General features: G+C 63.4%; 54 protein-coding genes and 1 pseudogene (2 of these 55 only partly in view). 30 read left to right on the top strand and 25 right to left on the bottom strand.

The features are described 5' to 3' along the window. From tkt to AWB75_RS20150, 6 genes are all read right to left on the bottom strand, one after another. A protein-coding gene (tkt, locus tag AWB75_RS20175) for a transketolase (RefSeq protein ID WP_061125844.1) crosses the window boundary here: on the bottom strand, positions 1-1,743 show its 5' portion. Its footprint begins 300 nt before the window's first position; the window shows 1,743 of its 2,043 coding nt (coding positions 1-1,743); the start codon lies at positions 1,741-1,743; its stop codon lies beyond the left edge, outside the window. Positions 1,744-1,777: 34 nt separating this feature from the next. Then, positions 1,778-2,650 (bottom strand): phosphoribulokinase, encoded by an 873-nt coding sequence (locus AWB75_RS20170; RefSeq protein WP_061125880.1) that lies wholly within the window; start codon positions 2,648-2,650, stop codon positions 1,778-1,780. Positions 2,651-2,703: 53 nt separating this feature from the next. After that, complete coding sequence (locus tag AWB75_RS20165; protein WP_061125843.1) at positions 2,704-3,798, bottom strand: class 1 fructose-bisphosphatase; 1,095 nt, start codon at positions 3,796-3,798, stop codon at positions 2,704-2,706. Positions 3,799-3,816: 18 nt separating this feature from the next. Further along, complete coding sequence (gene cbbX, locus AWB75_RS20160) at positions 3,817-4,731, bottom strand: CbbX protein (protein ID WP_061125842.1); 915 nt, start codon at positions 4,729-4,731, stop codon at positions 3,817-3,819. A gap of 15 nt (positions 4,732-4,746) precedes the next feature. Next, positions 4,747-5,163, bottom strand: coding sequence for a ribulose bisphosphate carboxylase small subunit (locus AWB75_RS20155; RefSeq protein WP_061125841.1), 417 nt, complete (start codon positions 5,161-5,163; stop codon positions 4,747-4,749). Positions 5,164-5,848: 685 nt separating this feature from the next. Then, positions 5,849-7,342, bottom strand: a complete 1,494-nt coding sequence (locus AWB75_RS20150; RefSeq protein ID WP_061125840.1) for a form I ribulose bisphosphate carboxylase large subunit — start codon at positions 7,340-7,342, stop codon at positions 5,849-5,851. A 365-nt stretch (positions 7,343-7,707) separates the two neighbouring features. On the opposite strand from AWB75_RS20150, the gene pqqA reads away from it, so the two are divergent. From pqqA to AWB75_RS20135, 3 genes are all read left to right on the top strand, one after another. After that, on the top strand, positions 7,708-7,782 hold the full coding sequence (gene pqqA / locus AWB75_RS39185) for a pyrroloquinoline quinone precursor peptide PqqA (RefSeq protein ID WP_008354335.1): 75 nt from the start codon (positions 7,708-7,710) through the stop codon (positions 7,780-7,782). Between the two features lie 80 nt (positions 7,783-7,862). Then, complete coding sequence (locus tag AWB75_RS20140; protein ID WP_061125839.1) at positions 7,863-8,432, top strand: DUF447 domain-containing protein; 570 nt, start codon at positions 7,863-7,865, stop codon at positions 8,430-8,432. Between the two features lie 21 nt (positions 8,433-8,453). Continuing rightward, the gene (locus AWB75_RS20135) at positions 8,454-9,149 is read left to right on the top strand and encodes a (5-formylfuran-3-yl)methyl phosphate synthase (protein ID WP_061125838.1); all 696 of its coding nucleotides are present in this window, start codon (positions 8,454-8,456) and stop codon (positions 9,147-9,149) included. Between the two features lie 49 nt (positions 9,150-9,198). Here AWB75_RS20135 and AWB75_RS20130 read toward each other — a convergent pair whose 3' ends face one another. The 3 genes from AWB75_RS20130 to AWB75_RS20120 all read right to left on the bottom strand — a co-directional run bounded on the left by AWB75_RS20130 (position 9,199) and on the right by AWB75_RS20120 (position 12,026). Further along, entirely contained in the window at positions 9,199-9,786 is a 588-nt protein-coding gene (locus tag AWB75_RS20130; protein WP_061125837.1) for an amino acid kinase family protein, read from the bottom strand. A 75-nt stretch (positions 9,787-9,861) separates the two neighbouring features. Continuing rightward, positions 9,862-10,989 (bottom strand): hydantoinase/oxoprolinase family protein, encoded by a 1,128-nt coding sequence (locus tag AWB75_RS20125; RefSeq protein ID WP_061125836.1) that lies wholly within the window; start codon positions 10,987-10,989, stop codon positions 9,862-9,864. After that, positions 10,986-12,026 carry an ATP-grasp domain-containing protein gene (locus AWB75_RS20120; protein ID WP_061125879.1) on the bottom strand — a complete coding sequence of 347 codons (1,041 nt, stop codon included), beginning with the start codon at positions 12,024-12,026 and terminating at the stop codon, positions 10,986-10,988. Before AWB75_RS20120 ends, AWB75_RS20125 begins: the two co-directional genes overlap by 4 nt. 13 nt (positions 12,027-12,039) lie before the next feature. Here AWB75_RS20120 and AWB75_RS20115 point away from each other — a divergent pair, with 13 nt between their 5' ends. The 11 genes from AWB75_RS20115 to AWB75_RS20065 all read left to right on the top strand — a co-directional run bounded on the left by AWB75_RS20115 (position 12,040) and on the right by AWB75_RS20065 (position 22,783). Further along, complete coding sequence (locus tag AWB75_RS20115; protein WP_061125835.1) at positions 12,040-12,777, top strand: HisA/HisF-related TIM barrel protein; 738 nt, start codon at positions 12,040-12,042, stop codon at positions 12,775-12,777. A gap of 791 nt (positions 12,778-13,568) precedes the next feature. After that, positions 13,569-14,828: a molybdopterin-binding domain-containing protein gene (locus AWB75_RS20110; RefSeq protein ID WP_061125878.1), complete on the top strand. Its 1,260-nt coding sequence runs from the start codon at positions 13,569-13,571 to the stop codon at positions 14,826-14,828. After that, positions 14,825-16,519 carry a formylmethanofuran dehydrogenase subunit A gene (locus tag AWB75_RS20105; protein ID WP_061125834.1) on the top strand — a complete coding sequence of 565 codons (1,695 nt, stop codon included), beginning with the start codon at positions 14,825-14,827 and terminating at the stop codon, positions 16,517-16,519. The genes AWB75_RS20110 and AWB75_RS20105 overlap by 4 nt, the downstream gene beginning before the upstream one ends. A 3-nt stretch (positions 16,520-16,522) precedes the next feature. Beyond that, a complete protein-coding gene (fhcD, locus tag AWB75_RS20100) occupies positions 16,523-17,464 on the top strand; it encodes a formylmethanofuran--tetrahydromethanopterin N-formyltransferase (RefSeq protein WP_061125833.1) in 942 nt (313 codons plus the stop codon). Beyond that, entirely contained in the window at positions 17,461-18,282 is an 822-nt protein-coding gene (locus AWB75_RS20095; RefSeq protein WP_061125832.1) for a formylmethanofuran dehydrogenase subunit C, read from the top strand. The genes fhcD and AWB75_RS20095 overlap by 4 nt, the downstream gene beginning before the upstream one ends. Positions 18,283-18,328: 46 nt before the next feature. Then, a complete protein-coding gene (locus tag AWB75_RS20090; protein WP_061125831.1) occupies positions 18,329-18,901 on the top strand; it encodes a cytochrome b in 573 nt (190 codons plus the stop codon). Further along, a complete protein-coding gene (pqqB, locus tag AWB75_RS20085; RefSeq protein ID WP_061125877.1) occupies positions 18,898-19,818 on the top strand; it encodes a pyrroloquinoline quinone biosynthesis protein PqqB in 921 nt (306 codons plus the stop codon). The genes AWB75_RS20090 and pqqB overlap by 4 nt, the downstream gene beginning before the upstream one ends. 23 nt (positions 19,819-19,841) lie before the next feature. Next, positions 19,842-20,588 (top strand): pyrroloquinoline-quinone synthase PqqC, encoded by a 747-nt coding sequence (gene pqqC, locus AWB75_RS20080; protein ID WP_061125876.1) that lies wholly within the window; start codon positions 19,842-19,844, stop codon positions 20,586-20,588. Continuing rightward, a complete protein-coding gene (gene pqqD, locus AWB75_RS20075) occupies positions 20,585-20,893 on the top strand; it encodes a pyrroloquinoline quinone biosynthesis peptide chaperone PqqD (RefSeq protein ID WP_235012167.1) in 309 nt (102 codons plus the stop codon). Before pqqC ends, pqqD begins: the two co-directional genes overlap by 4 nt. Before the next feature lie 4 nt (positions 20,894-20,897). Further along, positions 20,898-22,094 (top strand): pyrroloquinoline quinone biosynthesis protein PqqE, encoded by a 1,197-nt coding sequence (gene pqqE, locus AWB75_RS20070; protein WP_061125830.1) that lies wholly within the window; start codon positions 20,898-20,900, stop codon positions 22,092-22,094. Beyond that, on the top strand, positions 22,091-22,783 hold the full coding sequence (locus tag AWB75_RS20065) for a response regulator (protein WP_061125829.1): 693 nt from the start codon (positions 22,091-22,093) through the stop codon (positions 22,781-22,783). Before pqqE ends, AWB75_RS20065 begins: the two co-directional genes overlap by 4 nt. On the opposite strand, the gene AWB75_RS20060 is transcribed toward AWB75_RS20065, so the two are convergent. Further along, positions 22,711-23,733, bottom strand: coding sequence for an ATP-binding protein (locus AWB75_RS20060; protein WP_061125875.1), 1,023 nt, complete (start codon positions 23,731-23,733; stop codon positions 22,711-22,713). The genes AWB75_RS20065 and AWB75_RS20060 overlap by 73 nt on opposite strands. A gap of 172 nt (positions 23,734-23,905) precedes the next feature. Between AWB75_RS20060 and AWB75_RS20055 the strand changes: the two genes are divergently transcribed. Beyond that, positions 23,906-26,221 (top strand): TonB-dependent receptor, encoded by a 2,316-nt coding sequence (locus AWB75_RS20055; protein WP_407642154.1) that lies wholly within the window; start codon positions 23,906-23,908, stop codon positions 26,219-26,221. Between the two features lie 6 nt (positions 26,222-26,227). Here the strand turns inward: AWB75_RS20055 and AWB75_RS20050 are convergent, their stop codons facing one another. The 4 genes from AWB75_RS20050 to AWB75_RS20035 all read right to left on the bottom strand — a co-directional run bounded on the left by AWB75_RS20050 (position 26,228) and on the right by AWB75_RS20035 (position 31,529). Then, entirely contained in the window at positions 26,228-27,229 is a 1,002-nt protein-coding gene (locus tag AWB75_RS20050; protein ID WP_061125828.1) for a glycosyltransferase family 2 protein, read from the bottom strand. Between the two features lie 199 nt (positions 27,230-27,428). Continuing rightward, positions 27,429-28,505: a beta-propeller fold lactonase family protein gene (locus tag AWB75_RS20045; RefSeq protein ID WP_061125827.1), complete on the bottom strand. Its 1,077-nt coding sequence runs from the start codon at positions 28,503-28,505 to the stop codon at positions 27,429-27,431. A gap of 171 nt (positions 28,506-28,676) precedes the next feature. Further along, the gene (locus AWB75_RS20040) at positions 28,677-29,204 is read right to left on the bottom strand and encodes a DUF3280 domain-containing protein (RefSeq protein WP_235012166.1); all 528 of its coding nucleotides are present in this window, start codon (positions 29,202-29,204) and stop codon (positions 28,677-28,679) included. A gap of 129 nt (positions 29,205-29,333) precedes the next feature. Then, positions 29,334-31,529 carry a SulP family inorganic anion transporter gene (locus AWB75_RS20035; RefSeq protein WP_061125826.1) on the bottom strand — a complete coding sequence of 732 codons (2,196 nt, stop codon included), beginning with the start codon at positions 31,527-31,529 and terminating at the stop codon, positions 29,334-29,336. A 190-nt stretch (positions 31,530-31,719) separates the two neighbouring features. On the opposite strand from AWB75_RS20035, the gene AWB75_RS20025 reads away from it, so the two are divergent. The 4 genes from AWB75_RS20025 to AWB75_RS20010 all read left to right on the top strand — a co-directional run bounded on the left by AWB75_RS20025 (position 31,720) and on the right by AWB75_RS20010 (position 34,143). Continuing rightward, the gene (locus AWB75_RS20025; RefSeq protein WP_061125824.1) at positions 31,720-32,811 is read left to right on the top strand and encodes an alpha/beta fold hydrolase; all 1,092 of its coding nucleotides are present in this window, start codon (positions 31,720-31,722) and stop codon (positions 32,809-32,811) included. A 37-nt stretch (positions 32,812-32,848) separates the two neighbouring features. Then, a complete protein-coding gene (locus AWB75_RS20020; protein ID WP_061125823.1) occupies positions 32,849-33,172 on the top strand; it encodes a hypothetical protein in 324 nt (107 codons plus the stop codon). Further along, positions 33,169-33,552 carry a VOC family protein gene (locus AWB75_RS20015; RefSeq protein WP_061125822.1) on the top strand — a complete coding sequence of 128 codons (384 nt, stop codon included), beginning with the start codon at positions 33,169-33,171 and terminating at the stop codon, positions 33,550-33,552. Before AWB75_RS20020 ends, AWB75_RS20015 begins: the two co-directional genes overlap by 4 nt. 342 nt (positions 33,553-33,894) lie before the next feature. Continuing rightward, the gene (locus AWB75_RS20010) at positions 33,895-34,143 is read left to right on the top strand and encodes a hypothetical protein (protein WP_061125821.1); all 249 of its coding nucleotides are present in this window, start codon (positions 33,895-33,897) and stop codon (positions 34,141-34,143) included. A gap of 89 nt (positions 34,144-34,232) precedes the next feature. Here AWB75_RS20010 and AWB75_RS20005 read toward each other — a convergent pair whose 3' ends face one another. Then, a complete protein-coding gene (locus AWB75_RS20005; RefSeq protein WP_061125820.1) occupies positions 34,233-34,877 on the bottom strand; it encodes a J domain-containing protein in 645 nt (214 codons plus the stop codon). Between the two features lie 87 nt (positions 34,878-34,964). Beyond that, entirely contained in the window at positions 34,965-35,285 is a 321-nt protein-coding gene (locus AWB75_RS20000) for a hypothetical protein (RefSeq protein ID WP_061125819.1), read from the bottom strand. A gap of 99 nt (positions 35,286-35,384) precedes the next feature. Here AWB75_RS20000 and AWB75_RS19995 point away from each other — a divergent pair, with 99 nt between their 5' ends. The 3 genes and pseudogenes from AWB75_RS19995 (at position 35,385) to AWB75_RS19985 (ending at position 36,902) form a co-directional block, all read left to right on the top strand. Then, positions 35,385-35,939 carry a phosphonate degradation HD-domain oxygenase gene (locus AWB75_RS19995; protein WP_061125818.1) on the top strand — a complete coding sequence of 185 codons (555 nt, stop codon included), beginning with the start codon at positions 35,385-35,387 and terminating at the stop codon, positions 35,937-35,939. A gap of 21 nt (positions 35,940-35,960) precedes the next feature. After that, a pseudogene (locus AWB75_RS19990) lies at positions 35,961-36,176 on the top strand (MFS transporter); the annotation flags it as partial. A gap of 159 nt (positions 36,177-36,335) precedes the next feature. Continuing rightward, positions 36,336-36,902, top strand: coding sequence for a transglycosylase SLT domain-containing protein (locus tag AWB75_RS19985; protein ID WP_061125816.1), 567 nt, complete (start codon positions 36,336-36,338; stop codon positions 36,900-36,902). Between the two features lie 131 nt (positions 36,903-37,033). Here the strand turns inward: AWB75_RS19985 and AWB75_RS19980 are convergent, their stop codons facing one another. Further along, on the bottom strand, positions 37,034-37,378 hold the full coding sequence (locus tag AWB75_RS19980; protein ID WP_061125815.1) for a hypothetical protein: 345 nt from the start codon (positions 37,376-37,378) through the stop codon (positions 37,034-37,036). Between the two features lie 98 nt (positions 37,379-37,476). Continuing rightward, complete coding sequence (locus tag AWB75_RS19975; RefSeq protein ID WP_061125872.1) at positions 37,477-37,824, bottom strand: hypothetical protein; 348 nt, start codon at positions 37,822-37,824, stop codon at positions 37,477-37,479. A gap of 404 nt (positions 37,825-38,228) precedes the next feature. Between AWB75_RS19975 and AWB75_RS19970 the strand changes: the two genes are divergently transcribed. Both AWB75_RS19970 and AWB75_RS19965 read left to right on the top strand, forming a co-directional pair. After that, positions 38,229-38,702, top strand: a complete 474-nt coding sequence (locus AWB75_RS19970) for a hypothetical protein (RefSeq protein WP_061125814.1) — start codon at positions 38,229-38,231, stop codon at positions 38,700-38,702. A 175-nt stretch (positions 38,703-38,877) separates the two neighbouring features. After that, positions 38,878-39,381 (top strand): Mpo1 family 2-hydroxy fatty acid dioxygenase, encoded by a 504-nt coding sequence (locus tag AWB75_RS19965; RefSeq protein ID WP_061125871.1) that lies wholly within the window; start codon positions 38,878-38,880, stop codon positions 39,379-39,381. On the opposite strand, the gene rarD is transcribed toward AWB75_RS19965, so the two are convergent. Next, on the bottom strand, positions 39,382-40,359 hold the full coding sequence (rarD, locus tag AWB75_RS19960) for an EamA family transporter RarD (protein ID WP_061125813.1): 978 nt from the start codon (positions 40,357-40,359) through the stop codon (positions 39,382-39,384). A gap of 400 nt (positions 40,360-40,759) precedes the next feature. Here rarD and egtD point away from each other — a divergent pair, with 400 nt between their 5' ends. Further along, positions 40,760-41,728 (top strand): L-histidine N(alpha)-methyltransferase, encoded by a 969-nt coding sequence (gene egtD / locus AWB75_RS19955; RefSeq protein WP_061125812.1) that lies wholly within the window; start codon positions 40,760-40,762, stop codon positions 41,726-41,728. On the opposite strand, the gene AWB75_RS19950 is transcribed toward egtD, so the two are convergent. From AWB75_RS19950 to AWB75_RS19930, 5 genes are read right to left on the bottom strand one after another with little or no spacing between them, the layout of a single operon-like run. Then, positions 41,725-42,021 carry an acylphosphatase gene (locus AWB75_RS19950; RefSeq protein ID WP_061125870.1) on the bottom strand — a complete coding sequence of 99 codons (297 nt, stop codon included), beginning with the start codon at positions 42,019-42,021 and terminating at the stop codon, positions 41,725-41,727. The genes egtD and AWB75_RS19950 overlap by 4 nt on opposite strands. A gap of 47 nt (positions 42,022-42,068) precedes the next feature. Then, positions 42,069-43,208: a hybrid sensor histidine kinase/response regulator gene (locus AWB75_RS19945; RefSeq protein ID WP_061125811.1), complete on the bottom strand. Its 1,140-nt coding sequence runs from the start codon at positions 43,206-43,208 to the stop codon at positions 42,069-42,071. Positions 43,209-43,230: 22 nt separating this feature from the next. Next, positions 43,231-43,836, bottom strand: a complete 606-nt coding sequence (locus AWB75_RS19940; RefSeq protein WP_061125810.1) for a chemotaxis protein CheB — start codon at positions 43,834-43,836, stop codon at positions 43,231-43,233. Between the two features lie 2 nt (positions 43,837-43,838). Then, positions 43,839-44,675: a CheR family methyltransferase gene (locus AWB75_RS19935; protein ID WP_407642153.1), complete on the bottom strand. Its 837-nt coding sequence runs from the start codon at positions 44,673-44,675 to the stop codon at positions 43,839-43,841. A 17-nt stretch (positions 44,676-44,692) separates the two neighbouring features. Then, positions 44,693-47,839: a response regulator gene (locus tag AWB75_RS19930; RefSeq protein ID WP_235012165.1), complete on the bottom strand. Its 3,147-nt coding sequence runs from the start codon at positions 47,837-47,839 to the stop codon at positions 44,693-44,695. A 170-nt stretch (positions 47,840-48,009) separates the two neighbouring features. On the opposite strand from AWB75_RS19930, the gene hpnA reads away from it, so the two are divergent. The 3 genes from hpnA (at position 48,010) to AWB75_RS19915 (ending at position 52,249) form a co-directional block, all read left to right on the top strand. After that, entirely contained in the window at positions 48,010-49,017 is a 1,008-nt protein-coding gene (gene hpnA, locus AWB75_RS19925; RefSeq protein WP_061125809.1) for a hopanoid-associated sugar epimerase, read from the top strand. 247 nt (positions 49,018-49,264) lie between these two features. Beyond that, positions 49,265-51,511, top strand: coding sequence for an NADP-dependent isocitrate dehydrogenase (locus AWB75_RS19920; RefSeq protein ID WP_061125867.1), 2,247 nt, complete (start codon positions 49,265-49,267; stop codon positions 51,509-51,511). Between the two features lie 207 nt (positions 51,512-51,718). Continuing rightward, entirely contained in the window at positions 51,719-52,249 is a 531-nt protein-coding gene (locus tag AWB75_RS19915; RefSeq protein WP_061125808.1) for a hypothetical protein, read from the top strand. A 30-nt stretch (positions 52,250-52,279) separates the two neighbouring features. On the opposite strand, the gene AWB75_RS19910 is transcribed toward AWB75_RS19915, so the two are convergent. Then, positions 52,280-53,482 (bottom strand): glycosyltransferase, encoded by a 1,203-nt coding sequence (locus tag AWB75_RS19910; protein WP_061125807.1) that lies wholly within the window; start codon positions 53,480-53,482, stop codon positions 52,280-52,282. A 489-nt stretch (positions 53,483-53,971) separates the two neighbouring features. On the opposite strand from AWB75_RS19910, the gene ispH reads away from it, so the two are divergent. Together ispH and hpnH are read left to right on the top strand one after the other, a co-directional pair. Next, on the top strand, positions 53,972-54,934 hold the full coding sequence (ispH, locus tag AWB75_RS19905; protein ID WP_061125806.1) for a 4-hydroxy-3-methylbut-2-enyl diphosphate reductase: 963 nt from the start codon (positions 53,972-53,974) through the stop codon (positions 54,932-54,934). Between the two features lie 13 nt (positions 54,935-54,947). Next, positions 54,948-55,729 carry the 5' portion of an adenosyl-hopene transferase HpnH gene (hpnH, locus tag AWB75_RS19900; RefSeq protein ID WP_061125805.1) on the top strand. Its footprint extends 373 nt past the window's final position, so the window shows 782 of its 1,155 coding nt (coding positions 1-782); the start codon lies at positions 54,948-54,950; the stop codon falls past the right edge of the window.

Raw genomic sequence — 55,729 nt, 5'->3', positions numbered from 1 at the left:
CGCGAGCGCGACTTCCGAACCGGTCGCGATGAGCACGACGCGGCGCGCATCGCGCTCGCACGTCGACGGCCAATCGGCGAGCACGTAGCCGCCGCGCTCGATCGCGTCGATCTGCGCTTCGTCGCGCGGCACGAAGGGCAGGTTCTGACGCGACAGCAAGAGACACGAAGCCCGGTCGCGGTCGATGGCGCTCACCCACGCCTGCATCGTCTCGACGGTGTCGCACGGACGCCAGACATCGAGGCCCGGAATCATGCGCAGGCTCGCGGCATGCTCGACCGGCTGATGCGTCGGGCCATCCTCGCCGAGTCCGATCGAATCGTGCGTGAAAACGAAGACCGTGCGCGTCTTCATCTGCGCGGCCATGCGCAGCGCGTTGCGCGAATAATCGGAGAACGTGAGAAAGGTCCCGCCAAACGGCAGATAACCGCGATGCAGCGCGATACCGTTCAGCACCGCGCTCATGCCGAACTCGCGCACGCCGAAGTGGATGTAATTGCCCTTCTCCGCCGATGCCGACACGTCCACCGCATCTTTCCAGCGCGTGAGATTCGAGCCGGTCAGGTCGGCCGAACCGCCGAGCAGTTCGGGTAACGCGCGCGCGAGGCCTTCGATAGCGAGTTGCGACGCCTTGCGTGTCGCGACCGACTGCCGCGCGCGGTTCGCGTCGTGCACGAGCGCGTGCGCCATGTCGCGCCAGTTCGCGGGCAGCGCGCCACGCACGCGCCGCTCGAACTCCGCGGCCTCGTTCGGAAACACGCGCCGATACGCGTCCATGCGGCGACGCCAGATTTCCTGCACGGCAGCACCCGCCTCGCGTGCGTCCCACAGCGCGCGAACCGATGACGGAATCTCGAACGGCGCGTGCGTCCAGTCGAGCGCGCGGCGCGCGGCGTCGATCTCATTGGCGGGAAGCGGCGCGCCGTGGACGTCGTGCGTGCCGGCCATCGTGGGCGCGCCCTGGCCGATCACGGTCTTGCAGCAGATGAGCGTCGGGCGATCCGACTCGCGCGCTTCCTGCAATGCGCGCGACACGTCATCGACATCGTGGCCGTCCACCGCGCGCACCACGTGCCAGCCGTAGGCTTCGAAACGCTTCGGCGTGTCGTCGGTGAACCAGCCGTCGACGTGTCCATCGATCGAAATGCCGTTGTCGTCGTAGAGCACGGTGAGCTTGCCGAGCCGCAACGTGCCCGCAAGCGACGCTGCCTCGTGCGATACGCCTTCCATCAGACAGCCATCGCCCACAAAGACATACGTGCGATGATCGACGATCTCATGCCCCGGTCGATTGAACTCGCGCGCGAGCAACGCTTCAGCGAGCGCCATGCCGACCGCGTTCGTCAAGCCTTGCCCGAGCGGGCCGGTCGTCGTTTCGACGCCGGGCGTCACGCCGACTTCGGGATGCCCCGGCGTCTTGCTGCCCATTTGCCGGAAGCGTTTGATTTCATCGATCGAAAGGTCATAGCCGGTCAGATGCAACAGCGCATAGATCAGCATTGATCCATGACCGTTCGACATGACGAAGCGATCGCGGTCCGGCCAGTCGGGATCGGCGGGATTGTGCTTCAGATGACGGCCCCACAGCGCGACCGCGATCTCCGCCATGCCCATCGGCATGCCGGGATGACCGGAGTTCGCCCGACTGACCGCATCGACGGCGAGCATGCGCAACGCGTTCGCCATCTGTCGGGTATCGGGTGAGCGATGATGCCTGGGCAAGACTTCAGCGACGGCATTCATAAATGCCTCCTTTGATGCGATGTGAGAAACCTTTCTAAGCGCGTGCGCGGCGGTCGCGCAATTGCAGAATCATCGGCGTGAAGATGAGCTGCATCGCGAGACCCATCTTGCCGCCGGGCACGACGATCACGTTGGGCCGCGACATGAACGAGTCATGCAGCATCGTCAGCAGATACGGAAAGTCGATGCCCTTCGGCTTCGTGAAACGAATCACGACGAAGCTCTCGTCGGGCTGCGGAATCTCGCGCGCGGTGAATGGATTCGAGGTATCCACGGTCGGCACGCGCTGAAAATTCACATGCGTGCGCGAGAACTGCGGGCAGATGTAGTTCACGTAATCGGGCATGCGGCGCAGGATCGTATCGACGACCGCTTCGTGCGAATAACCGCGCATCGTCTGATCGCGATGCAGCTTCTGGATCCATTCGAGATTGATGATCGGCACGACGCCGACGAGCAGATCCGCATGACGCGCGATGTCGACTTTCTCCGTGACAGCCGCGCCGTGCAGGCCTTCATAGAACATCATGTCGGTGCCGGACGCGATGTCTTCCCACGGCGTGAACGTGCCCGCATCCTGCTTGTAGTGCGCGGCCTCGCCTTCGTCGTGCACGTAATGGCGGAACTGGCCGCCGCCCGTTTCGCCATAACTTGCGAACAGGCTTTCGAGCTCCGCGAGCAGGTTCGCTTCGGGCCCGAAGTGGCTGAAGTTGACGAGGCCATCGCGCTCGCTTTGCTTCATCGCCTCGCGCATGCCGAGCCGGTCGTAGCGATGAAACGCATCCCCTTCGACGATCTGCGCGTTGATCTTTTCACGCCGGAAGATATGCGTGAAGCTCTTCATGACGGTAGTGGTGCCCGCGCCGCTGGAGCCGGTCACCGCGACGATCGGATGTTTGACTGACATGCGCTTGCCTCCCATCTAGGTTTATGTAGTGAGCGCAGTTTTCAGACGTGAACCTATGCTTCCGTCTCCGGCAAAAACAGCGAACGTTCCTTGAACAAAGGCGACGAGAACGGCTTGTCCTCGCCGCGATCGTATTCGCCGTGATACCGCTGAATGCGCGCGACTTCATTGCGCGAGCCGAGAATCACCGGCACGCGTTGATGCAGTGCCTTGGGCTCGAGATCGAGAATGCGCTCGCGTCCCGTGATCGACATTCCGCCCGCCTGTTCGACGATGAAACTCATCGGACTTGCTTCGTAAAGCAGACGCAGACGCCCTTCCATCTCGGGTGTTTTGAAATCGCGCGGATACATGAACACGCCGCCGCGCATCAGGATGCGATGCACTTCCGCGACCATCGACGCGATCCAGCGCATGTTGAAGTCCTGCGCCCGGCAGCCGGTGCGGCCGTCCTTGCATTCCTGCACATAGCGGCGCACGGGCGGTTCCCAGAAGCGTTCGTTCGATGCATTGATCGCGAACTCGCACGAGTCCTCGGGGACGCGGATATCGGAATGCGTGAGCACGAAGTTGCCGACATCGCGTTCCAGCGTGAAGCCGTGCGTGCCGTTGCCGACGGAGAGCACGAGCATCGTCGATGGACCGTAGATCGCGTAACCCGCCGCGACCTGTTCGCGGCCCGGACGCAGAAACGATGCTTCGTCGGGTGCGTCGCTTTCATCGCTGGCGCGTCTCAGCACGGAGAAGATCGAACCGACGACGCCGTTGATATCGATGTTCGAAGAACCGTCGAGCGGATCGAACGCGAGCAGATAGTCGCCGCGCGGATACGGCTCGGGAATCGCATAGACATCGTCCATTTCCTCGGACACCATGCCCGCGAGCAGGCCGTCCCATTCGCAATGCTGCACGAAGATGTCGTTGGTCACGAGGTCGAGCTTCTTCTGTTGCTCGCCGTGCGTGTTGATCGACTGCGCCGAGCCGTGCTGTCCGCCGAGCGCGCCGCGCGTCAATGCGGCGGCGATCGTCTTGATCGACGCGGCTACGTCGATCAGCAGCGCGGAGAGGCCGCTCGCCGCTTCCGGGCCGGGCTTGCGGTCCAGCGTATCGATCAGGAACTTCGATAAGGTCGTGCGTCCATCCTGCATCGCGTTCTCCTTCGGGCGTTATGAATCGGTGAACACGCGGCTCGCGCGGATATCGCTGGCGTCGAGTTGCATGAGTGCGTTCGCATCGGCGACGCCGCTGCCACGTTCCGCCGCCGCGAAAAGACGATTCGCCTGACGCAGCCGTGCGCGGTCGAGCGCATTGCGCACCGAGCGCGCATTGGCGAAATTGGGCTGTCTGATGCGGCGCGCGAGATACTCTTCGAAGGCGCGGCGCGCGTCGTCATCGAAGCGGTAGTGCATATCGGTCAGCATGTGCTCGGCGATTTGCAGGAGTTCGCCGGGCGCATAGTCCGGAAACGCGAGGTGATGCGCGATGCGAGAGCGAAAGCCGGGATTGCTGTGAAAGAACGTTTCCATGCGCGCTTCGTAGCCTGCGAGGATCACGACGAGATCGTCGCGCTGGTTCTCCATCGTTTGCAGCAGGATTTCAATCGCTTCCTGCCCGTAGTCGCGTTCGTTCTCCGGTCGATACAGGTAATAAGCCTCGTCGATGAAGAGCACGCCGCCCATTGCACGCTTGAGCACTTCGCGCGTTTTGGGCGCGGTATGGCCGATGTATTGGCCGACGAGATCGTCGCGCGTCACCGAGACGAGATGATTGCGCCGGATATAGCCCAGCCGGTGCAGCACTTGCGCCATGCGCAGCGCGACAGTGGTCTTTCCGGTTCCGGGATTGCCCGAGAAGCACATGTGCAGCGTGGGCGCACCCGAGGCGATGCCGAGCGTCTCGCGAGCGCGTTCCACGAGCAGATGCGCGGCGATCTCGCGGATACGCGTTTTGACCGGCGCGAGCCCGATGAGATCGCGGTCCAGCTCCGCGAGCACTTCGCCGATGCGCGATTCGTGGTAGAGCGCCATCAGGTCGGCTTGGGTTGCTTCGACGGTTGCTTCGAGCATGGCTTCGGCGCTCATGGTCTTGGCTCCCCATCAATAGCGCTCGCCGCTCGGGCGATCGGTGGCGTAGGTGCGGATCGCGTAGCGCTGGATGCGGCTTTTGTCGTCTTGTCGTTCCAGGCGGAAGCCTTTTTCTTCTTCCGGCCTGTTCACGATGAACGAGAGACGCATGGTTTCGAAACCGCGCACCGAGTCGAAGGCGTTCACCTTGATGTAGTGGTTCGGGTATGTCTTGCGGCATTCGTTCACTTCCATCAGCACGCCGGCAGCATCGTGGAGGTCGAACATGGGGAGGCCCCACATTTCCCAATACGTATTCCTTGGATGGGGATCGTCGGTGTGTTCGACTGAGCAGGACCAGCCTTGGTCCAATGCATAGCTGATTTGTGATGAGATCTCTTCATCGGTGAGGGGGGGAAGGAATGAAAATGTGCCTTGGGTTATTTGCATTTCGATATCCTTAGGTTGTCCTGGGATTGCGTGAAATCCTGCTTTCATGTCGGTCGTTTTGCTCTGCCCCTGTGCGGGGCGGCAGTCACTTTCTTTGCTGCTGCAAAGAAAGTAACCAAAGAAACAGCTATCCCCATCCAAAGTACTTCACACCGGCCCCGGCACAGAACTACTCTCGTGGTCCGGCAGTAGCGAGTGCCCCCAAAGGTCTAATCGGGCTTGGATCGCGCACGGTCTGACTCGTCGCACCACATAACTTGCTGGTTCAGCATCTAATAGCTCCAGCCCGCTTCGCGGCCGACGGGTCACGCGGGTCTGCGCGTGCCTCTTTGCTTAAGTCTCTATCTCATTGCATCTGTGGCTAGTCGGTTTCCCTTGCAGACCGGGCGGCAGCGCGTAGCGCTGTGCCGGAGCTATTTCGTGCTGAACCGGCGTTCTTGAAGTTATGGTTTGTCAGACCGTGCGCGATCCACGCCGCGCGAGTTTTGCGGGAACACTCGCTACTCTGGGTTCCATTCAGCCAATCGCCTGTGCCGCGGCCGGTGTGAAGTGCTTAGGCTGGGGATAGCTGTTTCTTTGGTTACTTTCTTTGCAGCAGCAAAGAAAGTGACTGCTGCCCCGCATAGGGGCGAAGCTAATAGACCAACACCAATACGGGATCCGGCGAAAATCAAAACCAAAAACCTCAAACCGCCACACTAGGCGTAACAGCAAAATCCGGCGTATCCGTAGAAGCATAGTTAAACGTGACATCACGCCAGGTATCGAGCGCCAGCTTCAAAGGCGTACAACCCCGCGCTGCGGCATCCAAAATATCCAACCCTTCATTGACAATATCGCGCCCTTCATTCCGAGCCTTGACCATCGCTTCGAGCGCGACGCGATTGGCCGTCGCACCGGCCTGGATACCCTGTGGATGCCCGATCGTCCCACCGCCGAATTGCAGAATGCAGTCATCGCCGAAGAGATCGAGCAGCTGATGCATCTGCCCGGCATGAATGCCACCCGATGCCACCGGCATAACCTTGCGCAGTCCCGCCCAAGGCTGGTCGAAGAAAATCCCCCGCGACAGGTCGACTTCATTACGCGCCTCACGGCACACGTTGTAATACCCCTGCACCGACAAAGGATCGCCTTCGAGCTTGCCGACAGCCGTGCCCGCATGGGCATGATCCACACCCGCCATCCGCAGCCACTTCGCGATCACGCGAAACGAAATGCCATGATTACGCTGCCGCGTATAAGTCCCATGCCCCGCGCGATGCAAATGCAGAATCATGTCATTGCGCCGCGCCCACGTCGACATCGACTGAATCGCCGTCCAGCCGATCACGAGATCGATCATCACGATGCACGAGCCAAGCTCCTTCGCGAATTCCGCGCGCTCGTACATGTCTTCCATCGTGCCGGCCGTCACGTTCAGGTAATGGCCCTTCACTTCGCCCGTTTCGGCTTGCGCGCGGCTCACCGCTTCCATCGCGAAGAGATAGCGGTCGCGCCAGTGCATGAAAGCCTGCGAGTTGATGTTCTCATCGTCCTTCAGAAAGTCGAGACCGCCTTTCAGCCCTTCATACACGACACGTCCGTAGTTCTTGCCCGACAAGCCGAGCTTCGGCTTCACCGTCGCACCGAGCAGCGGGCGGCCGTATTTATCGAGCCGTTCACGTTCTACGATGATGCCCGTCGGCGGTCCCTGAAACGTCTTCAGATACGCGACGGGAATGCGCATGTCCTCGAGACGCAACGCCTTCAACGGCTTGAAGCCGAACACATTGCCGATGATCGACGCCGTGAGATTGGCAACGGAAGCTTCCTCGAAGAGATCGAGTTCGTAAGCGATGTAAGCGAAGTACTGCGGTTCGTCGGCGCGTTGATTCGGCACCGGCTCGACGCGATACGCCTTCGCGCGGTACATATCGCACGCGGTGAGACGGTCGGTCCATACGACGGTCCAGGTCGCCGTCGACGATTCGCCGGCGACGGCCGCCGCCGCTTCCTCCGGCTCGACGCCTGCTTGCGGCGTGATGCGAAAGAGCGCGATGACGTCCGTATCCTTCGGCGTGTAATCGGGCTGCCAATAGCCCATCTCGCGGTACTTCATGACGCCGGCCGCATAGCGCGAGCGCGGATCGGACGGATTGCGCGCCGCGTCGATGGCGGCCTTGCTGAAATCGTTCATTCCGTTTCCTCGACAGTGAGATGAGTGAGACATTGCATGTGCTGCCCCTGCTGTCATTGCAGAGTAAGCACTGGTCGCAAGGAAAGGAATTCACGAATTTCTTGCCCGGCCTTAAGCGATGCCTTATTGGGTGTTAGCCCTGATGCGGTTATCGTCTATGGATGGGACACTTTGCTCTGATTCCGTCACAGTCGGTGCGCGTGGCGGGGCATCGGCGCTATTCGGCATCCGCTCCATGTCACTGGCATGACGCTTGCATCGTCGAAGAGCCGGCCCCCTCCCGGCCGCCTTGCGGATTCGTCCGCATCGGCAAATCATTGAAGCGGTTATCGAGGCTGCAACCCAACTCACATGGAGGAACGCGCATGCAATGGACCACGCCTAGCTTCACCGATATGCGTTTTGGTTTTGAAATCACGATGTATATCGCGACCCGCTAAACGCGGATCGAACCCGCACGAAGCCGCGATGCATCGTCTGTGCGGCTTTTTCGTGCGGCTCGAATTCATGCGCCGACCCTATGATTTACGAGACCATCGTGACGACTGCGGATCGCGAAGGCCGGGCGCATATCGCGCCGATGGGCGTGCGCTTCGAAGAAGGCTTCGCGATCCTCGCGCCGTTTCGCCCGTCGACGACGCTCGATAACGTCATCGAGACGAAGAGCGCCGTCCTCAACTTCACGACGGACGTGCGCGTGTTCGCCGGATGCGTGACGGGCTATGCGCGCGACTGGCCGACGGTCGTCGCGAGCACGGTGCCGAGCGTGCGGCTCGCAACGACGCTCGCGCATACCGAACTGCGTCTCTTCGAAATTCTCGATGACGAAACGCGTCCGACACTGCGCATGGAGTGTGTCCATCGCGAGACGCATGCGCCTTTCGCGGGCTTCAATCGCGCGCAGGCGGCGGTCGTCGAAGGTGCGATTCTGGTGAGCCGGCTTTTCATGTTGCCGCCCGAAAAGGTGGACAGCGAGATTGCCTATCTGCGCATTGCGATCGACAAGACCGCTGGCGATGCCGAGCGCGAAGCCTGGCAATGGCTGTTGCAGGCCATCGAAGCGCATCGCGCGAAAGCGCTTCATTCGTAGCATCCCTCTGGAGTTTCGACGATGACCGCATTGCTCGCGAGCGTCCGCTCGGCCGATGAAGCATTCGATGCCGCGAACGCGGGCGCCGATCTGATCGACCTGAAGGAACCGAGTGCGGGCGCGCTCGGGGGTGTCGCGATCGGGGACATCGCGCGGATCGTGCGCGAGTTGCGCGCGCGGTATGCGGTGCGGCCGATCAGCGCGACCATCGGCGATTTCCCTAACGATGCGCTCGATGAGATCACTTCTCGCGTGCTCGATGTTGCTGCCACGGGCGTCGATTATGTGAAGGTGGGTGTTTCGCCTGGCGTCGCGGCTTCGGTTTGTCTGCGGCATCTCGCTGGCTTGCCGGCTGCCGTGGTGCCGGTGTTGTTGTCGGACGATGGCATCGATCGGAAGCTTTTTGCGCTCGCCGCGCGGTTGGGGTTTGTGGGTATCGTGTTCGATACCGCGAACAAGAACGGGCGCACGTTGTTCGATTGTGTCGATGTGGGGGATTTGGTTTACTGCGTGGCCGATGCTCGTTCTCGGGGGATCATGACTGCCGTCGCCGGGTCTTTGGGTTGGGGCGATCTCGATTCCATTCGGATGGTGGCGCCGGATATTGCGGGGTTTCGGGGGGCGCTTTGTGATGGGCCTCATGGACGCATGGGCAGGCTCGATCCTGTGCGCGTCGAGAAATGGGTGCAAGCGTTGCGGGCTGCGGTCGTTGTTTGAGTTTTTTTATATCGCCGGATCCCGGTTTCGGGATCCAGCGAAAAAAAGCTTATACCGCCACATTAAGCAACCGATCCCTCATAACCAAGGCATCGCCCTTATTAAAAACCTCAACCAAATAATTCGCATCCCGCACATAAGCAGGAAACCGTCGATCCAGAACGCCCTTCGCGGCGAGCGATTCAACCGACGCATCGCCATCGACCTCACAAGACTTAACGATCATCAACCGCTCGGCATTGAGCGAAGATGAAAGCCACGCTGCAAGCGAATCCGAAGTGGTATCCCAGTTGGTCATCGAATCCGGCGTCGCACGCATCAAATCCGTCGGCACCCAAACCGCAACGCGCCCATCCCGCAACGCACGCCGAATGCGATTCTCATTCGACGCCAGCACGAGCTCGGGCACCACGCCCTGCATCAGAATCGCGTATTGCGCCATCGCGAGCAGACACATGTTGTGCGCGGCAAGGTCGTCGAATCGCCATTCACACTGATACTGCCGCACCGCGTCCGCAAAATCGCCACCGCCCGGCACGATCACGACGCGCCCTCCGCCCACTTCCCAAAGCCGCGTCAACCATTCGCGCAGCGCCGGGTCGTGACCGAGGCTACCCCCGATCTTCACCACCCACATGGTTCTTGTCCTCGTTCGATCATGCCGCCGGGCCACGCACCCGGTTCCATACCGCTGACTTTCTCGCACACGCCATCACGCCGCACGCGGCGATGCTTCGTCGCCCATCGCTCGATTCGTGCCCGCCGTCGCCGCCAGCAACGCCACCGCCACGCTCGGCGCACACGTCGATACCCATTCGGCACGCGTCGCGTCATCGCCCGGCACGCCCGCGAGCCGCGCAAAGTCGATATAGCCGCGCGCCTCCTGCCGCGCGAGCGCCGCCGCCAGAAACCGCCCGCATCCCGCGCCGATGATCGGCGCCGCCGCAAGCGCCGCGTCCTGCGCGCTCACGCGCGCCAGATTCGTCTCGAGCGCGCGCAACTGCTCGTGCCGCCAGGTCTGCGCGAAACGCCGCCATTCGCCATCGCTCGCATCGGCGGCGTCGCGGCCGATCATCCGCGCAATGCGCGCACGGCTCGCGGCTTCGGTCTTCGGCCCGTTGTCGGCGCTCGGATGCTGGTCGTGCTCCGGCCACAATTCGCCCGTCAGACGATAGACATCCGCGGTCGTCGCGAACCATTCGTTCATCACGCCCGCCGTCTCGCCACGAAACACGATGCGGTGCGCCACCCCGCACAACGGCGTGCGCACGACGCCCTGATAGACGAGCTCGCCGGTGATGAGCCGCTCGGCATCGTTCGAACCGCGCGCGATGACGCGTCCGCCGACGATCGGAATGATGTCGGTGGTCGTGCTGCCGATATCGACGAGCACCGCATCGGGCACGCACGTCGCGACCCACTGCGCAGTCGCGAGCCAGTTGGCCGATGCCACCTTGCGCCAGCCGTCCGCGCAGGCCGAGCGCGCGAGCCAGCCGCCTTGTTCGTTCCCGCCCGCGAAGAACATCGTGCGCGGCCCGAGCCGTTGCGCCAGCACGCGCGTGAGCGTGCGAACGCCTTGCGCACGATCGCCGAACAGATCGACCATCTCGCCCGTCATCGTGACGGCGTGACGCGCGGTTGCATCGGCGGCGCCGGGCCAGCGCTCGAACACGGCGTCGATCACGCGCTCCAGATGCGCGATGCCCTGCCACAACGGACACGCCCATTGCGCGACGTCGGCGAGCACGCCCGCGCGCGTCGTCACCGATACCTTGACGTGCGCGCCGCCCACGTCCCAGCCGAACACGGGCGCTTCGCCGGAAACCGGCGATGACGTCATGACGACGCTCCGCCAACCGCGCGCAGCAATCCGGCATCGCCGTCGAAGCCGGGCACGCGATGCGCGGCGAGCAGCTCCGCCGCGAGATTTTTCCCGCCGCGCCGGCTGAGTTCCGCATACGCGACCGTCAGGCGCGGATTCACCTCGATCACGACCGGACCGCGCTCGTGATGCCACACGACATCGATGCCGACGAAACCGCGCAAGCCCGGAAACGCCTCTGCGACGCGCAGCGCGAGCCGCTCGAGCGCGCGTCCTTGCGGACCATGCCGGTCGATGCGATCGACGTCGACGCCGTCGAACTGCACGATGCGCTCGCGCCGCCCGGAGCCCGCCGCATCCGACAGGCCGATGCGCTGCCGGTTGATGCTGACGAGCCGCGCGAGCCGTTCGCGGCAGATGAGCGACAGACTCAGCGGCTCGCCATCGATCCACTCCTGCAGCACGGGATTGCGGCCCGCCGCCGCGCGCGTTTCGTACTCCGCGCGCGCGGCGGCGAGATCGTCGTAGACGTAGGTGTCGAGGCCGCCCGCGCCGTCGTCGGGCTTGACGACCCAGCGGCGTCCGAGGCCGGCCGTCGCGTGGTCCGGTTCGAGCGCGGGCGTCGCGGGAATGCTGCGCGCGGCGAGGCACGCGGCCGTCGCGCTCTTGCTCGATGCCGCGCGGATTGCTTCCTTCGCGCAGCCGAGCCAGCGCGCCTGGCCGACGGCATCGTGGAGCTTGAGCAGCAGGCCGTCGCATTCGGGCGCGACGATGCAGGCATAGTCATGCTCGCGCGCCATGCGGGCGACGAAGGCCGTGACCGGCTCGCCCGGCTGCGCGCGCACGAACCCGGCATCGTCGCCGGTCTGTTCGAAGCGCGAGCTCGCGACGGTCACGCCGATGCCCGGCAGCGCGCGCAGATCGGCGGCGATGGCGTCGCGCATCACGCGGCCTTCGACGATCAGCGCGGAGAGGTCGGCGAGGCTGCCTTCGCCTGCCGCGTCCGGATCGATGCCGCCGCCGGTGAGATACTCGAATACGAAGATCTTGGTCAAAGGAAAGCCATCCATGCAGGTGATACCCGTTCTCGATCTGCTCGACGGTCACGCGGTGCGCGCGGTGCGCGGCGAGCGTTCGCGTTATCGGCCGATCCGGTCTTCGTTGTGCGCGACGAGCGATCCGGTTGCGATCGCCCGCGCGCTCGTCGATGCTACTGGCGCGCGCACGTTGTACGTCGCCGATCTGGGCGCGATTCTTTCGCGCGGCGCGCACGACCACGCGCTCGCCGCCCTCTGCGATGCCCTCGGCGACGGCTTTTGCATCTGGCTCGACGCGGGCTTCACCGCGTTCTCGCCGATGCACGCCCTGGTCGAACGCATCGTGCGCCTGACGCGATCGGCCACGCCTGCCGAGATCGTGCCCGTGTTCGGCACCGAGACGCTGCTCGACATGGGCGCGATCGCCGAAGCCGCGGCGAGCGGCTTCGAACCGATCCTGTCGCTCGACTATCGCGGAGGGCGCGCGCTTGGCTCGGCGCATGTCGAGAGCGCGTGGTGGCCGTCGCGGGTGATCGTGATGACGCTCGATCACGTGGGCGCGAATGCCGGGCCCGATCTCTCTACCTTTGCTTCCGTCCAGGCGCTCGCCGGTGCCCGCTCGTTGATCGGCGCAGGAGGCGTGCGCGATAACGCCGATCTCGTTCGTTGCGCCGGCAGCGGCGCGGCTGCGTGGCTCGTTGCTTCCGCCATTCACGATGGGACTTTGATTCGTCGCGATGTGGCCGGCGGGGGTTCTTCGGAGGCTTGAACTCAATATTTGTGCCAAGGGCTTTGGGGCTTGGGTTGGCGTGGTGTCCTTCGGCACCGGCCTGTTGCATCCCGTGGTGCACGGGTGACAGTGTGTTGCAATGCGGAGCAGTTTTTTTTCGCCGGATCCCGGAATCGTGTCGGTTTATTAGCGTTGCCCCTGTGCGGGGCGGCACCTACTTTCTTTGCTGCTGCAAAGAAAGTAGGCAAAGAAAGCAGCTATCCCCAGCCTAAGCACTTCACACCGGCCGCGGCACAGGCGATCGCCTAATGGCCCCCAGAGTAGCGAGTGCCCCCAAAGGTCTTACCGGGCTTGGATCGCGCACGGTCTGACTCGTCGCACCACATAACTCGCTGGTTCAGCATCTAATAGCTCCAGCCCGCTTCGCGGCCGACGGGAAGACCGGGTCTGCGTGTGCCTCTTTGCCGATGTCTCTATCTCACGGCAGGTTTCCTTTACAGACCCCGCGGCAGCGCGAAGCGCTGTGCCGAAGCTATTTCGTGCTGAACCAGCGTGCTTAACGTTATCGGGCGGCAGACCGTGCGCGGTCCACGCCCGATTAGACCTACGAGAACACTCGCTACTCTGGGGGCCATTAGGTCGATCGCCTGTGCCGCGGCCGGTGTGAAGTGCTTAGGCTGGGGAAAGCTGCTTTCTTTGCCTACTTTCTTTGCAGCAGCAAAGAAAGTAGGTGCCGCCCCGCACAGGGGCAACGCTAATAAACCGACGCGAATATGGGATCCGGCAAAAGAACCAAAAAATCGGCATAAACCTTGCTCCCAAGCATGGCCATGCACGATTCCCCCACAACAAAGAACCCACAGGCGTCAGCAGAACCAACCTGGACCTGTCCGTTCTGCCCCCTGCTATGCGACGACATCACGCTCGCGCGTACCGAAGACCAGCGCCTCGCAGCACCGCACACCGCCTGCCCGCGCCTGGCAGAATCACTTGCCCGCTTCGATCTGAAGCAAGCAAACACCCCAGCCGCAATCGACGGTCACGCCACCGATCTCGCGTCGGCGCTCTCGCAAGCCGGATCGATCCTGTCAGCCGCACGGCGGCCGCTCTTCGGCGGACTCGCGACCGACGTAGCCGGCGCGCGCGCGCTCTATGAACTGGCGGCGCATTGCGGCGCAATCCTCGATCATCTGCACGGCGACACACTCGCCGACACCAACCGCGCCCTGCAAGACCGCGGCGCGTTCTTCACCACGCTCTCCGAAATCCGCTCACGAGCCGATCTCATCGTCGTGTTCGCATGCGAGCCATCGCGGCGCTATCCGCGCTTCTACGAGCGCGTGATCGCGAAAGAGCGCGACGTAAGCATCGTATTCGTCGGATGTGATGCCGATTCAAACAGCCCTCACGCCGAATCGATCCTGCCCGGCACCGATCCCTTCGATACGCTCGCGCTCTGGTCCGCGCACATCGAAGGCGGCCGCCCGATCGCCATAACGGAACTCATCACGCTCACCGAACGCATCAACAAGGCGCACTACACCGCCTTCATCTACGAGCCCTCGACGCTGCCCACGCAACACGCCGCGCTCGCGATCGAAGCGCTGCAACGCATCGTCAAGGCGATCAACCGCACCGCGCGCGCAGGCGCGCTCGCGCTGACCGGCGACGACGGCGCGCTGTCCGTCAATCAGGCGATCACATGGCTGTCCGGCTTCCCGCTGCGCACGCGCGTCGCGTATGGATTGCCGCTCGATCACGATGCGCATCGCTATCGCACGGAAACGCTTTTGAAGCGCAATGAAATCGATGCGCTCGTGTGGATCTCGAGCTTCGCGCCCGAGCCACTGCCCGCATCGCTCGATGACACCGTGCCCGCCATCATCCTCGGCCATCCGTCGACGGCACTTCCCGCACGCCGAGCCCCGACCGTGTTCATTCCCGTCGCGACGCCGGGCATCGACAGCAGCGGACACCTCTTTCGCGTCGATACATCCGTGGTCGCGCCGCTCGCCGCCGCACTCGACAGAGCGTTGCCGACGGTCGCGTCGATCGCATCGCAGCTCGCGCAGGCAAGGAGGCCGCAATGAGCGTCACGCGCTTGCGAGGCGGCACGCTCTACGATCCGGCGAACGGCGTCGACGGCGTGAAGCGCGACGTCTATATCCGCGAAGGCCGCATCGTCGATGATGCTTCGAACGAAAGCATCGGACACGATTTCGACGCGAGCGGCATGATCGTGATGGCAGGCGGCATCGACCTGCATTCGCATATCGGCGGCGGCAAGACGAATCTGTCGCGGCTGCTCTTGCCCGAAGATCATCGCGACGATCCGCGCGCCGTGCCCGATCGCCCGAACGAAGGCCGCTACATGCGCCTGCCCTCGTGCGGCGTCTGCGCGCCGGGCACGCTCGCGGCCGGCTATCGCTACGCGGAAATGGGCTACACGGCCGCGTTCGAGCCGGCGATGATCGCGTCGAACGCGCGCCACGCGCATCTGGAAATGGGCGACACGCCGATCATCGATCACGGCGCCTACGTGATGATGGGCAACGACGAACTCTTCCTGCAAATGCTCGCGGCGAAAGAAGACTTCGAGCGCCTGCGCGATTACGTCGGCTGGACGGTCGATTCGAGCAAGGCGCTCGGCGTGAAAGTCGTGAATCCGGGCGGCATCTCGGCGTTCAAGTTCAATCAGCGTTCGCTCGATGTCGATGAAAAGCACGTGCACTACGGCATCACGCCGCGCGACGTGCTGAAGACGCTCACGCGCGCGCTCACCGATCTGCGCGTGCCGCATCCGCTGCATGTGCACGCGAGCAATCTGGGCGTGCCGGGCAACATCGATTCGACGATACGGACGATGGATACCGCCGAAGGTCTGCCCATTCATCTGACGCATATCCAGTTCCACAGCTACGGCACCGAAGGCCCGCGCAAGTTCTCGTCGGGCGCGCGTGCGATCGCCGAAGCCGTGAATGCGCGGCCCAACGTGACCATCGATGTCGGCCAGATCATCTTCGGCCAGACGGTCACCGCTTCCGGCGACACGATGATGCAGTTCAAGAACGCGCCGATGGCCCGGCCGCGCAAATGGGTGCTCGGCGATATCGAATGCGATGCGGGCTGCGGCATCGTGCCGTTCAAGTATCGCGAGCAAAGTCATGTGAATGCGCTGCAATGGATCATCGGGCTGGAGATCTTTCTGCTCGTCGACGACCCGTGGCGCGTGTCGATGACGACCGATCATCCGAACGGCGCGCCGTTCACGAGCTATCCACATCTGATCCGCCTATTGATGGACAAATCGTTTCGCGACGAACAGCTCGACAAGCTTCACGCCGATGCCAAAACCGCGAGCGCCTTGAGCGAAATCACGCGCGAGTTCTCGCTGTACGACATCGCGATCATCACGCGCGCCGGTCCCGCGAAACTGCTTGGTTTGAAGGATCGCGGTCATCTCGGCGCGGGCGCGGCGGCGGATATCGCCGTGTATCGCGATGACGCCGACCGCGAGCGCATGTTCACGTCACCCGCATTCGTGTTCAAAGATGGTGAATTGATCGCGCGCGACGGCACGCTGCTCGCAACGCCCACGGGCGGCATCCATTACGTGCGTCCCGACTACGACCGCGCAATCGAAAAGCGCGTGCGCGACTACGCGCAGGCGAATCTCGCGACGCGCTTCGAGAACATCGCGATCGGCGACGACGAAATCTGCGCGTGCTGCAACGGCGGGCGGCTCCTTCCCGTCGCGTGCTTCGCGGCGAGCGGGAGTTGAGGCATGGTCATCAACGGCACGCAGATCGACGGCACCTTCGCCGAAGCCTTCCCAATGAAGGCGACGCGCCTCGTCATCACCGCGCATTCGCCGACATGGGCTCGCCACGCCGCGAATTCGCTCACGGGCTTCGCCACGTCCGTCATCGATTGCGGCTGCGAAGCGGGCGTCGAACGCGACCTGTCCGGCGATGAAACGCCCGACGGAAGGCCGGGCGTATCCGTGCTGATCTTCGCGATATCGTCGAAGGAACTGGCGAAGCAGATCGCGCGGCGCGTCGGGCAATGCGTGCTGACGTGTCCGACCACGGCGGTGTACGGCGGCATCGATCCGGCGGACACGCGCGCGCCGCTCTCCGATAACGCACCGCTCGGCGCGGGCCTGCGCTTTTTCGGCGACGGCTATCAAATATCGAAAGTGCTGGACGGCACGCGTTACTGGCGCGTGCCCGTGATGGACGGCGAGTTTGTCTGCGAGGAATTCACCGCGACGGTGAAAGCGGTCGGCGGCGGCAATCTGCTCTTTCTCGCACGCGATATCGACAGCGCGCTGGACGCCGCCGAATCCGCCGTCGCCGCGATGCACCGCCTGCCGAACGTCATCACGCCCTTTCCGGGCGGCGTCGTGCGCTCGGGCTCGAAAATCGGCTCGAAATACGCGGGGGCGACGGCATCCACGAACGATGCGTTTTGCCCGACGCTCGTCGGTTTGTCGAAGAAAAGCGAACTGACGCCGGATATCGCGTGCGTGCTCGAAATCGTGATCGACGGCCTCACCGATTCCGACGTCGGCGGCGCGATGACGGCGGGCATCGCGGCCGCAACGAAGATCGGGCGCGCGGGCGGCGTGCTGCGCATTTCAGCCGGCAATTACGGCGGCAAGCTGGGGCCCTATCACTTCAGGCTGCACGAGTTGTCGAAGGATATCGACGGGAGCCGCGCATGAACGCTTTCGAATTGCGCGTAAAAAATGCGCCAGGCTTTCGCGTCGATGCGTCGAATTTACTGCCTGCGGTGCTCGCGTCGACTGCACCGCACGACATACCGCGCATCGTGCTGCAAGGCGCGGGCGAAACGTGCGCGCTGGGCGATTGTTTCGACATCGCGTGGACGCAAAGCGATGCGCCTTCGCTCACGATCGAAGGCGATGCGCGATGGCTCGATCGCATCGGCGCGAACATGACCGAAGGCACGCTAACGGTGCACGGCCACGCGGGCGATCATGCGGGCATAAAGATGCTCGGCGGCGAGTTGCGCATTCATGGCGATGCCGGAGCATACGCCGCGTGCGAGATGCAGGGCGGGCGGCTCACGATTCACGGCAATGCGGGCGATTTCGCGGCAGGCGCGCTGCCCGGCGACATGGAAGGCATGACGGGCGGCACGCTCACGATCCACGGTAACGCAGGCGCGCGGCTCGCGGACCGCATGCGGCGCGGCACGGTCCTCCTCGCGGGCGATGCGGGCGATTTCACCGCGTCGCGGCTCGTCGCGGGCACGGTCTGCATCGGCGGCAAAGTGGGCGCACACTTGGGATACGGTATGCGTCGCGGCACGGTGTTTCTGACGAGCCCGCCATCTCGCCTTCCGCCGACCTTCACCGAAGGCGGCCACGGCTTCGACACGTTCTGGCTGCTCTTCACGCGCATGCTTGCAAAGGAGATCGCGCCCTTTTCCCAACTCGCGGGCAAGATAGTGCCGCGACGCTACGCCGGCGACCTCGCCGTGGACGGACGCGGGGAATTGCTGATCGCCAATTCATAGCCCGGAGAGGAACAATGGACTGTTTGCTTCATACAGGAAAGATGCGATGAGCACCGCGCAGACACCCGCGACGTCGCGCGACGGCAGACCGAATGCCTCGAGCGAGCGCTATGCAGGCCCGATGATCGCGCTGCACTGGCTGATCGCGATTGCGATCATCGCGATGCTGTGCATCGGCTTCTATATGGTCGCACTGCCGCGCGGGCTGCCGTTCAAGTCGGACCTCATCAACTTCCATAAATCGCTTGGAATCACCGTTTTCCTGCTTGTGCTGATGCGCATCCTGGTACGCCTGGCTTATGGCCGTCCGCCTCTGCCGCCGATGCCGACGTGGCAACGCGCCGCCGCGAGCATTACGCAGGCTCTTTTATACGTAGGGATGGTGGGGATGCCGCTCACCGGTTATCTCGGCTCGTCGTTCAACAAGTTCGGCACGAAAGTCTGGGGCCTCACGCTGCCGCAATGGGGCTGGGACGACAAGCATTTGCGCGGCATCTTGTTCGGCATTCACGAGACGATCGCGTGGATCATGGCCGCGCTCGTCATCATTCACTTTCTCGGCGCGATGAAGCATCAACTGATCGATCGCGACGGTCTCTTGCGGAGGATGTGGCCTTGAAAATTCGCGTGCTCGGTTCATCGGCGGGCGGCGGCTTCCCGCAATGGAACTGCAACTGCCGCAATTGCGACGGCGTGCGGCGCGGCACGATCGCGGCGCGCCCGCGCACGCAATCGTCCATTGCTATTACCGATAACGGCGAGGACTGGCTGCTCGTCAACGCATCGCCGGACATTCTTGCGCAGATCGCCGCGAACCCGGGATTGCAGCCCGCGCGCAAGGTGCGCGACACGGGCATTGCCGCTGTCGTCACGATGGATGCGCAAATCGATCACGTCACCGGTCTTCTGATGCTGCGCGAGCGCGGCGCGCCCCTGCCGATCTATACGACCGAAGCCGTGTGGCAAGACCTCTCGACGGGCTTTCCGATCACGTCGATCCTGTCGCATTACTGCGGCGTGGAGCACAGACGCATCGCGCTCGATGGCGCCGCGTTCTCCGTGCCCGAGCTGCCGCGCGTGAAGATCGACGCATTGCCCTTGTCGAGCAAGGCGCCGCCTTATTCGCCGCATCGCGATGCGCCGGAAACGGGCGACAACATCGGTCTCATGTTCACGAATACCGCGACGGGCAAGCGCGCGTTCTATGCGCCGGGCCTCGGCGCGCTGGAGCCGCGCGTGCTCGATGCGATGCGCGAAGCGGACCTGTTGCTCGTCGATGGCACGGTGTGGACCGACGATGAAATGATCCGTCTCGGCCTCACGAAAAAGACCGGCAAGGACATGGGCCATCTCGCGCAAAGCGGCGCGGGCGGGATGATCGAAGTACTGGATTCGATTGATCGCGATGGCGTGCGCAAGGTGCTCATTCATATCAACAACACGAATCCGATCCTTATCGAAGATGGACCCGAAAGGCGCGCGTTGTCGGAGCACGGCATCGAAGTCGCGCACGACGGCATGACGTTCGAGCTATGACCTATACCTTGGAGATGCGTTCGATGTTCGCACCGATGCTGAACCCCACCACAGGCCCGATCTTCACGAAAGCGAGCGACGACGGCCCCGCGTGGACGCGCGATGAATTCGAGGCGCAATTGCGCGCGAAAGGCACGGCGTATCACATTCATCATCCGTTCAACGTGAAGATGAATGGCGGCGGCTGCACGAAGGAACAGATACGCGGCTGGGTCGCGAACCGCTTCTACTATCAGATCAACATTCCGCTGAAGGATGCGGCGGTGATGTCGAATTGCCCCGATCGTGAAACGCGCCGCCGCTGGGTGCTGCGCATTCTCGATCACGATGGTTATGACGATCAGCCTGGCGGCATCGAAGCATGGGCGCGTCTCGGCGATGCGGTCGGCCTCTCGCGCGACGATCTATGGTCGCTGAAACTCGTGACGCCGGGCGTGCGCTTCGCCGTCGATGCCTATGTGAACTTCGCGCGACGCGCGCCGTGGCAAGAATCCGTGTGCTCGTCGCTGACGGAAATGTTCGCGCCGCAGATTCACAAGGATCGTCTCGCGACGTGGCCCGAGCATTACAAGTGGATCGAGCCTGACGGACTCAACTACTTCCGCTCGCGCGTGTCGCTTGCACAGCGCGATGTCGAGCATGGCCTCGAAGTGACGCTCGCGCATTTCACGACGCGTCAGGAGCAACAGCGCGCGCTCGACATTCTGCAATTCAAGCTGGATATCCTCTGGACCATGCTCGATTCGATCGAAAAGGCGTTCCCGCAATGAGCGATAACCCTCCGACTCAACGAAAGCAGGAAGCCGTCGAGGCGCCCGACGATTCGTTGCATCCGAAACTCAAACGCCTCTTTCGCCTGCAATGGGAGCCGGCGCAGGACGCGCACGTGCTGCTGTATCCCGAAGGCATGGTGAAGCTCAATCAGAGCGCCGCGCAGATTCTTCTGCGATGCGACGGCACGCGCGATATCCCCGCGCTCGTCGCGGACCTGGAAGCGGCGTTCAATGCAAGCGGCCTCGGCGACGACGTGCGGGCGTTCATCGCCGGCGCGCGTGCGCGGGGCTGGCTGGAGTAGTGTCATGACCGACTTGTCCGAACCCATCGCGAAACCGGAGCAGGAAGACGCGCCGATCGCGCCGCCGCTGTGGCTGCTCGCGGAACTGACGTATCGCTGTCCGCTGCATTGCGTGTTCTGCTACAACCCGGTGAACTACACCGATCACACGCGCGAGCTCGATACCGATCAATGGCTCGATGTATTGCGTCAGGCTCGCGCGCTGGGCGCGGCGCAACTCGGCTTCTCCGGCGGCGAGCCGCTCTTGCGCGACGATCTCGAAACGCTCGTCGGCGAAGCGCGCAAGCTCGGCTTCTATACGAACCTCATCACGTCGGGCATCGGCTTGACGGAGAAGCGCATCGCCGCGTTGCAGGACGCGGGCCTCGATCACATTCAGCTCTCGTTTCAGGACTCGTCGCAAGAGCTCAACGATTTTCTGTCGAGCACGAAGACCTTCGACTACAAGAAGCGCGTCGCGAATCTCATCAAGGCGCACGACTTTCCGATGGTGCTCAACTGCGTGCTGCATCGTTATAACCTGCCGCATATCGGACGCATCATCGACATGGCGCTCGCGATGGGCGCGGAATATCTCGAGCTCGCGAACACGCAGTATTACGGCTGGGCGCACGCGAACCGCGCGCAGCTCATGCCGACGAAAGAACAACTCGACGAAGCCGAAGCCGTGGTCGAGCGGTATCGCAAGGAAATCGGCGACAGGTGCAAGATTTTCTTCGTCGTGCCCGATTACTACGAACGCAGGCCGAAGCGCTGCATGAACGGCTGGGGCTCGGTGTTTCTCGGCATCGCGCCCGATGGCGCCGCGTTGCCCTGTCATACCGCGCGCTCGCTGCCGGGCCTCACGTTTCCGAACGTCACCGACATGCCGCTGAGGGACATCTGGTACGAGAGCGATGCGTTCAATCGCTTTCGCGGCTTCGGCTGGATGAAGGAGCCGTGCCGCAGTTGCGATGAGAAAGCCATCGACATGGGCGGCTGCCGCTGTCAGGCGTATTTGCTGACGCAAGATCCAGCGAACGCGGACCCCGTGTGCGACAAGTCTGCGCATCACGAGCGCGTGATCGAAGTGGTGCGTGCGGCATCGGCGAGACAGGAGCCGCAGGAACAGCCCATCCTCTTCCGCAACGATGCGAACTCGAAACGCATCGCGGCGCTCGATCGCGATAATGGTTCAGAAGAAGGAGAAGACACGCCATGATTGCCGACATCTCCGTGCTGCTCGTGGACGATCACGCCGTCGTGCGTGAGGGCTACAAGCGTCTGCTCGAACTGAGCCCCGATGTGAACGTTGCGGGGGAAGCGGCGAATGCGGCCGAGGCTTACCAGAAGTTTTGCGCGTTGCAGCCGGATGTCGTCGTGATGGATCTCGCGTTGCCCGGCGCGAGCGGCATCGAGGCGATGCGGCGCATGCTCGCGCGCGAACCGCATGCACACGTGCTGATCTTCAGCGTGCACGAGGAAGCGATCTTCGTGCGACGCGCGCTCGATGCCGGCGCGCGCGGCTATGTCACGAAGGCGAGCGCGCCCGATGTGCTCGTCGAAGCGGTGCGCTCCGTCGCGCGGCGCATTTCGTATCTGAGTCCGGACGTATCGCAGGCGCTCGCGTTGCGCGCGAGCATTCAGGAAGGACGCCAGTTATCGGCGCGCGAGTTCGAAGTGCTGCGGCTGCTGGTGCAGGGGTATACGCTGCCGAGCATCGCGGAGAAGCTGGGCTTGAGTCAGAAGACCGTGGCGAATCATCAATCCGTAATCCGTCAGAAGTTCGGCGCGGACAACGGCGTGCAACTCGCGCAGATCGCGAATCGCTTAGGGCTTCATTTCGCCGATTTCGCTTCGTCGGCGGCGGCTTCGTTTGGGCCCGAAGTCGGCAACGGCAGCCCCGCCTGAGCCGGCACGCGCGCGCAAAACAGAAAGCCCGAACCCACTTCGCTCGCGATGTGAAACTCGCCGCCGAGCGCTTCGACGCGCTCGCGCATGCCGATCAATCCAAGCCCTTTGCGCGGCTTCGCGAGATCGACGCCAGGACCATCATCGGCCACCGTCACGACGATTTCTTCCGGCGCACGGGCCAGATAGATCTCGACACGCGATGTCCGCGCGAACTTCGACACGTTCGTCAACCCTTCCTGAACAAGCCGGTACAACGTGATGTTGAGCGTATCGCTGAGATTGTCGAAATCGCCGTCGACGGCCAGCGTGAACGTCGCATCCGGCAAGCGCTCGCGCCAGCCATCGACGCAGTGCTCCAGCGCGGTCGGCAGGCCGAATTCATCGAGCCCGATGGGACGCAGCTTGCGAATCATCCCGCCGATCTCTCGATACACATGCGTCGCGCTTTGCATCAGCGCAAGCGACAGCCGATGGATCTCCGCCTCGCGTCCCGCCGACAGATCGCGGATCCGGCCCGCATCGAGCGACATGGCGTTGAGGTATTGGCCGAGCTCGTCGTGCAGTTCGCGCGCGAGATGGCGGCGCTCGGTTTCCTGCGCGGCGAGCGCCTGATTCGCGAGACGCCGGTTCTCGGCCAGCAGATGCTCGGCTTCCTCTTCGAGCGCACGACGCCTCTGCACTTCCGATTGCGCCTCGCGATAACGCCGCCACGCGAACCACGCGAGACCGAGCGCGAGCACGACGAGCGTCGGCGGCAATTCGTCGAGCTGAAAGCGCTCGGCGCTGCGCGTCCAGCGATACGCCAGCTCGCTGAAATCGAATCGCGCGAAGAGCGCGCCGGCCACGATCGTCGCGCCGAGCACGCACGCGAGATCGCGCCACACAGGCGCGCGGCGCTCTGCGTCGTTCGACTCTTTCGCGAGAGAGGGCAAGGATTCGGTCGGCATCACGGAATGCATTCTACGCACGGCGTCATCGCGCGGAGCAGTAGCCGAAACGCGATTGGGAACGCTTCCCTGCGCGATCGGGAAAAGCTCCCGGTCCACGCGCCCGTTCTTATGCGACGCTTTCATTGAAAGAAATAGTCCTTTCGCGTGATCAAAAATAGAAGAGGAGACGATGATGAAGAGCATGCCGCGCACGCGCGCGCACGCGCATCCGTTCAAACCCCGAGCAGGGCTGCGGCTCGTGTTCGGCAGCGCGGTCGCGGGCATTACCGTGGCCGCCTGGGCGCAGACGCCGCCCGCCGACAGTGCTGATCCGCCGCCGAACACCGAGCTGCCTTCGATCATCGTCGTCGGGACCACGCCGCTCGTGGGCGTCGGCACGCCGCTCGAAAAAGTGCCCGCCAACGTGCAGACGATCAAGGGCGCGGATATCGAAGCGCAGCATACGCCGACCATTACGAACTATCTGGAGAAGAACGTCGTCAGCGTCGATACGAACGACGCGCAAGGCAACCCGTGGCAGACCGACATCAACTATCGCGGCTTCACGGCTTCGCCGCTGCTCGGCACGCCGCAAGGCTTGTCGGTGTTCATGGACGGCGTGCGCATCAACGAACCTTTCGGCGATGTCGTCAACTGGGATCTGATTCCGCAGGCCGCGATCCAGACGATGCAGATCATTCCCGGCTCGAATCCGACCTTCGGCCTCAACACACTCGGCGGCGCGGTCGTGGTGCAGACCAGGAACGGCCGCAGCAATCCCGGCGGCAACGTGGACCTGAGCTTCGGCTCGTGGGGACGCAAGTCCGCTCAGATCGAGCAAGGCGGCGTGATAGGCGATCACCTCGATTACTACTTCACCGCGAACATCCTGAACGACAACGGCTGGGCCGATCACAATTCGAGCAAGCTGCGACAGGCATTCGGCAAGATTCGCTACACCGACGCCGACACGACCCTCTCCGTCTCGATGGGCGGCGCCGACAACACGCTGAACGGATCGCAGACGATTCCGCGCTCGTTCATGGATAACTTCAGGCAGGCCTATACGTTCCCCGACACCAACGAAAACCAGGTCGGCTATATCACGATCAACGCGGAGCATTACATCACGCCGAATGTGCAGTTGAGCGGCAACGTGTATTACCGGCACTATCGCAACAAGAACGTGAGCTCGAACGTCAACGATCATTTCGATCCGGATGGCGACGATGCCGACGAACTCGCGCAGGCCTTCAACGATCAGTCGGTGATCGTGACCGACAGCTATGGCGCGAGCCTTCAGCTCACGCTGCTCAACAAGCTGTTCGGCAAGGACAATCAGCTGGTCATCGGCGCGTCGGGCGACTTCGCGAACTCGCACTTCACGCAGGCATCGCAGCCGGCGGAATTCGAAGAAAATCGTGCGACCGTCGGCACGGGCCCGTTCGCGCCGACGACGGACGCGAAGACACGCAACCAGAATCTGGGCGTCTACTTCGAGAACACGTTCTCCTTCAACGAACAATGGTCGATGACGCTCGCCGGCCGCTATAACTGGGCGAAGGCAGTTATCGGCGATGAAAGCGGCGCGCAGCCGCAGCTCGACGGCAATCACACGTTTTCGCGCTTCAATCCGGCGATCGGCTTCAACTGGAATCCGACGCCTTCCTTCACCGCTTACGCCACGTATAACGAAGGCATGCGCTCGCCGACCGCCATCGAGCTCGCGTGCGCGGACCCGGCCGCGCCCTGCTCGCTGCCCAACGATTTCATCGCCGATCCGGATCTGAAGCCTGTCATCTCGAAGACCTTCGAAATCGGCGCGCGCGGCCGCATCGGCAGCCATACGACGTGGAGTGCGGCGGCCTACAGCACGACGCTCACCGACGACATCCAGTTCGTCAGCGCCCAGGGAGCGGGAAGCAATCTCGGCTATTTCCAGAACGTCGGCAAGACGCGGCGGCAAGGCTTCGAGCTCGCGGGCCGCACGCAATGGGGACCGGTCGGCGTCGCGGCGAGTTATAGCTATGTGAACGCCACGTATCGCTCGACCTGGATCGAAAGCAGCGCGAGCAATTCGAGCGCTGACGACAACGGCAACATCACCGTGCATTCGGGCGATCGCATTCCGGGCATTCCGGCCAACACCGTGAAAGTGCGCCTCGACTACAACCCGATTTCGAGCTGGAACATCGGCACGAATGTCACGTACCGCAGCAATATCTTCGCGCGCGGCGACGAGAACAATCAGGACGTGAACGGGAGCGTGGCGGGCTATTTCATCATCGATCTCGACACGACCTACAACGTGACCAAGCAGTTGCAGGTCTATGCGACGGTGAAGAACCTGCTGAACAAGCGCTATGCGAACTTCGCGATTCTCGGCCAGAACTTCTTCGACGGGCCGAATCACACGTTCAACAACGGCGCGACGGTCAACGAGCAGTTTCTCGGCGTGGGCTCGCCGCGCGGCGTGTGGGTGGGGATGCGGTATGCGTGGAAGTAAGGCGGTCTACGTCTGATAAGACTTCCACGGGATGCCGCGGGCATTGATTCCCTCCCATATTGCAGCGTTGCAGTGATGCTTGTCCTCATCGCTGCGCGGTTGCACTTCATCGTGCCGCGTCATTGCCAGACTGAGCAAGCCGAGAAGTCCGCCTTCGAGCTGCGCCGGGTTCGCGCCATATCGCAGATCGATCTCCGATATGGCGACGCCCACGGAACGATGCAGCGCGATAACGTCGTTCACGTGCAGGTCGGTCGGGATTGGATGCGCGTAAAGCGTGCGCAAGTTGACGACGTCATGCCCCGTCAGGCGCGGGTAGAATGCCGGCAGGATGCGCGCATACAAGCGAATCTTGGCTTGGTTCAACGCGGTGCCATCAAGATTCCACGACGTCATGCCTTCATGAATCCGGTAGCGGGTGAGCGCTTCCGCCAGATTCGCGAATCGCGCGCCGCGCAACATGCAATCGAACCAGAAGCCGAGATCGTCGACGATATCGAGATTGGAATCGTAGCGAATGCCGTGCCGCTGGATGAACTCGCGGCGAAACATCGTGCTCGGATTGGCGATGTAAGCGCAAGCAACCACGAAGCGCGCCTTGATGGTCGCGTCGTCCAGCGGGAAATCGCTCAAGGTATCGTCTTCGTCGAAATGCCGGATCTGCGTGCCGACGACCGTGATATCCGGATGCGCATCGAGAAACGCGGCCTGCTTGCTCAGACGGCCCGGCTCCGCGATGTCGTCATGGTCGATACGCGCGATGTATTCACCGCGGCACAAGTCGAAGCCCCGGTTCGCGTTGGCCGGGCGCCCCTGATTGTGTTCGAGCGGAAAGATGCGGATGCGCGGATCGTTCAGGCTGCGCGCGAGATCGAGCGTCGAGTCGGTGCTGGCGTCGTCGAGAACGAGAATCTCGAAGTCCGCGTCTTGATGCAGCAGCGACTGCAAGGTTTCGACGAGGTGCTTTTGCGCGTTGAATGTCGGGACGACTACGGATATCTTCGGCATGTTTCGGTCGGGGCGTGAGCGAGTCGGGCCGCCGATTATGCGCGCGCCGTGGATGCGAGTTGTGAAACAAGGTGCGTCAGCGCCGATACTATCAGCCGGCGCACAACACGCCCCATCGCGCTTTGCGCAACAACGCGCCGCACAAAGCGAAATGGCCGCACGAGGCGGCCATCTTCATCCGCAACGCGGCAGCGCGCAATCAACGCCCCTCGATCGACCCCGCACTCGCCGGATACGTCACGATGCCCCACGCGAGCGGCAAGTCGCCGATCTGCTTGATCTCTTTATAGTCCGATCCGTCGAGCACATAGACCGCGTTCGAGCGTCCGCACGCGAGCAGCAGCTTCGAGCCGTCCGGCGTGAAGCTGAAGTGCCAGCAGCGCTGTCCGACGGGCACATCCTGCATGTGTTCGTACGTGGCGCCGTCGAACACCTGCAGCGTCTTGTCGCGCGATGCGGCCACGAGAAGCCGCTTGCCCGAAGGATCGAACGAGACGCCATACGGACCGGTCTTGGTATCGACCGTCTTCACGGTCTTCAGACTGCCGCCATCGAGCACGACGAACTTGTTCGCATTCTCCAGCGTCACCACGTATTGCTTGCCGTTCGGCGATACCTTGATGCCGCGCGGACGCGAGCCCTTCGCGAGCTTCACCGTGCGCACCGGCTTGCCCGTGCCGACGCGATACACCGACACCGTGTCGTCGCCTTCGTTGGTCACGAGCATGAGCTTGCCGTCCGGCGAAAACTCGACGCCCTCGGTCTCGTGCCCGCTCTTGACCGTGTGCGTGACCTTCAACGTCTTCAAGTCGACGATGGCGATCTCGGCGGGCGGCGAGCTCGCGCCGTCATCGTCCTTCCCGGGTTCGCCGGGCTTCGGCGGGCCGCCGCTTTCTCCCGGTTCGTATGTCACGTAGGCATAGTTGCCGAACACGCGCACGAACTCCGGATTCTTGCCGATCTTCACGCGCCGCACCGCCTTGCCCGTCGACGTGTCGATCTCCGACAGATCGCTCGTCCCCTTGTTGGCGACATAGAGCCGCGTGCCGTCCTTGTTCAGCGACAGGCCGCGCGGGCCGTCCTTGCCGACGTCCCAGGTCTTCGAGAGCGAGAGGTTCTCCAGATCGATGACGCCGACACCCGCATTCTCGGTCGTCACGTAGGCGGTCGGCGCGGCGGCGTGCGCGCCGCTCGCGGCGCATGCGGCGGCAAGTGCGAGCGATGGCGCGATGAACGAGGCGCAGGCGATGCGCGCCGCCTTGAATCTGACTTGCATGGTCGTCTCCAGCGGTTTCGTGTGGCTTATTCGAGTTGGTGTGGACGCACGCGCGCGGCGCATCGCACCGCGCGCGTGCCTGCAAGTCCAACTTAGCCCAATCGGCCGCGCGCTGGCAACGGCATCGCCCGGGAGAAATTCCCGAATTCATGCGATGGATGCGCCACGCATTCAGTGCGTCGCGTTCGGATCGCTCGCGAGCAGATCGACGAGCGCCTTCGCGCCGCGCCGCCACGACAGATCGGTATTGCCGCGAATATCGACCGAGCGCTGAAAGAGGGTCGCGCCCGTGGCCGCATCTTCGACGCGCAGGTTCATGTTGAGAATGAGATTGCTGATCTTCTGCACCCAGCACACGCCGACGCGCGACGCGTCGAGCTGCTTCGCCACGCGCAGCTCGCAGCCGTTGCACGTGCTCATGTCCTGCGTGCGTTGCAGCGACGCGATCAGGTCGCCCGCCTTCGCGTTGTCAGCGACGCGAAAGAGCGCGCGCTCGCGCACATCGTCGCGCAATGCGCCGCTCACCATCCTCAGGCGCTCCGACTGGATGCGATCGACCTCGGCGTCGTTGTAGGCGGCGTTGTCGTCGATGAGCGTGCAATCGAGCATTGCAATCGACTGCGATGCGCTCTGCGCCAGCGCGCCGCTCATGACGATGGCGAGCGTCATCGCGAGCATCGCGCGAAGAGTGTGGATCATGGTCATGGCCTCGATGGTGTGCGGCTGCGTGCGCCAACAGCAGACCGCATACCTGTTCGCGCGCAAGCATGCGCGGGCGCGCACATTCATCGCATGAAATGGCATGACGCTCGTCGGTGCGATGCGTGCTCACGACGCCGCGCGCAACGCTTCGTCGGCGACGGCGAGGCGCGAGGCCATCATCTTCACGACGAAGCGATGCCACTCCTGCGCGGTCAACGGGTCCTCGAGTTCGAGCTTGCGCAAGGCGGCGAGCGTAAGGCGGCGCAAGCGCGCGGGCTCGTCGGCGACGACATCCGCGCTGCGCGGCGCATGAGTGTAGACCGCCATCTCGCCGATGATCGTGCCAGGACCGAACGAGCGCAGCCGCACCGAGCGGCCGTCCGCGAGCGGCAGCGACACGGTCACGCGCCCTTCCTCGACGATATAGAGCGCATCGCCCGCATCGCCGCGCCGAAAGAGCGCCTCGCCCGCGCCGACATCGCAGACATCGAGCCAGTTGGCGAGGCCTTCGAGCGCGCGCGCCGTGAAATGCGGCGCGAGCATCGCGCGGAAATCGCCGGATGGCACGCACGGCTCGGACGCGCGCGCCAACGCGGCGAGCTGCCGCGCCTCGATCCATTCGAGTCCGGCGTCGAGCGTCTCGAACTCGTGGATGCCGAGCGCAAGCGCGCCCGTGCGCATGAGCCGCGCGCGCGAGTTGCGCGGCAGCGCGGTCAGCACGAGTTCGGCGCCGATCGCCGCGCACGCCTGACGCAGCTTCACGAACGCGAGCGACACGGACGCGTCCATACCGTTGGTCCACGCGAAATCGAGCACGACATAGCGCACCGGACGCGGGCCATGCGAGCGGATGCGCTCGCGGATGCGCTGCAGCATCGAGCTTGCCGAACCGAAAAAGAGGAACCCTTGCAGGCAGACGCCGCAGATCTCGTCGCCGCGATCAATCAGGAAGCGCGTCTCCTCGATGCTGCGCTCCACGTTCGACGTGCGCGTGCGGCCGTCGAACTCCATGCGCACGCAACCGGCGCGGCCATACAGCAGGGCGAACGTGACGCACGCCGCGACCACGCCCGCGACCACACCCGCGATCACGCCATAGAACGCGATGACCGCGAGAATCAGCGGCACGAGCACATACTCGTGCCACGCGAGCTTGCGACACGCGCCGACGAGCCAGTCCATCATGAGGCGCAGGCCCATGTAGATCTGCATGCCGACGAGCACGGGCACGGGAAACAGCGACACGAGATCGGGCGAGGCGATCAGCACGAACAGGCACGCGAGCGCCGCGAACACGCCCGCCGCGCGGCTCGTCGCGCCGGCGCGCGCGTTGAGCATCGAGCGGTTGTACGACTGATAGCCGACCATGCCGCCAAAGAGCCCGCTCGCGATATTCGCGAGGCCCGCGGCGCGCATCTCGCGATTCAGGTCGATGTCCTGGCCGGTCGCCGCGCCCAGCGCCGTCGAGTTCATGATGATCGTGATCGCCGACACCGACGTGACGATGAGCGTCTCGGGCATGTGCGCGACGATCGCGCGCCAGTCGATCTCGCCATGCGCGAGCGATGACGGCAGATGCAGCTCCGGAATGTGCAGCGCGTGCATCGGCACATGCTGAAGCAGGAGGCCCATGTCGCGCGCGTCGTCGGGCGAGATACCGGCGACGCGCAAGAGCGCATAGAAGAGCGCAATGCCGATGGCGAGCGTGATCGGCAACGCGGCCGAATGGCGCCACGTGCGCGCGAGGATCGTCGCGAGCGCGCCGACGAAGAGCGCGGGCGCCCACGCGAGCCAGTGCAGATGCACGAGCCGCGGCAGCGTATGCCAGTCGAGCGCGACGCCCGTCAGCACGCGAAACGCGCCCGCGATCAGCAGATAGCCGGTGCCAGCGAGAAAGCCGCCCATCACCGGATAGGGCAGAAATTGCAGCGAGCGGCTGCGTTTCGATGAACCGATCGCGAAGAGAATCAGCCCGGTCACGAGCGAGCACAAGGCGATGGCGACCAGCACCGTCAGCAGAATGACCGTGGGCGTGCCGCCGTTCGCGCGCACGCTGCTCGCGACGCCCGCCGCGACGCCGACGAGAAACGCCGTCGCGTTGCTGTCCGGCCCGCCGATGTTCATGCGCATCGAGCTCGTCAGCGCGATGACGAACGCCGTGACGATGCAGCTCACGAGCGCGGTCGGCACGCCGAGCTCCGCATAGCGCGCGAGATCGGCGCTGAAGATGAGCGTGCCGAGACTCATCGCGTAGCAGAGCATGACGAGCGTGGAGACGGTGCCCGCGGTGATGTCGCCGACGAGCGCGCTCGCGCGCGGCATGGCGCGCGCAATGACCGTGCGATGTGTCGTGGCTGGCTTCACGGCGCCTCCCGGAACGGGAAAACGGCTGACGGATGCGCTCGAAGTGCGCGGGAAAGTATCCGCCGCGCGCAAGAACGCTGTCAATTTTCGCGCGTCGCCGGCCTACACTGAAAGATGCCGCCGCGTCTTTCGTCAGACATGAACGATCATGCGCCCTCTCCTCTTTGCGATGTTGCTGCTGTTGGTCGCGTCGTCGGCGTGCGGGCAGGATCATGAACGCAGCGGCGATGTCGTCATCGGCGAATTTCGTGTCCAGGATGGCAGTGTGCTGCCGCAACTGAAGCTGCATTACGTGACGCTCGGCGAGCCCGCGCGCGATGCGAACGGCGGCATTGTCAACGCCGTCTTGCTGCTGCACGACACCATCGCGTCGAGCCGCGCGTATCTCACCGCCGACATGCGCCGCGAACTTTTCGCGCCGGGCGCGCCGCTCGATGCCGCGCGCTATTACATCGTGATTCCGGATGCCATCGGCCACGGCGCGTCGGGCAAACCGAGCGACGGCCTGCGCATGGACTTCCCGAATTACGGCTATCGCGACATGGTCGAGGCGCAATATCGGCTCGTCACCGAAGGCTTGCATATCGCGCATTTGCGGCTCGTGCTGGGCACGGCGATGGGCGGCATGCACGCGTGGCTCTGGGGCGAGCGCCATCCCACGATGATGGATGCGCTCATGCCCATTGCAAGCGTGCCCGTCGCCATCGCGGGACGCAATGCGTTCTGGCGCAGGATGATCGTCGCGGCGATCCGGCGCGATCCCGAATGGAACGATGGCCGCTACGGCGAGCCGCCTATCGCGTGGCTGCGCGCGATGCCCGTCTTTACGCTGATGACGGAAAACCCGGCGCGCATGAACGATGCGGCGCCGGACGGTGAGCGTGCAGCGTGGTATTACGACGCGTCGGTGTATCGCGCGCGCGGGCTCGATGCGAACGACACGCTCTACGCCTTCGAGGCATCGCGCGACTACGATCCCGAGCCGGACCTCGCGCGCATCGAGGCGCGCGTGCTGGCCGTGAACTTCGCCGACGATCTCACGACGCCGGGTGACACCGGCGCAATCCAGCGCGTGCTGCCGGGCATCGCGCGTGCTCGCTATGTCGAAGTGCCGGAAAGCGATCAGACCTACGGCACGCAGAGCATCGCGCATCCGGCGCTGTGGAAGCGCTACGTCGACGCGTTATTGAAGAGCGCGCCGCCGCGCATGGCGGTGGATTCATCGAGCCAACAAGAGTAACGTTGATTCGCGAGCGAACACTACAAAGGAGGCGATCATGCCCGACGATCCCGCTCAATGGCATGTCTTCGATTACGAAGGATTCCAGATCCACGTGCTGCCGCAATTGAAGCCGACGCCCGAGCATGCGCCGCCGAGCAAAGCCGAGCGCTACGTGTATATCGGTCATGTGTGCAGGCCCGGCGCGGACGCGAACGCGCCCGGTGAAGCGGTGCATTTCCACGCGGACGGCGACGACGCCTACAAGACCGCGGAGGACGCCGTGGACGATGCGCGGCATATCGGTAGAAGCATCGTCGATGGCACGCATCCGGATCTTTCGGTATTGCCGCTCGTATCGCATCAACATCATCCGGGATGAGCGGCGATCATCGGCAAGACGGCGGCGACGCGCACGTCGAAGCATTGAGCGCAATCACGCTCGCGACGCATGACATGCCGCGCGCGGTGCGCTTCTATGAAGCGCTCGGCTTTCGCATGCTGTATGGCGGCGCGAACGAGGCGTTCACTTCGTTCGCGCTCGGTGCTTCATATCTCAATCTCACCAGCGAGACGCACGGCCCGATCCAGTTCTGGGGCCGCGTCATCATCTACGTGTCCGATGTGGACGCGTTCTATCGGAAGGCGGTGGCGCACGGCATCGAGCCGCAATTCACGCCGCGCGATGCGCCCTGGAACGAGCGCTACTTCCATCTCACCGATCCCGACGGTCATGAACTGAGCTTCGCACGCCCGCTTTGATTCGCACGGCGCAGGCACGGCGTTCGCTTGGTATCGAGTGACGGGTAGCGTACGCATTGGCCCTTTCATATGACCGATCGCGCACATACCGTCGCATCGCGTTGCACGACGATAAGTCATAGCGTTATGCGTCCCGCATGAAGGAAGGCATGGCAAAGACGCGTGAAAGCTCGCTGTTGCTATTTTGCAAAAACGGGCACTGCGCATGGAATCCAGGCGTAGAGTTAAAGTGCTTTCTCAGGAATGTGGTGCGTCGCGGCGGGGGTTTGATGACGGGGCTTTAAACATTGGCGCGATCTGCCGATAACCCGATCATGAATGTCGCGGGCTGGAGACTGAAAAATGAAATGCGCGAATGAGCGGTCCCTTCGTTACCAGGTCGACAAATGGCTCGCGCCGGGCAGTGTTCCGGTGCATGTGAGGCAGTTCAGCCGCACGCGTTCCGATGGACGCCGTTATGTCTGCGTCGAGGCATTGCAAGGGGCGGCATCGAGGGCGCTGTTCTTCTTCCGTCACGATGATGGACACTGGTGTGTCTATCCGCCCGCGCCGAAGCGAAACAACATGCGCGGCGAACGGCTCGCGGCCTGATTCAACGCCTCTTCAGGATAGTTCGATTCGAATCCGTTTTTAGCCGCCCCGCTGAGAGACAGGGCGTTCCTCGCGAAAGCAGTCGACAACTACAAACGCATATTGTTGAGGAACTGAAACCACATTGCGCCGAGCGGATTCGCAACGCCGGCGGTGGCGGCTTCCTTCTTTTCCAGCTTCTCTTCCGGCTTTTCCTCTCGTTGCTCGACGCCGGGTTCTTTCTCGCGCGCTTCCCGTTTTTCCTTCGCCTGACGCGATTCATGCAGCGCGATCGCGCTATCGGCGATCTGCCGTGCCGTGGATTCGTCGCATTGCGCGCCGAGCAGCACGCCGAACACGACATCGCGGTTATGACCTTGCGATGCGAAACGCATCGCGAGCGATACGCGCTTCGCATAGAGCGCCTCGCGTGCTTCGCGCTCTTTCGCTTCACGCGCTTCGCGTGCCTTGCGCGCCTTCGCTTCGCGGGCCTCGCGCTCCGCTTCCTCCTTGCGCGTGCGCTCTTCCCAGCGGCGCATCTCTTCGGCATAGATACGGTCGTACACCTCGCGCTGCGCGGGGTCGGACAGTATGGCGTAGGCTTCTTTTATTTCCTGGAACTTCGCGCGGGCGGCGACCTCATTGCCCGCGTTGCGGTCGGGATGACAGCGCATCGCCGCTTTGCGATACGCGCGTTTGATTTCTTCTTCAGTGGCGTGCTCGTTCACGCCGAGCGTTTCATATAGCGTTGCCATCTTGCGTTCGGTGGATACGGGTGCCGATCATCGTAACACGCAAAAAACGGGGTCCTTTCGCGAGATGTGGCATTGCAACAGAGGCGCTTATCGGCCGATGACCGAGCGCGCCGCCGCGCTTCCGAGCGCATCGTGAATGGCCCGCGCGGGCTTTAGATAGCGCCCGATATGCAGCCGGATATTGACGACCGCGAGCACGAAAATGACGAGCGTGATCAGAAGATAGTCGCGCCCTTCGGGCACGACGTGATAGCGCGTATGCAGCAACACGAAAATGACCCACGCGAACGCCGGCGCGTGCAGGCTCCAGTGCCGTTGCGCGAAATGCCACGCGATGCGGCGCACGTCGCGGCGCGATGCGCGATCGAGTCCGGCAAGCGCCACGTGGCGGCTGAAGAAGAAAGGCATCGTGTTATCCGGCGCAACACAGCCATCGTCGCGTCATGAAAGCCTGCGAGAATCGCGCGTTTCGTGCTTTGAGCATACCCGCTCGACGGTTTCCTCACGATGGCGCTTTCACTCGACGATATCCGGCGTCTCTTCGGCAAGCACGGCTCGATCGCCTATAGCGGCGAGCCGGTCACGCAGTTGCAGCACGCGTTGCAGAGCGCCGCGCTCGCCGAAGAGGCGGGCGCGAGCCGCGAGCTCGTCGTCGCTGCTTTGCTGCACGATCTCGGGCATTTGCTGAACCTGCAGGGCGAAACGCCGAGCAAACGCGGCATCGACGATCTGCACCAGTATTACGCGCTGCCGTTCCTGCGCCCGCTTTTTTCCGATGCCGTGCTCGAACCGATCCGCCAGCACGTCGATGCGAAGCGCTGCCTGTGCGCGATCGATCCGTTGTATCACGCGCGTTTGTCGGCGGATTCGGTGCGCAGTCTGCAACTGCAAGGCGGCGTATTCGACGATGAAGCCGCGCAAGCCTTCCTCGCGAAGCCTTACGCGAACGATGCAATCGCATTGCGCCGCTGGGACGACGAAGCGAAGGACGCGCATCGCGTCACGCCCGGGCTGCCGCATTTCATGGAAATGGCGGCGGACGTCGCGCTTTCGCGAAGCTGACGCGCACCGGAGCGCCTGTTCATGATCGGCATCGAAAGCGCCGGTCGCGGCGTGCTGCCGGCGGGCGTGCCGTGGATCTGCGTCGCGGTCGGCCTGCTGCTGTTTCGCGCGACGGTGTTGCATTGCCGCCGCGCGCCGAATCCGGCCATCGACTTCTCTCTGCTTTCGATTCCCACGTTTCACGCCGCGACGGTCGCGGGCAGCCTGCTCCGCGCGGGGGCGGGCGCGCTGCCATTCTCTCCGGCGAGGGTATTTCGGCGCCCTCGGCGAAACGCGCCGAGCGCACGTAAAAACATGCCGGCTTGCGAAACGAAACATCGGATTTAAGACAAGTCCATGATCCACAAGGATTTTTTATATGGCTATAATGCGGTTCCGCTTTGATCTCCCCATCCGATGCGCCGTTTCCTCGTCATCTTTGCCGTTCTTGCCGCCTCGCTGAGTTCAGCGCAAACCTCGCTCGCGCAGGAAGCGCAGACGGGCATCGCCGCGAGCGACACCGTCGCGCAGGATCCGAAGACACAGGAAGCCGGTCACAAGATTTCGGAAATGCTGACCCGGAAATTCGGCGTGGCGCGCGAAAAGGCACAGACCATCGCGTCGGCGGTCATGTCGTCGGCTTCGAAATATTCGCTTCCGCCGGCGCTTCTGCTCGCCATCATTTCGATCGAATCGCGCTTCAAGGAAACGGCCATAGGGCCGAATAACGCAACGGGGCTGATGCAGGTGGTGCCGTCTGCGCACAAGAAGCTCGTGCGCAACGTGGATCTGACGGACCCGGAAGACAACATCGAAACCGGCTCGGCAATCCTGCACAGCTATATGAAGTCCGCCCAAGGCGATCTCGACGCCGCGCTGAAGAGCTACGGCGGATCGCGCGCCTATGCCCAAAAGGTCAGCTTGCGCGCGAAGACCTTCGAACCGGCCGCAGCGGTGGATGCGGCGTCGGCGAGCGGTCAGTAACTCTCGCGCCGATCGAGGCGCATCGAATCTGTTTCTCGTCTATTTGTAATTGCGCGCCGCCGCCGGGCGGATGCCGCTTTTCGCATCATCGCGACGCTGCGGCGATCGCACCCGCGTGCGCTGGCACCGTATCAATAAGCCTTGTGCGTGCCGGTCCCGTCCGACTTCATGCCGCCCGAATTCATGTTGCCGTTGTTCGGCGCGCTGCGTTGCACGGTGCCCTGATCCTGGCTCATGCCGTTGGTGGCGTCGTTGCCCATGCCGCTCTTCGCGCCGGTGCCCGCCGTGCCGTCCGCCGATCCGCCCATGCCGGTGCCGCTCATGCCGACGCCGCCGCCCTTGCCGCCCGCCGCCGATCCGGACCCCGACGACCCATTGCCGCCTGCGCCCATAGAACCGCCCGCTTGCGCATAAGCGCCGCCCGACAAGCCCAGCACCAGGGCCGAAATAACCAGCTTCTTCGTCATCGCGTTCATTGCATGCCTCCCGAGTTTGCATATCGGTCGTGGCAACGCATCGGACGCCACAACCGTGCCGGGATTAGCGCAAGGGGCGTGCCGCGCTTGAAATCGAATCAATAGCCGCAAGGCACGTAGGCGCGACGATAGTTGTCGTAGCAATAGCCGGGCGGCTGCGCAGGCTGGGCATAAGCCGGCTGCGCATAAGCGGGCTCTTCATAGACAGGCTGCGCATACGCCGGTTGCGCATACGCCGGCTGCGCGTACACCGGTTGTGCATTGGCGACCGATGTCACCAGCGCGCCAAGCACCGCGCCGCCGATCAGCGCGCCGACGATCGCACCGCCGTCGCCGTCGCCGCCGCCGCCGCCGTGACGCCCGCCGCCGCCATGTCCATGCGCCAATGCCTGGCCCGCTACCGTCAAACTACCGATCATCATCAAGACGATTGCTGCGCGTTTCATGAGCTTCTCCATTTCCCGACAGGCCGGGTTCATGGAAGTCATCTTAAGCAGTCGGCTAAGAAATAACTGCTGCAGTTGGTAACCGCGCATTTCAACGATTACAAATGCGGCGTCGGGAATTCGCCCAAAGAGAATTTAGTTCGGATACCCAATTACCTTGGGCACAGTTACAAATCGATGCGAATTCGCCGAATCGTAACAAGCTTTCGCGCGCATCCGGTAACACGAAGCGTATAGAGCGGTCGGCTCAGCCGCTTTTACTGCATGCCGTTTCATTTGCTCGCCACTGGTTACGCTTTGTCACCAGAAGAACGTCAACTATATCGACGGACAAGGCGTTTTCATCGTCAGCGCGGCGCACTGCGCCACGCGTCCTCATTAAAAAGATCCAAGGGAGTTAATCCATGAAGAAGATCGTCGCTGCTCTCGCATCCGCCATGCTCGTCTCCACCGCATTCGCGCAAACTGCCACGACCGATGCCGGCAAAGCGCAACTGAAGGCCAACAACGAAAAGGCCGAAGCCCAGGCGACCGCCAACAAGAAGAAGGCGGAAGCGCAGCACGATGCCGCGAAAGCACAGGCATCGGCGAACGAGGACAAGGCATCGGCGCAAGCCGACGCCAACAAGGAAGCCGCGAAAGTAGCGCAGGCGACCACGCCGGAACAAGCTTCCGACGCCCGCGGTGATGCCGCCAAGGCACAGGCGAAAGCCGACAAGAAAAAGCACGCTGCGCAGTCCAAGGCCGACAAGAAGAAGCAGGATGCAGCGAAGGATGCCAACGTGGCGCAAGCGAAGGCCGACAAGGAAAAAGTCGAAGCACAAAGCGACGCTAACAAGTCGGCCGCCGATGCGAAAGTAGACGCGGCGAAGAAGTAAGGGAGGCCGGCGTCATCGCATCGCGCACTGGGCATTGCATATCAACAATCCAGTGCGTTTGATTCAGGCGAGTCTTCGGACTCGCCTTTTTGCGTTCCATTAAAGGAAACGCTAGTTGCCGCTGTCGATGCGCGGCTTATCATGCGTGAAACAAGAAACAATGGAGACGCCCGCCATGCGCTCGCTGACCGATCAGCTATCGCAATACGCCGCTTATCATCGCGACAGGCGTAATGTCGCCACGCACTTCATCGGTATTCCTCTGATCGTGCTCGCGATCGCCGCATTGCTGAGCAAACCCGCATGGGCCGTGTTCTCAGGCGCGTTCATGCTCACGCCGGCCTGCGTGCTGTTCGCGCTCGCCACGCTCTATTATCTTTGGCTCGACGTGCCGCTCGGCATCGCGATGGGTTGCGTGTCCGCGTTGAGCGCGGCGTTCGGGCAGTGGGCGGCGTCGCACGACACGGCGGTATGGCTCGCCATCGGCATCGGCCTCTTCGTGACCGGCTGGGTGTTTCAATTCGTCGGACACGTGCGCTATGAGCATCGCAAACCCGCGTTCGTCGATGACATCATCGGGCTATTGATCGGACCGCTCTTCATTCTCGTCGAGCTTATGTTCGGGCTCGGTCTCATGCGCGATCTGCGCGAGGCCATCGAAGCGCGCACCGCGCGCTGATCATTCGACGCGCTCGATCTCCTCCGCCACCGTTTCATGCTCGACGCTCGCGTGATGCTCGCTCATCGGCAATGCCTGTTTGCGCGAACGCTCGCGCATCAGGAGCCGCGCGCTGTGCACGCCCGTCAGCACGACCGCGATCCAGATCGGCACATAAGTCCCGAGCTGCCGCGCTGAAAACGGCTCGCCCAGCAGCAGCACGGCTACGCCGACGAGCAGCACCGGTTCCACATAACCGAGAATGCCGAAAAGCGCGAGCGGCAGATGACGGCTCGCGCGCAGATACGACGCGAGCGCGATCGTGCTCAACGCGCCGAGCCCCGGCAACAGCAGCAGCCAGAGATGCGGCTCGCCCGCGACATCCGTGAACGAGCCGCGCACGAACAGCATGATTGCCGCGACGGGCGTCATCAACATGATCTCGACCGCGAACGACACGAGCGGATCGGCGTTGAGCCTGCGGCGCAATATGAAATACGGCGGATAGCCGAGCATCACGACGAGCGTGGGCCACGCGAACGCATGCGTGACGACGAGCTCATGCGCAACGCCGACGGCCGCCGCGGCGACGCCCGCCCACTGAAAGCCATCGAGCCGCTCGCCGTAATGGAAGCGTCCGAGCAGCACCATCGCGAGCGGCAGGAGGAAATAGCCGAGCGAAACTTCCAACGCGCGTCCGTGCAGCGGCGCCCAGAGAAAGATCCACAACTGCACGCCGAGCAGCGCGGCGGCGGCGGCGAAGCCGAGCAACAGATGCGGCGTTTTGGCGAGCTTCGCAACGAGCGCGCATAATTGCGGCCAGCGCTTTCGCAGCGCGACGAGCGCAAGCGCGCCGGGCAGCGTCCACACGATGCGCCAGGCAAAAATGTCGAGTCCGTCGAGCGGCGCGAGCCACGTCGTATAGCCGGACATCAGCGCGAAGAGCGTGGAAGCGGCGACGGACAGCGCGATGCCGCGCCCCAGGTCATGCTGATTCATCGAAGAGAAGCGCTTTCGCGCGCGAAGGTGAATGCAAGCCGATCGAAACGGCGAGAGCGCATTCTAAACGCAGCACGCGCGTCTTTTCAAAACCCGCTTCACATACGATGCACCGGTGTGCGCGCTTCTTGCTTGTCAGATGCTTCGCATTTCGGCATGAACTTCATCGCGTGGACGCCGTCTCACGCAACTGTCCGTCTTACGCAACTGTCTTTGGCCGGTCACCATGATCGGCGAGCCTTGTCGGTCCGGCGCACGCTTGCCGGTCCGGTCCCGAAGTCCGAGCGGCACCTTGCGTGTTTCCTTCACCGCTCACGTCATTGCATCCGCAGCAACACGCGCCGTGCCAAAGTTTTCCGAGGTTGGCACGCGAAGAAAACGCCGCATCGATGGAGACGTCATGACTCAACCCGCCTTGTCGCCCCGCTTCGCCAACGCCTTCGCGGAGGCCGTGCACGTAGGACTCAGCAAGCGTCCGCAAAAAGAATTGCCCTCGATGTATCTGTATGACGAAGTCGGCTCGGCCCTCTTCGAAGTCATCACCGCGCTGCCGGAATATGGCGTGACGCGCGCCGAAGAGCGCGTGTTGAAGGATCATGCGACGGACATCGTCGCGGCCATGCCGGGCGATATTCAGGTCGCGGAACTGGGCAGCGGCAGCGGCCGCAAGACGCGCCGCATTCTTGAGGCGCTGTGTAAAAAGCAGCCCACCGCTTACCATCCGATTGAAATTTCTCGTACCGCCTTGCAGTTGTGCCGGCGCGAACTGAGCGATATCGAACGCGTGTCGATCGTCGGGCACGAGCGCGATTACCTCGCGGGCTTGTCGGAAGTCAGCGCGAGGCGCAAGGACGGCGAAAGACTGCTCGTGCTGTTTCTCGGCAGCACCATCGGCAATTTTGCGCGGCTCGCTGCAACCAAGTTCCTGCGATCGATCCGCGGCATGCTCCAGCCCGGCGATGCGCTTTTGCTCGGCACCGATCTCATCAAGCCGCTGCCGGTGCTGATCGCCGCGTACGACGATCCCATCGGCGTGACGGCCGCGTTCAACCTGAACATGCTCGCGCGGATCAATCGCGAACTGGGCGGCGATTTCCCGCTCGACGCTTTCGAGCACGTCGCGCGCTTCAATCCGGACGCACGCAGCATCGAAATGCACTTGCGTGCAAAGCGCGCGTTGTCGGTCCGCGTTCGCGAGGCGGATTTGCGCGTGGACTTCCGCGAAGGCGAAACGATCTGGACGGAGAGCAGCCACAAATATGCCGCCGATGAAGTCGCGCCGATCGCCGCCGATGCGGGCTTCGAATGCACGCATCAGTGGTGCGACGAGGAATGGCAGTTCGCGGAGAGTCTGCTGGTGGCGCGTTAGTGTTGTTCGAAGCGCTCGTAGCGTTTCTCGACGTGGCGCTCTTCGCTGTGAAACTCGGTGACGCGGGCATGCGGCGGCCCGCGCCGCAGCCATTCGAGCATCAGATCGACCTGATTGGCCGCGCCCTGCACGACGGCTTCGACGGAGCCGTCTTCGAGATTGGCGACCCATCCGCGCACGCCGAGCGCGTGCGCCTTCCTGACCGTGTGATGGCGAAAGCCGACGCCCTGCACGACGCCGCGCACATGCACGTAATACGTTTCGATTCTCGTATCCAGATCCGGACCGGGCATTGCGGACTCCCTTCGTTCGTCGTTCATAGGCGGCATTGTAGACAGCTTCAACCCAGTCTGAACGGCTGCGCCCCGTCCGCGCGCTCGCCCGGCCCCGGATGAAATACGCGCGGCAACCTCACTTCGAAGGTCGTGCCGGCTTCGGCCGTCGAGCGCACGCTGACGTCGCCGCCGTGCATCTGCGCGATCTCGCGCGTGATGTAGAGCCCGAGACCGAGACCGCTCGATTCGTGCTGACGCCGGCCCGAGCGATACGGCGCGAAGATCGTCGGCAGCACATCGGCGGGAATCTCGCCCGCGTTGTGCACGCTGATGGTCACGTCGTCGGCGTCGCCGTCGAGCCGCACCTGGATCGCCGAGCCTTTGTGCCCATGCTGTAGCGCATTGCCGATGAGATTCGAAAACACTTGCGAAAGCAGGTCGCCGTCGCCTTGCAGGAGCGTGTCGCCCTGACGCAGCACGAACACGCGCCCCTTGCCGACGCGCGCCTCGTATTCATCGACGATATTTCTCGCGAGCGTCATCAGCTCCACCGCGCGCGGCTGCAACGCGACGCGCCCGCCGCGCAGACGCGCGAGGTTCAGCAACTGATCGACCATGCGCACCATGCGCATGCCGCTCGACTTGATGCGCTCGCCGATGTTCGCGACGTTCTCGTCCTTCACGAAGCGCGCCAGATATTCCGCCGACGCGATCACCGCCGAAAGCGGCGTGCGCAGATCGTGACCGAGCACGGCCATCAGCATTTCGTTCGCATCGAGCAGTTGCTGCACGGTCGCGAGCTGCGTCGCGAGTTGCTGCTTTTGCCGCTCCATCTGGATGAAGACATCGACCTTCGAGTTCAGGATGCGCGAATCGAACGGCTTGTAGAGAAAGTCCACCGCGCCCGCTTCGTAACCGCGGAAAGTGCGGTTCGTGTCCTGCGCCGTCGCCGTGAGAAAGATGATCGGCACGTGCGCCGTGCGCGGGCTGCCGCGCATCAGTTCGGCGAGCTCGAATCCGTCCATGCCGGGCATGTTGACGTCGAGTATCGCGAGCGCGACTTCGTGCTTGAGCAGCAGTTCGAGCGCGGCCGGCCCCGATTCGGCTTTCAGCACCGACAGATCCGGCCGCGCGAGCGACGCTTCGAGCGCGGTGATGTTGTTGCGGATGTCGTCGACGATCAGCACGTGGATGGGTTGCGTCATCTGGTGACTCCTTGCCTTCTTTTCATGGCTGGCGGCGGATGCATTGCGAAAGCCGCATCGCCATTTCGTCCAGCGTCAGTACGTCATGCACCGCGCCTTGCGCGATCGCCGCGAGCGGCATGGCGGGCGACGAGGCCGTCGACGGATTCTGCGCCCAGCACTCTCCGCCCGCGTCGCGGATCGCACGGGCGCCGCGCGCGCCGTCGTCGTTCGCGCCCGAGAGCACGATGCCGAGCAGCCGCTCACCGTATGCGTGCGCCGCCGATTCGAACAGCACGTCCACCGACGGCCGCGAGAAGCGCACCGGCGGATCGACCGAAAGCGCGATCGACGGCGCCACGCCGCCTTCCGCCTCCACGAGCATGTGATAGCCCGCCGGCGCGAAATACACCGTGCCGGGCATGATCTCGTCCTTGTCGAACGGTTCTTCGATCGCCAGCGCGCAGCGCGTCGCGAAGAGTCCCGGCAACAGGCTCGGCGGCCCCTGCCGCACATGCACGACGACGAGCACCGGCGGCGCGAACGCCTTCGGCAGCACCGGCAACAAGTGATTCAACGCCTCGACGCCGCCCGCCGATGCGCCGATCACGACTGCGCCGAATTGGTGCGTGCCGAAAGCGTCGATCATCGTCACACCTTCTGATAAAGCCGCTCGCGCGGATTGAAATCCGCGAAGCGGTCCGCGTACTTCGAAAAGCGCAGGCTCTCCTTGCTGCCCAGACCGAGAAACCCGCGCCGCACGAGCGAATCGCTGAACAGGCCGAGCGCGCGATCCTGCAGCGCGCGATCGAAATAGATCAGCACATTGCGGCACGACACCAGATGCGCTTCGAGAAACACGCTGTCGGTGGCGAGACTGTGATCGGCGAACACGACGCGCGACTTGAGCGTCTGCGAAAACTTCGCCGCGCCGTAGGCCGCGTGATAGTAGTCGGAGAGCGAGCGCTTGCCGCCCGCCGACAGATAGTTCTGGCTGAAGCCCGCCATGCGCTCCAGCGGATAAATGCCGCTTTCCGCCTGCCGCAAGGCTTCCGCGTTGATATCGGTCGCGTAGAACACGGTGCGCTCCGCGATCTTCTCCTCCGCGAACAGCACCGCGAGCGACCACAATTCCTCGCCGCTGCTGCATCCCGCCACCCACACCTTGATCGACGGATAAGTCTGCAGAATCGGCACGACCTGCTCGCGAATCGCGCGGAAATACTCCGGGTCGCGGAACATCTCGCTCACCTGCACCGTGAGGTACTGGAAGAGCCGCGCGAAGAGCGCCGGATCGCGCAGGATGCGCTCCTGCAAGTGCGACAGCGTCCGCGCGTTGAAATCGTGCACGGCCTGCGCGAGCCGCCTTCTCAGCGAGCTCACGGAATAGTGACGGAAGTCGTGCTGATAGCGCAGGTAGATCGCTTCCAGAATCAGCTTCAGTTCGATGTCGAACGTGTCTTCTTCGTCGTGCCGGCTGTCGTTCATCTGAAAGCTCGCTTCGTTCATCGCTGGCGCAGCCAAACCCGGCACAGCGACACGAGCTTATCCACGTCGATGGGCTTCGATATGTAGTCGTCCGCACCCGCCTCGAGACATTTCTCGCGATCGCTCGGCATGGCCTTCGCCGTCAGCGCGATGATCGGCAGGCGCGCATGCTGCGCTTGCTTGCGGATCTCGGTCATCGCGGTCAGGCCGTCCATCTCGGGCATCATCACGTCCATCAGCACGAGGTCGATGTCGCTGCGACGCGCCAGCGCTTCGAGCGCCTCGCGGCCGTTGCGCGCGATTTCGAGCGTCGCGCCCAGCGGCTCGATCACGCGCGACAACGCGAAGATATTGCGCACGTCGTCTTCGGCGAGAAGAATCGTGCGGCCCTCGAACACGTCGTCGCGCTGGCGCGCCGCGCGCAGCATGCGCTGCTGCTCGGGCGGCAACGCGCTCTCGACGCTGTGCAGGAAGAGCGTCACTTCGTCGAGCAGGCGCTCCGGCGATTTCGCTCCCTTGATGATGATCGATTTCGAGTAGCGGCGCAGGCGCTGCTCTTCTTCCTGCGACAGCAAACGCCCCGTGTAGACGATGACAGGCGGCGAAGCGTGGCCGGCGCTCGTCGACACCCGTTCGAGCAACTCGTAGCCGGAGCCGTCGGGCAGCGCGAGATCCATCACGACGCAATCGAACACGCCGCGCTGCATTTCCTCGATGGCTTCCGCGATCGATCCCGTGCCGGTGATCGCCACCGTCTCGCTCGCGAGCAGCGCGTGAATGCTCTGGCGCAGCGCCGGATCGTCCTCGACGACGAGCACGCGGCGCATGCCCTGCGCCGAACGCGCTTCGAGCTTGCGGATTGCAAGGGCGAGCTCGTCGCGCGCGCTCGGCTTCAGCGTATAGCCGATCGCGCCGAGATGCAGCGCGACATCGGCGTGATCGGTCGCCGAAACGATGTGAATCGGCACATGGCGCGTGAGCGGATCGTGCTTGAGCCATTCGAGCACCGTGAGGCCCGACTGGTCCGGCAAGCCGATATCGAGCAGGATGCCGTTCGGCTGCAGCGAACGCGCGAGTTCGACGCCCTGCGTCGCGGTGGCCGCGTGCACGCAGTCGAAGTCGAGCTCGTGCGCGAGATCGTAGAGGATGCGCGCGAACGGCTGATCGTCCTCGATGACGAGAATCACGCGATCGGGACGCTTCCGGTCGGCGCGGTCGTCGGCGATCGTCGGCACGTCGGGCAAGGCCATCGGCACGGCAAGCGGCACGGCAGGCGGCGCGGCAACTGGCACGGGAGGAAGCGGCGGCTTCACGGCCGCCGGCTCCGGCTCGCCGAGATGACCGATCGCGTCGAGCTTCGAGGTGACGGTGCCTTCGCGCGCGGCGATCGGCAGCGTCACGGAGAACACGCTGCCGTGCCCCAGCTCGCTCGACACGGCCACCGAGCCGCCGAGCAGACGCGAGAATTCGCGCGAGATCGACAGCCCGAGCCCGCTGCCGCCGTATTTGCGGCTCGTGGTGCCGTCGGCCTGCTGGAACGCCTGGAAAATCATGTCCTGCTTGTCACGCGCGATGCCGATGCCCGTGTCGCGCACCTCGAAGCGCACCGCGTTGTCGCCCGCGCGCTGCGCCGCGACGCTCACGCGGCCGCGCTCGGTGAACTTGAACGCGTTCGACAGCAGATTGCGCAGCACCTGCAAAAGCCGCTGACCGTCCGTGACGAAGTACTGCGGCACGTTCTCGCCATGCTCGGTGACGAATTCGAGTCCCTTGCTTTCCGCGACGGGCGCGAACGACTGCTTCAGCGCCTGCAGAATCGAATCGACGGACGTGGGCGCGAACTGCACGTCCATCTGCCCCGCCTCGACCTTCGACAAATCCAGAATGTCGTTGATGAGCGCGAGCAGGTCGCTGTTCGATGAATGGATCGTCGCGGCGTAGCGCACCTGCTCGTCGGTCAGATTCCCTTGCTTGTTGTCCTGCAGGAGCTTCGCGAGGATCAGCGAGCTATTGAGCGGCGTGCGCAGTTCGTGCGACATGTTCGCGAGGAACTCCGACTTGTACTGGCTCGCGCGCTCCATTTCCAGCGCGTTCGCGGTCAATTCCTGCTGCACTTGCAAAAGCTCGGCCTTTTGCCGTTCGAGATGTTGCGTGTGCTCTTCCAACTGCACGTTGGTCTGTTCGAGCTCGGCCTGCTGCTGTTCGAGACGCGCCTGCGAATCCTGCAACGCGCGGCCGCGCTCTTCCAGTTCCTCGTTCGACACGCGCAGCTCTTCCTGCTGCACCTGCAATTCCTCGCTCTGGCGCTGCGTCTCTTCGAGCAGTTCGACGAGACGCGCGCGATAACGCGCCGAACGCATCGCCATGCCGACCGGTTCCGCTGCCATTTCGAGCAGCGCGCGGGCGTCGTCGAATTGTCCTTCGTCGCCGACGAAACCCAGCTCGATCGCGCCGACGGCTTCGCCATCGGCATAAAGCGGCGCGATCACGACGCGCGACGCCGTCGCGGAGCCGAGCGCGGAACCGGTTCTCAGATAATGCGCGGAAGCATCGCGCAGCTCGAGCACGCGCTCATCGGCGAGCGCCTGGCCGACGAGCCCCTCGCCGCGCGCGAGCGTGCGCGGCGCGCTGTCCTCGTCCGGCAGCGCCCACGCCGCGACGCGCACGAGCGCATCGCCTTCGAGCGCGTAGACGACGCCCACTTTCGCCTGCACGTACGGCACGATCGAACGCAGGATGCTCACACCGATCGAAGCCGGAGACTGCTCGCCGCGCAGCTTCACGCCCAGTTGGACGATGCCCTGCTGCAGCCAGGCCGTGCGTTGTACGGCGAGCCGCGATTTGATATACAGATGCGCCACCGCCGCGAGCATGAACAGCACGACGATGCCCATCGCGCGGTTGACCTGGAGCACTTCGCGGCTCGTGCCCGGATCGATGGGCGACAATGCATAGCCTGCGATCATCAGCAGCGCCGAGGCGCCCGCGGTGACGATCGGCACGGCGGGACGGTCGACCCACACGCACAGCACGACCGGCAGCAGATAGAAGATCCAGATCGCGACGCGGATCGGCGTGAGCACATCGACGGCGAACACGACCGCGAGCGCCAACGCGATGGCGAGGTAGATCCAGGAGATGAGGTTTCGAGTGTCTTGAGGCATCGTCGACCGGTTGTGTTCATGTTTTGCGCGGCCGGAATGTGGCGAGGCGGCGGCAGGCACGGACCTTAGCATGAGCCGCAGACCCTTGTCACATCAGGCTTTCGCGCAATCTTTCCCGCGCGGCAGTTGTTACGAAAGACGGCCGCGCCAGCGTTTTCATCGAGGTAAGAATGACTGATTTTTCCGGCTCTCGCGTGCTCGTCACGGGCGCCTCGGGGTTCGTCGGGTCCGCGGTCGCGCGGCTCGCCATCGAACGCGGTTTCGACGTGCGCGTGCTCGTGCGCAAGACGAGTCCGCGCAAGAACGTCGAATCGCTGGACGCGGAGATCGTCGTCGGCGACATGCGCGACGAAGCGTCGATGCGCGCCGCGCTCAAGGGTGTGCGCTTCCTGTTCCACGTCGCCGCCGATTACCGCATCTGGGCGCCCGATCCGGGCGAGATCGAGCGCGCGAATCTCGAAGGCACCGAGGCGACGATGCGCGCGGCGTTGGCCGAAGGCGTCGAGCGCATCGTCTATACGAGCAGCGTCGCGACGCTCAAGGTGACGAGTTCCGGCGCGATCGTCGACGAGACGAAGCCGTCCGACCCGCAGAGCACGATCGGCGCGTACAAGCGCAGCAAGGTGCTGGCCGAGCGCGCCGTCGAGCGCATGGTCGCGCAGAACGCGCTGCCGGCGGTGATCGTGAATCCGTCGACGCCGATCGGCCCGCGCGACGTGCGTCCGACGCCAACCGGGCGCATCATCGTCGAGGCGGCGACGGGCAAGATTCCGGCGTTCGTCGATACGGGCCTGAACCTCGTGCATGTCGATGATGTCGCGAACGGGCATTTTCTCGCGCTGGAACGCGGCAAGCTTGGCGAGCGGTATATCCTCGGCGGCGAGAACCTGCCCTTGCAGCAAATGCTGGCGGACATCGCCGGATTGGTCGGGCGCAAGCCGCCGACCGTCAAATTGCCGCGCGGGCCGCTTTATCCCGTCGCGATCGGCGCGGAGCTGTTCGCGAAGTTCAGCGGCAAGGAACCGATGGTGACCGTCGACGCGCTGCGCATGTCGAAGAACAAGATGTGGTTCACGTCGGCGAAGGCGGAGCGGGAACTGGGGTACAGCGCCCGGCCGTACCGGGAAGGGTTGAGGGATGCGCTCGACTGGTTCCGGGCAAACGGCTATTTCGCGTAGTGAAGCGCGATATCGGTGCGTGAAATGTTCCGGTCCCGCAACGACGGCGAAATACCGCAACTCTTGTATAAGACTATAAAAAACTTAAGTCATTGAAATAGCAAGATAAACACCCGTTTTCGCCGTCCGCGCGAGCCGATATTCACACGCGCGTGACGCAAAAATCAGGCAGAATAGCGGTTTGTTGCCGGACGGGTGACGCAGCCGGCGGTTTTTTCCAACCTGTTTTCGGATGTCGAGACAAGCGATGAGCAATCAGCAACCCACCATCATCTACACCCTGACCGACGAAGCTCCGCTGCTCGCGACCAGCGCCTTTCTGCCGATCATCCGTACCTTCACCGCGCCGGCGGGCGTCAACGTCGTGACGAGCGACATCTCGGTGGCCGCGCGCATCCTGGGCGAATTCCCCGAATATCTGACCGACGCGCAAAAGGTCCCCGACAATCTCGCGAAGCTCGGCGAACTCACGCAGGACGCCGACACCAACATCATCAAGCTGCCGAACATCAGCGCGTCGCTGCATCAGCTGACCAGCGCGATCAAGGAGCTGCAAAGCAAGGGCTACAAGCTGCCCGACTATCCCGAAGAGCCGAAGAACGACGAAGAGAAAGCCATCCGCGCGCGCTACGGCAAGTGCCTCGGCTCGGCCGTGAACCCGGTGCTGCGCGAAGGCAACTCGGACCGCCGCGCGCCGCTGGCCGTCAAGAACTACGCGAAGAAGCATCCGCACAGCATGGGCGAGTGGAGCATGGCGTCGCGCACGCACGTCGCGCACATGAAGCACGGCGACTTCTATCACGGCGAAAAGTCCGTCACGAACGACAAAGCGCGCGAAGTGCGCATGGAACTCGTCACGAAGCGCGGCGAAACCATCGTGCTCAAGCCGAAGGTCAAGCTGCAGGACGGCGAGATCGTCGACAGCATGTTCATGAGCAAGAAGGCGCTCGTGGAATTCTACGAAGACCAGATGCAGGACGCGTTCGACACTGGCGTCATGCTGTCGCTGCACGTGAAGGCGACCATGATGAAGGTCTCGCACCCGATCGTCTTCGGTCACGCCGTGAAGGTCTTTTATAAAGACGCATTCGCGAAGCACGGGAAGCTCTTCGAAGAACTCGGCATCAACGTGAACAACGGCCTCGTCGATCTCTACACGAAGATCGAAGCGCTGCCGGAATCGCAGCGCGACGAAGTCATCCGCGACATGCACGCGTGCCACGAAAAGCGCCCGGCCATGGCAATGGTCGATTCGGCCAAGGGCATCTCGAACCTGCACGCGCCGAACGACGTGATCGTCGACGCCTCCATGCCCGCGATGATCCGCGCCGGCGGCAAGATGTGGGGCGCCGACGGCCGTCCGCAAGACACCAAGTGCCTGATTCCGGAAAGCACGTTCGCGCGCATCTATCAGGAAATCATCAACTTCTGCAAGACCAACGGCGCGTTCGATCCGAAGACCATGGGCACGGTGCCGAACGTCGGCCTGATGGCGCAGAAGGCCGAAGAGTACGGCTCGCACGACAAGACCTTCGAGATCGCTGAAGACGGCACGGCGCGCATTGTCGACAACGCGACGAACGAAGTCATCGAAGGGCTCACGCAGGAAGTCGAGAAGGGCGATATCTGGCGCATGTGCCTCGTGAAAGACGCCCCGATCCGCGACTGGGTCAAGCTCGCCGTGACGCGCGTGAAGAACTCGGGCACGCCGGCGGTGTTCTGGCTCGACCCGTATCGTCCGCACGAAGCCGAGCTCATCAAGAAGGTCGAAACGTATCTGAAGGATTACGACACCACCGGCCTGGATATTCAGATCATGTCGCAGGTGCGCGCGATGCGTTACACGCTCGAGCGCGTGATCCGCGGCATGGACACGATTTCGGTTACCGGCAATATCCTGCGCGATTACCTCACCGACCTGTTCCCGATCATGGAACTCGGCACCAGCGCGAAAATGCTGTCGATCGTTCCGCTGATGGCGGGCGGCGGCCTGTATGAAACGGGCGCGGGCGGCTCGGCGCCCAAGCACGTGCAACAGCTCGTGCAGGAAAACCACCTGCGCTGGGACTCGCTCGGCGAATTCCTCGCGCTGGCGGTGTCGCTGGAAGAGCTCGGCATCAAGAACGACAACGCGCGCGCGAAGCTCGTCGCGAAGGCGCTCGATTCGGCCACCGGCAAGCTGCTCGACAACAACAAGAGCCCGTCGCCGAAAACCGGCCAGCTCGACAATCGCGGCAGCCAGTTCTATCTCGCGATGTACTGGGCGCAGGAACTCGCTTCGCAGTCGGAAGACAAGGCGCTCGCCGAGCAGTTCGCGCCGCTCGCGAGGACGCTGGCCGCGAACGAGCAGAAGATCATCGACGAGCTCGCCGCGGTGCAGGGCAATGCGGCGGATATCGGCGGCTACTACAAGCCGGACGAGGCCAAGCTCGAAGCCGTGATGCGTCCGAGCAAGACGCTCAACGACGCGCTCGCGCAAGCGCAGGCGAAGTAAGCTTGCACGGGGGCGCGCATCATGCGCGTCCGACCGAACCGGCATCTCTTTCGAGATGCCGGTTTTGTTTTGAGCCGACGAAATTCTCTCGTGTAATCCGCGCCTTCAGTGCAATTGGTTACAACCTGTGCCGACCCCGACAAAGGCGAGCGGGTAGAATCGTTGCCTCACGGCACGCCTGCAAGACACGGACACAGACACATTCGCATGAATCTACAAGACCAGCTCGGCGCGCTGGAGTCGAGCCTCGACGCGCTCCTTCAGACCGCTGTTGAATCTGACCGGTCATCGGCTGAGACGATCGAACCCGTCGCTTCGTCGAAGGAAGCCTCGCCCGATGAACCGCCCGCGTTGCACGGCGCGCACAAACCCGGCGATTCCGCCGCGCCCGCCGAACCGCCGGCGTTGAACGAGCCGCCCACGCTCGTCGTGTCGCGCCCGGAGCGCGATGCCGTCGAAATGACGATCGCGGGCAAGACGGTGAAGCTGAGCGCGGAAGGCGTGTCTGAGCTGATCGAGGAATTGTCGAACGTGCGCGCGTCGATGTCGGTGGAGCAGCCGACGGGCATCGCGCCCGGATGGCGCTTCGCGGCCACGAAGAACCCGGTCATGGCGACGCAGAAGTACCCGAACGGCGACCGCTTGCTGATCATGCGTCACGGCGGACATGGCTGGGTGCCGTTCACGTTTTCGCCGAACATGGTCATCGAGCTGTATGCCATGTTGACGAAGAAATAAGGCGGCGTCCTTCGAAGCCGCCCAAGTATGTCACGAACCTTCCTGCGTCGGCGCCTGCACGCGCGCCTTCCATTGCCCGCCTTTCCCGCTCCAGTAACGCACGGCTGAGCCGATCGTCGCGCTGACATAGAACAAGCCGACGAGCGGCAAAAGCGGCGCCCACAACAGCGATCTGCGGTAGTAGCGCAGCATCGGCCCATACGCGATGCACATGAACGCCCAAGCCGCGCACGCGGGCCACGCGCGCGCGCCGAACGCCAGCGCGAAAACGGGCGGCACGAGATAAATCAGCACCATGCCGAGCACGGTGCCGGCGAGCAGCAAGGGCGAATAGCGCAACTGCGTGAACGCGGTGCGCGCGATCATGTTCCAGATTTCGCGCCAGTTGTCGTAAGGACGCAGCGATTCGCTGCGCTCGGCGAGATCGAGGCGGATCGGGCGCGCGTCGTTGCGGGCCGCCCGGTGCTTGATGCGCGCGGCGAGACTGCAATCGTCGATCAGTTCCTGGCGGATTGATTCGATTCCGCCCGCTTCGACCAGCGCCGAGCGGCGCACGAGCATGCATCCGCCCGCCGCGCCCGCGGTCGGCTTCTTCGCGTCGTTGACCCACGCGAACGGATACAGCTTCGCGAAGAAAAACACGAATGCGGGAATCAGCGCCTTTTCCCAAAGGGAATCGCAGCGCAGACGCACCATCAGCGAGACCAGATCGCGGTCTTCCAGAATCGTGCGCGCGACGAGCTGCGTGGCGGCGTCGGAGGGATGGTGGATGTCGGCGTCGGTCAGCAACAGGAATTCGGCGGGCAGGCCGAGCGTATCGATCGCGCCGACGCCCTGCGACTGCGCCCACACCTTGCCCGACCAGCCCGGCGGCAACGGCTGAGCGGTCAGCACGGTCAGCCGGTCTTCGAGCCCGAGCTCGCGGGCGGCGGCGAGCGCGACGGTGGCGGTGCCGTCGGTGCTGTGGTCATCGACGACGATCACATGGAACGCGCCCTCGTAGTCCTGCTTCAAGAGCGAGCCGACCGCGCGCCCGATGACATCGGCTTCGTTACGCGCGGGCACGACCGCGACGAGCGCGGGCCATGCGCCGCGCCGCGCGATCTCGGCGTTGCCGACGGCGTGGATCGTCGTATCGGACAATGCCGGCGCGGGCTGCGCGCGCCAGAAGCCGCCGCGTGCAAAAAGCAGCACGATCCAGATCAGGAAAGAGAGCCAGGCGATCAGTAACATGAAAAAAAACGGTTAGCGTGTAAACAGTTGTGTGACCGGAAAGCGCGATCCGGCCACTCGAATTTTGGGATGCGATGAAGCGGGCGCCGTGCATCGAGCGCTGTCGCCCGTAGCGCTGCGCGAAAAATACACCGCGCCGGAAAGGCACCGAAGTCCTGTCCGGCAGGCCGCTGGGCGGCCCCGGGCCGCGAAAATAGCGCAGCTTGCGGCCCGAAGCCGTCCGACAGTTTACTGGGTTCCGCGAATCGCCGTATTTGCACGCGTGACGCCGCGTTCCCAATTGAAACAGGCATTGAGCACCCAAAAAGGGAACGCGCTAGAATACGCGGTCAACTTCGGCGCGCAGACCGACACTACCGTGTCGTTTTTTCCGGTCTGCTTTCCCCAGCTTTCGAACGTCTCCCAGTGTCGTTCAGGGCGAATCATCGGGAAAGTGCGAGTTTCGCGCCGGCTAACCCGAGACCCGCGTCAGTCGGAGTTCGTTCGAATATGCGTATCATCCTTGCTCAACCCCGCGGCTTTTGTGCGGGTGTGGTCCGTGCGATCGAAATCGTCGATCGGGCCCTCGAACGGCATGGCGCACCCGTTTATGTGCGTCACGAGATCGTTCATAACCGTCATGTCGTCGACAATCTGCGCAGCAAGGGTGCACGGTTCGTCGAAGAGCTGGATGAAGTGCCGCACGGCGCGGTCGCGATCTTCAGCGCGCACGGCGTCGCGCAAAGCGTCGAGAAAGACGCAGAGGCGCGCGGTCTCGATGTGCTGGACGCCACCTGCCCGCTCGTCACGAAAGTTCACGTGCAAGGCCGTCAGTATGTATCGCAGGGGCGCACGCTGATTCTGATCGGCCACGCGGGCCATCCCGAAGTGGAAGGCACGATTGGGCAGATTCCGGGCGTCGTGGTGCTGGTGCAGAGCGAAGCCGAGGTCGCGAAGATGACGCTCGCGCCCGACACGCCCGTCGCTTACGTCACGCAGACCACGCTCTCGGTCGATGACACGCGCGGCATCATCGATGCCCTGCAGCGCCGCTTCACGAATATCGTCGGGCCGGACACGCGCGACATCTGCTACGCGACGCAAAACCGCCAGGCCGCGGTGCGCGAGCTGTCGAGTCAGGTGGACGTGCTGCTCGTGGTCGGCGCGACCAACAGTTCCAATTCGAACCGTCTGCGGGAGATCGGCGCCGAGAGCGGCGTGCCGAGCTACCTCGTCGCGGACGGCTCGGAAATCAAGCCGGAATGGTTTGCCGGTGTGCAGACCGTCGGCATCACCGCAGGCGCCTCGGCGCCCGAGGAAATGGTCAAACACGTGATCGATGCCCTGCGCGCGTTCGGAAACGTCGAAGTCACGACGATGAACGGCCGCGAGGAAAAGGTCGAATTCAAACTCCCCGCGAAGCTCACCCAGCCGGTCGCCGCCGTTGCGGCAACCGCGATTCGCGAAGAATAAGGAGAGGACGCAATTGTCTATCCCGATGCTCCAGAAGGCCCGCGTTGGCGCCTACATCTTCAAGCAGCACATCACGGGCACCAAGCGCTATCCGCTCGCGCTGATGCTGGAACCTCTGTTCCGCTGCAATCTCGCGTGTAACGGCTGCGGCAAGATCGACTATCCGGACCCGATCCTGAATCAGCGCCTGTCGCTGGAAGAATGTCTCGGCGCAGTCGACGAGTGCGGCGCGCCGGTCGTTTCCATCGCGGGCGGCGAGCCGCTTCTGCATAAGGAAATGCCGCAGATCGTGAAGGGCATCATGGCGCGCAAGAAGTTCGTGTATCTCTGCACGAACGCGCTGTTGATGGAAAAGAAGATGGACGATTACGAGCCGAGCCCGTACTTCGTCTGGTCGGTGCACCTCGACGGCGACCGCGAGGCGCACGATCACTCGGTTTCGCAGCCGGGCACCTACGACAAGGCCGTCGCGGCCATCAAGGAAGCGAAGCGCCGTGGCTTTCGCGTGAACATCAACTGCACGCTGTTCAACGACGCGGAGCCGGAACGTGTCGCGAAGTTCTTCGACACGCTCGGGCCGATTGGCGTCGATGGCATCACCGTGTCGCCGGGCTATGCCTACGAGCGCGCGCCGGATCAGCAGCACTTCCTGAATCGCGACAAGACCAAGAATCTGTTCCGCGAGATCTTCAAGCGCGGCAACAACGGCAAGAACTGGTCGTTCAGCCAGTCGACGCTGTTCCTCGACTTCCTTGCGGGCAATCAGACGTACCAGTGCACGCCGTGGGGCAACCC

The organism is Caballeronia catudaia (genome assembly GCF_001544755.2).
In the GTDB taxonomy this organism is placed as follows: Bacteria; Pseudomonadota; Gammaproteobacteria; order Burkholderiales; family Burkholderiaceae; genus Caballeronia; species Caballeronia catudaia.
Note: the sequence above shows the minus strand (reverse complement) of the source record. Positions and strands in the feature narration are given on the sequence as shown.

Coding starts and splice junctions, on each gene's coding strand:
- AWB75_RS20025 (WP_061125824.1), top strand. CDS start 31,720: ATGCGCCCTCTCCTCTTTGCGATGTTGCTGCTGTTGGTCGCGTCGTCG.
- AWB75_RS20150 (WP_061125840.1), bottom strand. CDS start 7,342: ATGAACGATTTCAGCAAGGCCGCCATCGACGCGGCGCGCAATCCGTCC.
- ispH (WP_061125806.1), top strand. CDS start 53,972: ATGCGTATCATCCTTGCTCAACCCCGCGGCTTTTGTGCGGGTGTGGTC.
- AWB75_RS19980 (WP_061125815.1), bottom strand. CDS start 37,378: ATGAACGCGATGACGAAGAAGCTGGTTATTTCGGCCCTGGTGCTGGGC.
- AWB75_RS20140 (WP_061125839.1), top strand. CDS start 7,863: ATGATTTACGAGACCATCGTGACGACTGCGGATCGCGAAGGCCGGGCG.
- rarD (WP_061125813.1), bottom strand. CDS start 40,359: ATGAATCAGCATGACCTGGGGCGCGGCATCGCGCTGTCCGTCGCCGCT.
- AWB75_RS20035 (WP_061125826.1), bottom strand. CDS start 31,529: ATGCCGCGCGCGAGCGCGCTCGTCGGCGACATCACCGCGGGCACCGTC.
- cbbX (WP_061125842.1), bottom strand. CDS start 4,731: ATGAGCGCCGAAGCCATGCTCGAAGCAACCGTCGAAGCAACCCAAGCC.
- AWB75_RS20045 (WP_061125827.1), bottom strand. CDS start 28,505: ATGCAAGTCAGATTCAAGGCGGCGCGCATCGCCTGCGCCTCGTTCATC.
- AWB75_RS20020 (WP_061125823.1), top strand. CDS start 32,849: ATGCCCGACGATCCCGCTCAATGGCATGTCTTCGATTACGAAGGATTC.
- AWB75_RS19950 (WP_061125870.1), bottom strand. CDS start 42,021: ATGCCCGGTCCGGATCTGGATACGAGAATCGAAACGTATTACGTGCAT.
- AWB75_RS20005 (WP_061125820.1), bottom strand. CDS start 34,877: ATGGCAACGCTATATGAAACGCTCGGCGTGAACGAGCACGCCACTGAA.
- AWB75_RS19930 (WP_235012165.1), bottom strand. CDS start 47,839: ATGCCTCAAGACACTCGAAACCTCATCTCCTGGATCTACCTCGCCATC.
- AWB75_RS19985 (WP_061125816.1), top strand. CDS start 36,336: ATGCGCCGTTTCCTCGTCATCTTTGCCGTTCTTGCCGCCTCGCTGAGT.
- AWB75_RS19970 (WP_061125814.1), top strand. CDS start 38,229: ATGAAGAAGATCGTCGCTGCTCTCGCATCCGCCATGCTCGTCTCCACC.
- egtD (WP_061125812.1), top strand. CDS start 40,760: ATGACTCAACCCGCCTTGTCGCCCCGCTTCGCCAACGCCTTCGCGGAG.
- AWB75_RS20105 (WP_061125834.1), top strand. CDS start 14,825: ATGAGCGTCACGCGCTTGCGAGGCGGCACGCTCTACGATCCGGCGAAC.
- AWB75_RS19910 (WP_061125807.1), bottom strand. CDS start 53,482: ATGTTACTGATCGCCTGGCTCTCTTTCCTGATCTGGATCGTGCTGCTT.
- AWB75_RS20095 (WP_061125832.1), top strand. CDS start 17,461: ATGAACGCTTTCGAATTGCGCGTAAAAAATGCGCCAGGCTTTCGCGTC.
- AWB75_RS20015 (WP_061125822.1), top strand. CDS start 33,169: ATGAGCGGCGATCATCGGCAAGACGGCGGCGACGCGCACGTCGAAGCA.
- AWB75_RS20040 (WP_235012166.1), bottom strand. CDS start 29,204: ATGATCCACACTCTTCGCGCGATGCTCGCGATGACGCTCGCCATCGTC.
- AWB75_RS19940 (WP_061125810.1), bottom strand. CDS start 43,836: ATGATCGACGCTTTCGGCACGCACCAATTCGGCGCAGTCGTGATCGGC.
- AWB75_RS20050 (WP_061125828.1), bottom strand. CDS start 27,229: ATGCCGAAGATATCCGTAGTCGTCCCGACATTCAACGCGCAAAAGCAC.
- pqqE (WP_061125830.1), top strand. CDS start 20,898: ATGACCGACTTGTCCGAACCCATCGCGAAACCGGAGCAGGAAGACGCG.
- AWB75_RS20060 (WP_061125875.1), bottom strand. CDS start 23,733: ATGCCGACCGAATCCTTGCCCTCTCTCGCGAAAGAGTCGAACGACGCA.
- AWB75_RS20010 (WP_061125821.1), top strand. CDS start 33,895: ATGAAATGCGCGAATGAGCGGTCCCTTCGTTACCAGGTCGACAAATGG.
- AWB75_RS20115 (WP_061125835.1), top strand. CDS start 12,040: ATGCAGGTGATACCCGTTCTCGATCTGCTCGACGGTCACGCGGTGCGC.
- AWB75_RS20130 (WP_061125837.1), bottom strand. CDS start 9,786: ATGTGGGTGGTGAAGATCGGGGGTAGCCTCGGTCACGACCCGGCGCTG.
- AWB75_RS20135 (WP_061125838.1), top strand. CDS start 8,454: ATGACCGCATTGCTCGCGAGCGTCCGCTCGGCCGATGAAGCATTCGAT.
- AWB75_RS20155 (WP_061125841.1), bottom strand. CDS start 5,163: ATGCAAATAACCCAAGGCACATTTTCATTCCTTCCCCCCCTCACCGAT.
- AWB75_RS19945 (WP_061125811.1), bottom strand. CDS start 43,208: ATGACGCAACCCATCCACGTGCTGATCGTCGACGACATCCGCAACAAC.
- AWB75_RS20165 (WP_061125843.1), bottom strand. CDS start 3,798: ATGCAGGATGGACGCACGACCTTATCGAAGTTCCTGATCGATACGCTG.
- AWB75_RS19920 (WP_061125867.1), top strand. CDS start 49,265: ATGAGCAATCAGCAACCCACCATCATCTACACCCTGACCGACGAAGCT.
- AWB75_RS19975 (WP_061125872.1), bottom strand. CDS start 37,824: ATGAAACGCGCAGCAATCGTCTTGATGATGATCGGTAGTTTGACGGTA.
- AWB75_RS19965 (WP_061125871.1), top strand. CDS start 38,878: ATGCGCTCGCTGACCGATCAGCTATCGCAATACGCCGCTTATCATCGC.
- pqqD (WP_235012167.1), top strand. CDS start 20,585: ATGAGCGATAACCCTCCGACTCAACGAAAGCAGGAAGCCGTCGAGGCG.
- AWB75_RS20125 (WP_061125836.1), bottom strand. CDS start 10,989: ATGACGTCATCGCCGGTTTCCGGCGAAGCGCCCGTGTTCGGCTGGGAC.
- AWB75_RS20170 (WP_061125880.1), bottom strand. CDS start 2,650: ATGTCAGTCAAACATCCGATCGTCGCGGTGACCGGCTCCAGCGGCGCG.
- AWB75_RS20065 (WP_061125829.1), top strand. CDS start 22,091: ATGATTGCCGACATCTCCGTGCTGCTCGTGGACGATCACGCCGTCGTG.
- fhcD (WP_061125833.1), top strand. CDS start 16,523: ATGGTCATCAACGGCACGCAGATCGACGGCACCTTCGCCGAAGCCTTC.
- AWB75_RS20090 (WP_061125831.1), top strand. CDS start 18,329: ATGAGCACCGCGCAGACACCCGCGACGTCGCGCGACGGCAGACCGAAT.
- AWB75_RS19995 (WP_061125818.1), top strand. CDS start 35,385: ATGGCGCTTTCACTCGACGATATCCGGCGTCTCTTCGGCAAGCACGGC.
- AWB75_RS20000 (WP_061125819.1), bottom strand. CDS start 35,285: ATGCCTTTCTTCTTCAGCCGCCACGTGGCGCTTGCCGGACTCGATCGC.
- AWB75_RS19935 (WP_407642153.1), bottom strand. CDS start 44,675: ATGAACGACAGCCGGCACGACGAAGAAGACACGTTCGACATCGAACTG.
- AWB75_RS19915 (WP_061125808.1), top strand. CDS start 51,719: ATGAATCTACAAGACCAGCTCGGCGCGCTGGAGTCGAGCCTCGACGCG.
- AWB75_RS20055 (WP_407642154.1), top strand. CDS start 23,906: ATGATGAAGAGCATGCCGCGCACGCGCGCGCACGCGCATCCGTTCAAA.
- AWB75_RS20110 (WP_061125878.1), top strand. CDS start 13,569: ATGCACGATTCCCCCACAACAAAGAACCCACAGGCGTCAGCAGAACCA.
- pqqC (WP_061125876.1), top strand. CDS start 19,842: ATGTTCGCACCGATGCTGAACCCCACCACAGGCCCGATCTTCACGAAA.
- hpnA (WP_061125809.1), top strand. CDS start 48,010: ATGACTGATTTTTCCGGCTCTCGCGTGCTCGTCACGGGCGCCTCGGGG.